Consider the following 40,521-nt stretch of genomic DNA (forward strand, 5'->3'; position numbering starts at 1 on the left):
CGCTGCTGATCGCCGAGGTCGAGAAGACGGGTTACACCGCCGAGCTGCCCCCGTCGAAGGACACGGCTCCCGCCGAGGGCGTGGAAGGCGAATCGAGAGAGGATGCCGAGTTGCGCGTGCTGCGCCAGCGCCTCATCGGTTCCACAGCCCTTGCCGTCCCCGTCATCGCCATGGCGATGGTGCCGGCCTTCCAGTTCGACTACTGGGGCTTCGCATCGCTCGCGCTTGCCGCTCCCGTGGTCGTATGGGCCGGATGGCCCTTCCACAGGGCGGCCTGGATGAATCTGCGGCACGGTGCCGCGACAATGGACACCCTGATCTCGGTCGGCACGACCGCCGCGCTGCTCTGGTCGATCTTCGCGCTCTTCTTCGGCACCGCCGGGGACAGGGGCGTTGTCCACCCGTTCGAGTTCACGATCTCGCGGAGCGACGGCTTCGGCAACATCTACCTCGAGGTGGCCGCGGGAGTCATCACCTTCATTCTGCTGGGCCGCTACTTCGAGAAGCGATCGAAGCGCCGAGCCGGTGCCGCGTTGCGCGCGCTCCTCGAGCTGGGAGCCAAAGAGGTCTCGATCATTCGAGAGGGCAGGGAAGAGCGGATCTCGATCGACGACCTGCACGTCGGCGATGAGTTCGTGGTTCGACCGGGAGAGAAGATCGCAACCGACGGCGTCATCGTCACCGGCACGTCGGCGATCGATGCCTCCATGCTTACCGGCGAATCCGTACCTGTGGAGGTCGCCGAGGGGGACGCCGTCACGGGCGCAACCGTGAACGCCGGTGGACGCCTCGTCGTGCAGGCCAGCCGTGTCGGCTCCGACACTCAGCTCGCGCACATGGCGAAGCTCGTCGAGGATGCGCAGTCGGGGAAGGCCGAGGTTCAGCGCCTCGCTGACCGCGTGTCGGGAGTCTTCGTGCCCATCGCGATCGCGGTGGCCGTCGGAGCGCTGGGCGCTTGGATCGGAGCGGGCTTTCCCCTCGCCGCCGGATTCACGGCCGCGGTCGCAGTGCTCATCATCGCCTGCCCCTGCGCCCTCGGTCTCGCAACCCCGACCGCGCTGCTGGTCGGAACCGGCCGCGGCGCACAGATGGGTGTGCTGATCAAGGGGCCGGAGGTACTGGAATCGACCAAGAAGGTCGACACGATCGTGCTCGACAAGACCGGGACCGTCACGACCGGCAAGATGACCCTCACCGACGTCATTGCAGCCGATGGCGTGGATCGCGCCGAGCTGCTCCGAATCGCGGGCGGGCTCGAGGACTTTTCCGAGCATCCCATCGCGCGGGCCATCGCCGCCGGCGCTACTGCCGAGGTCGGCGACCTGCCGACACCGGAGTCTTTCGAGAACATCGAGGGCAAGGGCGTGCAGGGCGTCGTCGAGGGTCGCGCGGTGCTCGCGGGCCGCGGCTCGCTGCTCGCGGACTGGTCGATTCATCTCGACGGGCGTCTGAAGAGCGCCAAACGGGATGCGGAGCGGCAGGGCAAGACCGCGATCGTCGTCGGCTGGGACGGTAGCGCCAGAGGCGTGCTCGTGGTCTCCGACCAGATCAAGCCGACGAGCGCTCAGGCGATCGCGCAGTTCCGCCAGCTCGGCCTGACCCCGGTGCTACTGACCGGCGACAACCGCACGGTCGCCGAGCAGGTCGCAGCCGAGGTCGGCATCGAGCAGGTCTTCGCAGAGGTGCTGCCGAAGGACAAGGTCGACGTCATCACCAAGCTGCAGAGCGACGGTAGGACCGTTGCCATGGTCGGCGACGGCGTCAACGATGCCCCGGCGCTCGCGCAGGCGGATCTCGGGCTCGCGATGGGCACTGGAACGGATGTCGCGATCGAAGCCGCGGACATCACGCTCGTTCGCGGTGATCTGCGCGCGGCCGCGGATGCGATCCGGCTCGCGAGGAGGACGCTGAGCACCATCAAGACGAACCTCTTCTGGGCCTTCGCGTACAACACCGCAGCGATTCCGTTGGCTGCGCTGGGGCTGTTGAACCCCATGCTCGCCGGCGCGGCCATGGCGCTCTCGAGCGTCTTCGTCGTATCGAACAGCCTGCGCCTCCGCACGTTCAAAGCGAAGGCCGACGACCAGGCTTCGACCCAGGGCGCCGGTTCCGCTCCCCTGCGGGCTCCCGAGCGAGTTTAACCCGAATGCAGTTCAGCCAAGAGCAGTTCGAGACGGTTTTTACGGGTGCAGACGGCATCCAGACCGATAAAAACCGTCTGAACCTCCAGGGCCCCGCTGTTCGACGCGGAGCCGGAGCGCTACGTCAACGCTGCCTGATCCTCTAGGAACAGAAGTGCCCCCTTCCGTAGAAGGGGGCACTTCGTCGTCTGTCTACCGTTGAACCTTCTCGCGGCTCCAGGTCTCCCATTCGCCGTCGACTTCGATCTGGCTCGTCAACGGGATGTCTCGTCGCTCCCGCAATAGCAGCGAGCCGATGATGCCGATAACGACCATGAGCAGCAGGTAGGGAACGATCGCCCACGTGTTGCCGTCGAAAGTATCCATCAGCCACTGCGCGATGAGCGGTGAGAACGCGCCACCGATGACCGCGCCGATGGCGTACGAGATCGAAACGCCCGAGAATCGCACGGATGCCGGGAACACCTCTGCGTACCAGGCGGCCTGCGGCCCGTACGTGAGACCGAGGCCGACCGCCAGCAGACATCCCGCGACACCGATCATGACGGGCCCCTGCTTCACGAGCTCGAAGAGCGGGACGGCCGTGATCGCGAGGATCACATAACCGATCAGATAGGTGTTCCGCCGGCCGATGATGTCGGACAGCCAGCCGCCGAATGCGGTCGCGATGGCCCACATGGCGGCTGCCACCAGGACGGCCATCTGCACGGCGGGCCCGTCGAAACCGAGCCCTGGAACGTCCGCGTCGACCGGACGCGAAGCGTATCCCTGCACGAAACCGCCCGTGATCATGTAGCCCACAGCATTGTTGCCTGCGAACACGAACGCCGCGAATATGACGAAGGGAGCGAAGGCCTTGAAGAGCACTGCGATGGGGGCCGAGGACTTCGCTTTGATGTCCTGCATCTCCGAGAAGACGGGCGACTCTTCAACCGTCCTACGCACCCAGAATCCGACGAAGATGAGCACAATTGAAGAGATGAAGGGCACGCGCCAACCCCATGCGAGCCACTGCTCGTCCGTGGTGACGACCTGCATGAGCGCGAGCACTCCGGATGCCAGCAGCATGCCGAAGGGAACACCCAGCTGCGGGAACTGCCCGAACAACCCGCGACGCCCCTGTGGCGCGTGTTCTACGGCCATCAGAACCGCTCCGCCCCACTCGCCGCCGGCCGAGATGCCCTGCAGGATACGGCAGAGGAGCAACAGGATCGGTGCTGCGATACCGATGGTCTCGTACGTCGGCAGCAGACCGACCGCAACCGTCGCGACGCCCATCAGCAAGAGCGTGATGACGAGCATTGGTCGACGACCGAGTCGGTCACCGAAGTGGCCCGCGAGGAATGCGCCGAGCGGTCGGAAGAGGAACGAGAGCCCGATGGATGCCAGGGCTGCGAGCTGGCCGACCTGCGGGCCCGCCGGCCCGAAGAACAGCTGTTGGAACACCAGGTTGGCGGCGAACGCGTAGATGAAGAAGTCGTACCACTCGACGGTGGTGCCGACGACGGTCGCGGCTACGATCTTGCGCCGTTCTTTCGCCAAGTTCTTCTGCGGATTAGTCACAAGCGACTCCCTTGTCTTCGATTCCCACAGATCGTATACGAAACACCCCGGCTATTCGCAACCCCGAGTTTTCAACCGGCGAGCCGCGGTTGGAACCACCTATGGTGAATCCGAAAATCGCCCGTCATGCAGCGTCAGCGCATCCTCGTGCAGCAAAGAACGTCTTGCCCGATGAATCCAGATCATATACGATATGGCTATGGACAACGCGACGAAGCAGCCTCTCCAGAATCAGCCCGACGCCGGCTCGCCACGAGCAGCACAGCGCGCGTGGACGCTCCTCGGCGAGAAGCCGGGCAAAGTCTTCGCGATGCACATCGGCTACCGCGCCCGTGCAGAACAGAAGGGCCGTACACCGGAGGCTCCCGGCTACTTCCTCAAGCCCAGCACCTCCCTCGCACTCTCCGGCGAGGTCGAGCTGCCCGCCGGTGCCGAAATCCTGGGGTTCGAGGGAGAAATCGCCCTCGTCATCGGCGAGACCTGCCACCGTGTGTCCGAAGCGGAAGCCTGGTCGAAGGTCGGCACCGTCACGGCATCGAACGATCTCGGTGTCTTCGACTTCCGCTGGGCAGACAAAGGAGCCAACGTCCGATCGAAAGGCGGCGACGGCTTCACACCGATCGGCCCCGAGCTGATTCCCGCTGCCGAAATCGATCCGGCCGACATCGAAGTGCGTGCCTGGCACGGCGACGAACTCGTGCAGGCCGATAACTCCGCCACGCTGCTGTTCTCGCTTCCGCAGATCGTCTCCGATCTCTCGCAGTTGATCACGCTGGAACGCGGAGACGTCATCCTGACCGGCACCCCGGCCGGCGCATCCACCTTCTCCCCCGGCGAAACCGTCACCGTCGAGGTGACGGCGAACGGCTTCACAAGCGGCAAGCTCATCACCACTGCCGTGCAGGGAATCGAGCCCGTCGCGGCCTACAGCGCACAGCCCAAAGCGACCCCCGAGCAGTGGGCCGACGCATCCGGCCGGCCCCTCACCGACTTCACCGATTCACGCGCAGCGCTGACACCGGAGCTCAGGCAGCGCCTCGAGAACGTCGCACAGGCGACGCTCTCGAGCCTTCTCCGCAAACGCGGCCTCAACAACGTCACGATCGAGGGCCTGCAGCCGACACAACCTGGGAAGAAAGTCATCGGCACCGCCCGCACGCTGCGGTACATCGCGAATCGCGAAGACCTCTTCAAGAGTCACGGAGGCGGCTACAACGCGCAGAAGCGCCTCTTCGATTCGCTCGAATCCGGCGACGTTCTCGTGATGGAGGCCAGGGGCGAGACGCGCTCCGGCACACTCGGCGATATCCTCGCACTCCGAGCACGCAACCTCGGCGCGGCGGGCATCGTCACCGATGGCGGCGTCCGCGACCTCGAGGAAGTCACCGAGATCGGGGTGCCCACCTTCCACTCCGGCGGGCATCCGGCAGTGCTCGGCAGAGTGCACGTGCCCTGGGACGTAGACCAGACCATCACCTGCGGCGGATGCGCTGTCCAGCCAGGCGACATCATCTACGGCGGGCCAGACGGCGTCATGGTCATCCCTCCCGCGTTGGCTGCCGAACTCGTAGAGGAGGCCGAGCAGCAGGAGGCCGAGGAGACCTTTATCGCGCGCATGGTCGACGAGGGCAACCCCGTCGACGGACTGTTCCCCATGAATGCAGAGTGGCGAGCTCGCTTCGATGCGGAGCGGCAGTGACCGTCGTTGCCGAGTCGAAGTCGCAGCGGGCATACACGCTACTGCACGAGCGCATCCTCTCCGGTGACTACGAACCGGGGCAGCGACTCGTGCTCGAGCGGATCGGCAATGAGCTCGATGTCTCGGTCGTGCCAGTACGCGAGGCGATCCGGCGGCTCGAAGCCGAGGGACTCGTCTCCTTCGAACGCAACGTGGGTGCTCGCGTCGCGGAGATCGACCAGCACGAGTACTTCGAGACCGTGCAGACGCTCTCCGTTGTCGAAGGGGCCGCCATCTCGATCGCAGCACCCACGATCACCGCGGACGACCTCGTAAGAGCTCGCGGATTGAACGCCAAGCTCGAGGATCTGCTGCATGCCGACGGATTCGATCCACGAGCGTTCTCCGACCTCAACGAGCGCTTCCACCGCGTGCTCTCCGATCGCTGCCCCAACAGCCACCTTTCCGACCTCGTGGATCGCGGCTGGAATCGACTCGCGCGGCTCCGCCGCTCGACGTTCGCGTTCGTACCGGAACGAGCCCACGCTTCCATCGCCGAGCACGAGAACATCATCAATCTCATCGCCACGGGCGCAGACGAACGCGAGATCGAACTCGCGGTTCGGGAGCACCGACTGGCGACCCCGTACGCATTTCTTCACAAGAACCAACCAGAAGCAGGACGTTAAGGAGCGCACCATGACCCGTAGACCTCAGGGCATCCCCGAGCTCATTCCCCACTACATCGGCGGCGAACGTGTCGAGTCGATCGACGGTGACACGTTCGACGTTCTCGACCCGGTCAGCAACGAGGCGTACACGAAAGCCGCGAGCGGCAAGAAGGCCGACATCGACGCAGCGGTCGCCGCGGCCAAGCACGCGTTCGAAGAGGGTCCGTGGCCCAAGATGCTCCCGCGTGAGCGTTCGCGCGTGCTGCACCGCATAGCCGACATCGTCGAGGACCGCGGTCAGGCCCTCGCGGAGCTCGAGTGCTTCGACACGGGGCTGCCCATCAAGCAGGCACTCGGACAGGCACGACGTGCTGCCGAGAACTTCCGGTTCTTCGCAGATCTCATCGTCGCGCAGCACGATGACGCCTTCAAGGTGCCGGGGCGTCAGGCGAACTACGTCAACCGCAAGCCGATCGGCGTCGCGGGCCTCATCACTCCGTGGAACACTCCCTTCATGCTCGAGTCATGGAAGCTCGGCCCCGCCATCGCAACCGGCAACACCGTCGTGCTGAAGCCCGCGGAATTCACCCCGCTCTCGGCATCCCTGTGGCCCGGCATCTTCGAAGAAGCGGGCCTGCCGGCCGGTGTCTTCAACATGGTGCACGGCTACGGGGAAGAGGGGTTCGCGGGCGACTCGCTCGTCAAGCACCCGGATGTTCCCCTGATCTCCTTCACGGGAGAATCCGCGACGGGGCAGATCATCTTCGCCAACGCTGCCCCCCACCTCAAGGGCCTCTCGATGGAGCTCGGCGGCAAGAGCCCGGCCATCGTGTTCGAAGACGCCGACCTCGACGCGGCAATCGACGCGACCATCTTCGGCGTGTTCTCCCTGAATGGCGAGCGGTGCACAGCAGGCTCGCGCATCCTCGTCCAGAGGAGCGTCTACGACGAGTTCGTCGAGCGCTACTCGGCGCAAGCGTCCCGCGTGAAGGTCGGGTTGCCGGAGGACGAGTCGACCGAAGTCGGCGCACTCGTGCACCCCGAGCACTTCGAAAAGGTCATGAGCTACGTCGAAATCGGCAAGCGGGAGGCCCGCCTCACCGCCGGTGGCGGCCGCCCCGAGGCGTTCCCGGAGGGCAACTTCGTGCAGCCGACCGTCTTCGCCGACGTCTCTCCCGACGCCAGGATCTTCCAGGAGGAGATTTTCGGCCCCGTCGTCGCCATCACCCCCTTCGACACCGACGAAGAGGCCCTCGAGCTCGCGAACAACACGAAGTACGGTCTTGCCGCATACATCTGGACGAACGATCTCAAGCGATCGCACAACTTCGCCCAGAACGTCGAAGCCGGCATGGTGTGGCTGAACTCGAACAACGTGCGTGACCTCCGCACGCCGTTCGGCGGTGTCAAGGCCTCCGGTCTCGGCCACGAGGGCGGTTACCGCTCGATCGACTTCTACACCGATCAGCAGGCCGTGCACATCAACCTCGGTGAAGTGCACAACCCCGTCTTCGGAAAGAACTAACGACGAAGGTCGCAAGAAAGCAAGGATGCTGCAATGAGCAAGAACGATCGAATCAAGACGTCCTCGGGCTTCTATGTGAGCCAGGAGGCGCCCATCCACAGTGACAATCCGGTGCCGACGCCGTCGGCGCCCGCACCCGACATTCTGCGATGCGCGTACATGGAGCTCGTCGTCGCCGATCTGCAACGCTCACGCGCTTTCTACGTTGACGTTCTCGGCCTCACCGTCACCGCTGAAGACGAGGAAGCGATCTACCTGCGCTCGATCGAGGAGTTCATTCACCACAACCTCGTGCTGCGCAAGGGGCCAGTTGCCGCTGTCGCTGCATTCTCCTACCGCGTGCGTAGCCCCGAGGAACTCGATAAGGCGGTCGCCTTCTACGAGGAACTCGGCTGCGATGTCCGCAGGAACCCCGACGGATTCGTGCAGGGCATCGGCGACTCGGTTCGTGTCGTCGATCCGCTCGGATTCCCCTACGAGTTCTTCTACGACGTCGAACACGTCGAGCGTCTCGCTTGGCGCTACGACCTGTATACCCCCGGCGCACTCGTGCGCCTGGATCACTTCAACCAGGTCACCCCCGATGTTCCTCGCGCCGTCAAGCACTACCAGGACCTCGGATTCCGAGTGACGGAGGACATCCAGGACGACGCCGGCACCGTATACGCAGCGTGGATGCGCCGCAAGCCGACCGTGCACGACACGGCCGCGACGGGAGGCGATGGCCCACGAATGCACCACGTGGCGTTCTCGACGCACGAGAAGCACAACATCCTCGCGATCTGCGACAAGCTCGGTGCTCTGCGCATGTCTGACCACATCGAGCGCGGGCCGGGTCGTCACGGCGTCTCGAACGCGTTCTATCTCTACATCACCGACCCCGACGGTCACCGCGTCGAGATCTACACGCAGGACTACTACACGGGCGACCCCGACAATCCCGTTATCACCTGGGATGTGCACGACAACCAGCGTCGCGACTGGTGGGGCAACCCCGTCGTACCCTCCTGGTATACGGACGCATCGCTCGTGCTCGACCTCGACGGCAATCCTCAGCCCGTTGTAGCCCGCACCGACGACTCGGAGATGGCCGTGACGATCGGCGCCGACGGCTTCTCGTACACCCGCGAGGGTGACGAGGACGGCTCGTACAGAGGTGAAGCCGCGAAGGGCTTCAAACTCGGGAATCAGCTCTGATGGCCGATTTCAAGTCAAGCGTTCCGAAGACAGGTCGAGTGCTGACCGACGAGCAGACGGTGCAGATCGCCGACGAACTCTCGGAGGCAACGGCCTCCCGTTCCACGATTCCGCTCGTGAGCCCGCGATTTCCCGGCATGACGGTCGAGGACTCCTACGCGATCCAGGGGCTCTGGCGTCAGCGCCGTGAGGATGCCGGGGGCCGGGTCGTCGGCTTCAAGATCGGCTTGACGAGTCACGCGATGCAGGAGGCGACGGGCATCGATGAGCCCGACTACGGCGTCATCTTCGCCGACCAGCTCGTTCGTTCGGGCGAGAGCGTCGAGCACGCGCGCTGGTCGAACGTCCGGGTCGAGGTGGAACTCGCGTTCATCCTGAAGGACCGCCTCGAGGGCACGAACGTGACAGCAGAGGACGTTCTCGCAGCGACCGAAGTCGTCGTGCCGGCGCTCGAGATCCTCGACTCGCACATCGAACTGAGCGGCAGGACGATCGTCGACACCATCGCCGACAACGCGGCACTCGGCGCCGTCGTCATCGGCGACCGAGAGGCGGCTCCCCGTGAGCACGACCTCGCCTGGATCGGCGCGACCTGCGCCGTGAACGGTGAGATCATCGAGACCGGAGTATCCGCCGGCGTCCTCGGGCATCCCGCAGAGAGTGCAGCCTGGCTCGCGAATCGATTCGGGCAGCACGGTCAGGCGATAGAGGCCGGTTCGCTCCTGCTGGCGGGGTCGTTCACCAGGCCCGTCTGGGTCAGCCCCGGTGACACGGTCCACGCCGAATATCAGCACTTCGGCGCAGTCGAGGTGACGTTCGAATGAAGCTCTCACCGGTCTTCCGCGACGTTCTTACCGAGACGGATGGCCCGCTCGTCGGCCTCTGGACCGCCTCGGGATCTCCATGCGCAGCGGAGATCGTCGCCGGCTCCGGCGCCGACCTGCTGCTCGTCGACGGCGAACACGGCCCGATCGGCATCGATAGCGTCGTACCGATTCTGCAGGCGGTCGCACCGTATGCGGTGACGCCGATCGTGCGGCTGCCGTGGAACGACCACGTGTTGATCAAGCAGTTCCTCGACGCGGGCGCGCAGAACGTGCTCGTACCTATGGTCTCCAATGCTGAGGAAGCGGAGTCCGCGGTGCGCGCTGTGCGATACCCGGGTGCCGCAGGCGAACGCGAAGGGACCCGCGGCATCGGTTCCGCGCTCGCTCGCTCTGCGCGGTGGGGCCGGGTTCCCGGCTACGTCAACAGTGCGGACCGCTTCGTTTCGCTCACGGTCCAGATCGAGACGGTCGAAGGGGCGCGCAATGCGGCCGAGATCGCTGCTGTCGACGGGGTCGACGCACTCTTCGTAGGGCCGGCCGACCTCGCGGGCTCGATGGGGCATCCCGGTAACCCTGCGCACCCTGACGTCGTCGCTGCCGTCGACGGGGTGATCGATGCTGTCAACGCTGCTGGAAAGCCCGTCGGCGTGAACGCGTTCAACCCGGCTGACGCCGATCGTGTGATCGCGCGCGGGGCGAAGTTCGCGTTCGTTTCAGCCGATGTCACGCTCATGGTGCAGGGGTCGGATGCCGCAGTTGCGTCCTTCCGCGAGCGCCACGGCGCTGAGGTGCTCGGCGATACCCGTGGCCCATCCGACACCTACTGATTCCCATTTCAGCCCGCCAACTTCTCGGTCGCCTGACGATGGCGATGCGCATTTGCGGCGTGTCGTCGCCCAGCGACCGAGAAGTTGACGTGTGATGAGGCCTAGCGGCTGAGCACGGTGTCGACATCGGCACCGCGAACCGAGACGGTCACCTGGGTGTTCCACGGGTCACGGAGACGCACGAATGACGTTTCATCCGCGAACTGGAAGCCGCCGTCCCGCAGCCGCGTGGTCAGCGCATCGAGGTCCTCCCGGCCGGGTACCGTGATCGCTACGTCGCCGAGACCCAGCGTCGCCGCGCGCGGCCCCACTCCCCCGCTGTTCCACGTGTTCATCGCGACGTGATGGTGGTAGCCGCCTGCGGACGCGAACAGCGCCCCCGGATAAGCCGAGACGGTAGTTTCGAAACCGAGCGTATCGACGTAGAAACTCCGTGCCGTTTCGACGTCGCCGACCTGCAGGTGCACGTGGCCGATTGTCCCATCGCCCTGCGCAACGCTTGCGACGGCGTCCTCCGTCAGATGCTTGCGCAGATACTCGTTCGGGTCGAGGTAGATGGTGTCCATTGCGACTCGGTTGCCCGTCCAGTCCCACTGTTCGCGCGGCCGATCCCAGTACAGTTCTATGCCGTTGCCCTCGGGGTCGGTGAAGTAGAAGGCCTCCGACACGAGGTGGTCGCTCGAGCCCGTGAATCGGCTGCGCGGCTCCTGTGCCGCTTGGTACACGGTCGCCGCCAGTTCCTCCTGCGTCTCGAAGAGGAACGCGGTGTGGAACAGCCCGGCCTGACGAGGGTCGACGGCGGGAACACCCGGTGTGTGCACGAGTTTCAGCAGCGGCGTGGTGCCGCGCCCGAGAACGCGGTGCAAGGAGCGGTCGCGCGTCCGCTCCTCGAGCGGTTGCAGCGCAAGGGCTTTCGCGTAGTAGTCGGACATGGTTTCCAGGTCGCCGACATGAAGCGTCACGGCATCCATTGCGGTCGCAGCGTGTAGCAGGCGCTCGCTCGTCATCTCAATCTCCTCGTGATCAATGTCTTTCAAATTTAAACAACAAGGAGTTCGCGGGAGGTATTCCCGCTGACGATTACGCAGTGAATACCGAGTGCACGGGTACTTCGTTCGGCAATCGCGCTCGCCCGCCCAACTCCGGCAGCTCCAACAGCACTGCGATGCCGACGGGCTCGAGCCCTACGCGGCGCACGAGCGCCGTGGCAGCATCCAGCGTTCCGCCCGTAGCAAGTACGTCATCAAGCAGCAGCACGCTCGAGCCCTCTTCCACGTCGGCCTGCACTTCTATCGTCGCGGTGTCGTACTCGAGCGCGTAGTCCTCGCTCGCGGCCGGTCTCGGCAGCTTCCCCGATTTGCGTACCGGCAGAATGCCAACGCCACTGATGGCAGCGGCGACGCCGGCAAGCAGAAAACCGCGAGCCTCCACGCCCGCGACAACATCGAATTCGCCGGCGAATGGCTCCAGCATGGCCGAAACGCTCGCCCGCAGGCTCGCGCCGTCCGCGATGAGCGGCGCGACGTCGCGGAACACGACGCCGGGCTGCGGGTAGTCCGGGATCGCTCGGATGCGCGATTCCGCGGCTGCGAGTGCGTCGCTGTTGCTCATGACACCAGCGTACGCTCGCGGTCCTCGAGCACTGCCAACCGTTCTGCCGAGAGTTGCTGCGCGGCGCTCCGCAGCGTGGTGCTCTGCTGATCGGCGAGCGTGAATATCTCGCGTGTGAGTTCGCCGAGTCGCTGCTCTACGAGCGCTCTGGACTCCCGCCAGCTGCCGTCGACATCGCCGAACAGCAGCCACCACCACCAGGCGTTCGTTCCGGAGTTCGCTACGAAGTCGGGCACGACGCGGATGCCGCGTTCGGCAAGGCTCGCCTCCGCGGAAGCCGTCACGGGCAAGTTCGCGGCCTCAACGACGAAGTCGGCCAACACCGCGCCCTGGTTCTCATCTGTGATCGTGCCCGAGATCGCGGCGGGAACGAGCACGTCGCACTCGGTTGCCAACCAGGCATCACCCGGTAACTGCTCGACGCGATCGGCGAGCTGCGTCCTGTCGATCGAGCCGAAACGATCGCGAGCGCCGAGCATCGCGTCGACGTCAAGTCCCTCTGCGTCGAAGACCATGCCGTCGGCATCGACGATGCCGACAACGCGTACACCGGCTTCTGCGAGAAAGCGCGCTGTCGCACCTCCCATCGAACCGAACCCCTGCACGATCGCCGTCGTCTCGGCAGCCCGTCGACCACTGCATTCCAGTGCGGTGAGTGCGGAGACGGCGACACCGAGCCCGCCGACCAGTTCGTCCTGCGCGACACCGTCGACGACGACCTCGAACGCCTCTGCGATGCGTCGGTCGGCTTCTTCCGGGTCGGGAAGCAACGCCCTCACCGGCGTGATCATGCTGCCCCAGCCGCGCCGTTCGAAGATCTCGTCGAGCACGTCCTGCTGCACACCGAGATCTTCGCCGGCTGCCCAATACGTGCGGAGGATCGGCCCGAGGCTGTCGAGGAAGCGCTCGAGTACGCCGGGGGCATCCGGTGAACGCGAATCGAAGTCGATGCCGCCCTTTGCGCCGCCGACAGGAACATAGCGCAGCTCGTTACTGAGATGGATGGCTTCCTTCTTCGTCATGGCGTCAGCCAACCCGCGCACTTCCTCGAGCGTGCATCCCTTGCGCATTCGCAGTCCGCCGCTCGCGACGCCGCGCAGCAATCGATCGATGACGACGTAGCCGACAGCGTCGGTGTGATCGTCATGCCACGTAACCTCGAGAAAGGCCGGTCGGTCTGCGACTGCTGTTGGCATCGTCTCTCCATCTAGTTCTGTACGAAGTTCGAGATCGTTTGGGTCGGCTCAGCACGGGGTTACCGCGGGCGCGCAGCAGCGAGCATCCTACGGGGAGACAGGGGCCTCCCGAAGCGGGGATATCGGCTCGATGATCAGCGGGAAGCTTCTGCGAACTCGTCGAGATCGACCGTCGTGTCGACCTGATTCGTCTTTCGCCAACGGCGTATGTACTCGATGTTGCGCTCCCGCTGCTCGCTCTTGAGGCCGAACGAGAACCAGGCGATCATCCCGATGGGCCCGGTCGCCAGCAACACGAGGAGCCACGTGAGCTTCGCGTACATGCCGTACAGCGAGCTGACCGCCTGCACGAGCGCCGTGACCAGCAGCACTGCGAAGACGGTCGCAGCGATAACGAGCATGATGATGACGAGCGTGTCGGCGTATGCACCCATGCTTCCATCCTATAGGTGCGGCAAGACCGCGAGTTCCTACGAGAACGCGGCGGCGCTCCGTGTGCTCGACAAGCCAGGACGTGCTGCAGCCGACTCCTGCAGGACCTTCGGGACTCGAGCCGAGACTCCCGGGCCGGGTCCGAGTTGCGCTGCTCCGGAAGCAGCACGGTGCGCTGAACCGCTCCCCGGGTGCTGGGAAGCGGCTCAGCCACCGAACCTGTGCCACGCGTGCCCCGCAGCCGGGCACCCGTGAAGAGCTCGCCTACTCCAGCAGCGTCTCCCCTACGTACCCTCCTTCCTGACAGCCGGGTGGAATCGCGAAGACCGACGAGCCGATGGGTGTCGTCCAGAGATTGAGGAGATCGAGTTCCTCGAGCCTGCGCTGCAGCGGCACGAACTGCGCGTCGACGTCGGCCTGGAACGACATGAACAGCTGACCGCTGTTCTCATCTCCACCGCCCTCAGGGGGATCGTCGTAGTTGTACCCGCGCCGGAAGATGCGCTCTCGCGGGTCGTCGCTGCGAGCCCTCCGAGCGTGCGCGTACGGCGGAATGACGGGCCGCCCTCCCGCGTCCGTCGCCGATAGATCCAAGGCGTCGTGCTCTTCTTCGCCCGTCAATGGTGCTCCGTTATCGAGCCGTCTGCCGACCGACAGCTCTCGGTCACTGCGACCGACGTGATCCCAGGTGTCGAGATCCATACGGATGCGCCGCAGCACGAGTGACGTTCCGCCGGCGAGCCAGCCGTCGTTCGACCACACGACGTAGTCGAAGTCATCCGTCCCCGGCACCGTATTCCCCGTGCCGTCGACCTGACCGAACAGATTTCTCATGGTCACGCCCGGTTTGAAGGTGCCGTGACTGTGACGGAATCCGCGCTGCTGCCAACGCGGAGCTGCAAACCCGCGGGTGTCCTTGACGATCATGCGCACGGCGTGCGCGGCGGTCGTCGGATCATCGCTCGCGACCTGCACGAAGAAGTCACCGTGCGAATACTCCTCTTGCAGCGCATCGATCCTGAAGCTCGGAAGCGGCGCGAGCCATGCCGGCGCGCTTCCTTCAGCCCGCGTGACGAATTCGGGCCCGAATCCGAACGTGATCGTGAGACGTGCGGGATGCAGAGCGAGTTCCGGCTCCGAGTCCGCGAGCGCCGGGATGCCCTGCGTCAGTCGCGCCGCATCGTCGGTGAGGATGCTCATCATGCGCCGCAGCGCCGCTTTGTCGGTCTCTTCGCGAAGGTCGAACGCGAGGAGCGTCGCGTATGCCTGCGCGTCGGTCGCGATACCGGCTTGGTGAGCGCCGAAGAACGGCTCCACCGTCTCTCCGTGCGGCGCTTCCGCCGCACTTTGCGCTGCGAGCACGGCGCGGTCCGCGCCGATCCCGATCGCCACTCCCGCCGTGGCGGCGGCAGCCCCTCCCAGGAGGAACTGCCGCCGACTCGGAGAACCCGACTCAGCCATTAATGGTCACCGCTGTCGTCGTGGTCATGATCGTCACCGTGCTCATCGCTGTCGTGATCGCCACCGTGCTCATCGTGTTCGTCCCCGTACGGCTCATTACCACCGGGGAAGTCCTTGACCGTCGCTTCGATCGTGAGCGGCTCACCTTCGTCGAAGTGCACGGTGACCGTGACCGTGTCTCCCGCGAGCAACTCGTCGTGCAACCCCATGAACATGAAGTGGTCGCCTCCTGGCTCGAGTACGAGGGTCTCGCCGGCCGGGATCGTGAAGCCTCCCTCGATCTCCTGCATGATCATGTTGCCGCTGTCGTCCTCGACCATCTCGTGCATTTCGACGGTGTCCGCGACTTCGGTTTCGATGCTGTCGATGAGCAGATCCGAGCCCGTCGTGTTCTCGATTTCGCCGAACATGGCGGTCATGTCGCCCGCTTCGGATCTCACCCACGGGTCTGTGACCGTCAGTTCCTCTTCGGCGGTTGCCGAGCATCCGGCCAGCGCGAATCCGCCGAGCGCGAGCCCTGTGACGCTGATCGCCATCAACTTGTTGATGCGTGTGTTCTTGATGTTCTTCTGCATGTTTTCGCTTTCGTTCGTCGCCTACGCGACCGTTTCGGATGCGGTGCATCCGTGATTCCATACCCGTACGATGCGCTGCTGACAGCACGATCGCAGCGGAATGACCTACTCGCCCTAGCGAGCGGCCCTGAACGGCGTCGGCTAGCGCACCCGCGTGCGAGGCATGCCGACGAATGAAGATGAGACCGCGCTGCCGGCAGCGTCGCATTGAACGGCTGAACTACCGACGGGGGCCCTTACGCGATCGAGCGAGGCGGACCTCGGTAGGCGTGCACGGGCAGGAGTTCCTTCGCAGCAGGCTCGCGAGGCTGCTCCGTGACGATCGGGATGCTCAGAGCATCCGGTTTCTCCGGCACGGGAACGAGTACGAGAGCGGCGCGCGCGAAACCCATGACCCTTCTGCCGATGCGGAGTATCGCCCTGAGCGCGACTTCACCGTAGAAGAGCCCCGCCACCGTGACGGCGGCGGCAAGGGCGTGAGCCAGCATCATCGCCGGGCTGTCTGCGAACAGGAAGTGCGAGTGATCGTGCACCGCACCACTTCCCTGCGCAACGGTCTCGGCCGCGATGGGTGCCCCGTGATGCGCGTGCCCACTCTGGATTGTCAACGTAGCCGTTCCGAACATGAAGAGCGCGTGAAAGAGCAGCTGGCTGACGACGACGGATGCGCTGAGGCCCAGCAGCGAAAGCTTGCGTCCGGCGAGGAGCGTACACACGGGCAGCGCTATCGCGAGCGGAACGATGATGCCGAGCGCGCCCGGCACATCCGCTCCGGCGGCGATGTGCGACATGAGAGCGACGAACGTCGCGAACGAGGCAGTTATCGCCCCTCGCAGTGCTCTCAGGTGTCGGTGCTCCATCATCACCTTCATTATCCATCGAAAACCGCCCTGCCGCGAGGAGAAGAGGCGGTTCCACGGAGGCCGAAAGAGTGCGCTTCCCGGAGACCCGCAGAGTATAACGCAGTCACGGTCAATTGGTAACCACCCGGCAACACGATGATTCCCTTGCTACGTTCGGGGGCATCAGGGCGGCTGGACCACTTCAGCGGCCCCGTGATGAACACGCAAACCGATCGGAGGCAAGGAGCGCCGGAGGCGAATTTCGCGCAACAACGGCACCGGGGCCCGGTCGATTTCGGATGTGAAGGACAAGGAGCAGGGAAATGAGTGCAGAGGACAAGGCTTCCGCAAACATGGACAAATTGAAGGGCAAGGCGAAGGAAGCGACCGGGAAGGTAACCGGCGACGACCAAAAAACTGCAGAGGGCAAGGTCGACCAAGCGAAGGGCGACGCTAAGCAGGCGTTCGAGAAAACGAAGGACGCCGCGAAGAACGTCTTCGATAACGACCGCTGAATTACGGAACCCTGCGTGAGCTCGCACGAAAGGAACGACGAGCCGACGCAGGGAGGAGAGGGAGTGCGACCATGGGATTTCTAGGTTTTCTACTGCTCGGGTTGATCGCGGGTGCGATCGCCAAGCTGATTCTGCCCGGCAGACAGGGAGGAGGCTGGATCGCCACACTGATCCTGGGCGTTGTCGGTGCCATCGTTGGTGGATGGCTCGGGAGTCTCCTGTTCGACGCCCCCTTGGAGGAGTTCTTCTCCGTGCAAACGTGGCTCGTCGCGATCGGCGGCTCGCTGATTGTGCTGATCGTGTACGGCCTCATCGTCGGGCGCAAACCCAAGGACGCATAGACGCCCGAAGAGCGTCGTATCCGTGAACGCTGTTCGCGCAGCCGGTACAGGATGCGCGAACAGCGTTTCGGTTCCTTCGGGTTTGCATCCCGGTGCCGTGACCTGCCCTCATCGGTGATCCTCGCTCGCTTCGCTCTCACCTCGACGGTTACGGAGGTCACGCATGGACGAACACACCAGAGACTCGGAGAACTCGGGGGCGCGGGCCCCGGATGACCGTGCACACGGCCTGGACGTGCTGCTTGTCGCCGAGCCCGGGCTCCCCTCGCGCCGGTCTGCCCAAGTACGAGAAACGCTGAAACACGAACTGCAGGAGCTTCTCGATACTCCCGTGCGGATACACGCTCGTACCGAGCCGATTCGGATCGACCCCGATGACACGCCTGACTTCAATGCGGCGGAGCAGGTTTCCCAAGAGTACGAACGCGTCGACTCGACCATCCTGATCACCGAGATCCCGAGGTACGCGGGCAGCAGCCCGCTGGTCGCGCAAGTGTTCCCCTCCCGGCGTACCGGTGTGGTTTCCAACCCGACGTTGGGAGCGCTTGCGCCGAAGAGGCGCTTGGTGAAGGTCGTCGTCGACTGCGTACTGCGAATCCGCTCTGTCTCCGAAGAATCGAAAACGAAGAGCAGAGTGCGGTGGGCCAAGTGGGCAGGAGCGGAGGATGCCGGAAACAGCCGCCTCCTGGCTCACCGGATCGGAGGCGGCGTGCGCACTGTCTTCGGCATGATCGCCTCGAACGAGCCGTTGCGCATTGCACCAAAACTCTCGACAGCGCTCGCCGTCGCCGCCGCGACCGGAGCCTTCGGCATCTTCTACCATTCGATCTGGCAGATGTCGGCTGCCCTGAGCACGTTTCGGATGGCCGTTATCGGCGTGCTCGCGATCACCGCCATGGTGACCTGGCTGATGGTCGGGAATCGCCTCTGGGACCGACCGCGACGTAAGCGCTACGCATCGATCATCATGCTCTACAACATGTCCACCGTGCTGACACTGGTGTTGTGCATGATCGCGCTGTACTTCTCACTCGCCGTCATCATCCTCGTGACGTCGCTCATCGTCATCGACCCCGGCTTCATGAGCGAGATTCTCGGCAGCGAAGCGACGTTCGCCAACTATCTCGATGTTGCGTGGCTGAGCGCCGCACTCGGCTCGGTAGCGGGTGCTCTGGGATCGAGCTTCGACGCCGATACGAACGTGAAGGAGCTGACCCACGGCCAACGCGAACGGCAGCGGATGTACTCTGCCGACCGCACCGAGGACGGTGACTCGTAGGCGTTTGCGCGGCACGTCGCGCAATTCACGGCGCGGATGTGCACCCCTCCCGAAAGAAGCAGCGCCCTTCCCCCGAACACCCTCCGTGTCACGCACTGGACCCCGAAGAACAGCGGCGGCTCCGACCTGGTGCCGGAAGCCGACTTCCAGGGCCGGCGCGAACCCCGCATGCTCACAACCGACATCTCGCTGCGCGAGGGCCCGATCTACCGCGAGATCTCCCTCCGCTTCTTCGTCAATCTGCTCGATCTGGACACCACATGGGCACCGCTCGATGAGCGCTCCACCCTGTTCCAGGCAACGAGCGACAAGACCGGTGAAGACACGTGGACGGGCACGCGTGCCGACCTCGTCTTCGGGTCAAACTCAGAGTTGCGCGTACTCGCGAAGGTTTACGCGAGCGACGACGCCGCCGCCGCCGAGAAGTTCGTGCACGATTTCGTCCGCGCTTGGACAAAGGTGACGAACCTCGATCGGTTCGACGCGAGCTGATTCACGCCCTCACGCAGGTGCCCCGGTTTTTCGACCAGGGGCACCTGCGTGTTACCAAATCGTTATCTCCGCCGCTGCACCGCGTTGGGCGATACCGGAGGGTTCGCTTGCCCGGGATATCAACGGTCCCTCAAGGCCTTGCGCAAAGCTCCAAGTTGAACCTTCAACGAGAGCTTGAATCAAGTAACCGTTCTTTCATTCCGAACTCATAGTTTCGACCATAGGCTTGCAAAGTCATCGCCAACGTCGGCGAACAGATCCCTGAACGGAGTATTTGTGAGATCACAACGGAGCAAGCCTGCTGGCTTCCGGAGAGTGGTCGCCACTTGCGCATCCATCGCGCTCGCGGCGTCATTGCCACTACTCGGAAGTGCTGGAGCGCACGCGAACGACGACACAGAGAACCTGCGAGAGTCGCTGCTCAGCTCATTCGACCCTGGCCTCTACATCGTCGAACTGACCGATGCGCCAATCGCAACCTATGAGGGCGGCGTCGATAACTTCAACGGCACCGCGAACCAAAGCGGACTCGTCGATTTCGAATCGCCAGCGGCACTCGCCTACGGCGGTCACCTGGAGGAAGTCCAGGAGGAAGTCGCCGACGATGCCGGTGTGCAGATGGACACGCAGCTGACCGGGACGCTGAACGGCTTCATTGCGGATCTGTCCTCCGAGCAGGCTGTCGAGCTGACCCTGAACCCGCGTGTCGCTCGCATTACTCCGAACGAGATCGTGCAGCCGCAGGCCGTGCCCGCGACCGAGTATCTCGAACTTGAAGAGGCCTTTGCGAACGAGCAGGTCGGCGGATGGGACAACGCCGGTGAAGGCGTTGTCGTCGGTGTCCTCGACACCGGTATCGCTCCTGAGAACCCCTTCTTCGATGGCGAGGAGCTGAGCACGACGCCCGGCGATGGCGCGTATCTTGACGGAGACACGATCGTGTTCCCCAAGGGCAACGGCGACACGTTCACCGGTATCTGCGAAACAGGCGAGGAGTTCAACGCCGACGACTGCAATGACAAGGTCATCGGTGCTCGCTACTACATCGACGGTTTCGGTGAAGATCGACTCTCCGACGAAGCCGGCAACAAGGTCGATGTCGTCTCCCCGCGAGACATCAACGGTCACGGTTCGCACACCGCTTCGACCTCTGCCGGTAACACGGACGTGGAGATCACGACGGCTGGCGGCGCTGAGCTCGGCACGATGAGCGGTGTTGCTCCCGATGCACGCATCGCAGCGTACAAAGTCTGCTGGGACGGCCCAGACCCCACAACGATAGAGGATGACGGCTGCGCGACATCCGACCTCGTGCAGGCCATCGAGCAGGCAACGCTCGACGGTGTCGACGTGATGAACTTCTCGATCGGCGGCGGCGCTGCCACGACCGTGTGGGCACCTGTCGACCAGGCATTCTTCGGTGCTTCCGCGGCGGGTATCTTCGTTTCGGCCTCGGCCGGTAACGCCGGCCCGGGCTCCACCACCGCTGACCACGCTTCGCCCTGGTACGCGACGGTTGCTGCAGCGACCGTGCCGAACTTCGAAGGTCGCGTGACCCTCGAAAACGACGATGCGTTCAACGGCGCATCCGCGACGCTGATCGGGGTAGAGCCGGTGGCCGCCGAGATTGTCTATGGCGGTGACATCGCCGCAGACGGAGCGAGCCAGGAGGAAGCAGCGCTCTGCTTCCTGGGAACACTCGACCCGGAACTCGCAGAAGGCAAGATCGTGCTCTGTGACCGCGGAGAGAATGACCGTGTGGAGAAGTCGGCAGCTGCGTACGAAGCCGGCGCCGTGGGCATGATCCTGGTCAACGTGCAGTCCGACTCGCTCGACCTCGACGACCACTCGATCCCGTCGGTGCACGTCCAGGACACCTACCGCGACGCGCTGCTGGCCGCCGCGGACAACGGCGAGGAAGTCACGCTCTCGGAAGTCGCTATCGCTGACAGCGAAGCGGTCGCTCCGCAGGTCGCCGGTTTCTCCTCGCGCGGCCCGATGGAGGCATCGGGAGCAGACGTACTGAAGCCCGACTTCGCGGCTCCCGGTGTTGGAATCATCGCCGCGGGCGGTAACTACGACAGCGAAGACCCGAAGTTCGTGTTCATGAGCGGTACCTCGATGGCCGCACCGCACGCCGCCGGTCTCGGTGCCGCCTACGTGGGCGCGTACCCGGACGCATCGCCTGCAGAAACGCAGTCGGTGCTGACCACGACGGCAACGGACACGTACAACGATGACGCCTCGGTGAACGCCGACGTGTTCGCGCAGGGCGCCGGCATGGTGCAGCCGACCGACATGTTCAGCCCCGGCTTCTTCTTCGACGCCACGAGCGACGACTACATCGACTACCTCATCGGTACCGGTGAGGTGACGGTGGAGGGCCGCGAGGGCATCGACCCCAGCGACCTCAACCTCGCCACCATCGGCATCGGCTCGCTGGTACAGGAGCAGACGATCACGCGTACCGCGACGGCCGTCAACCCCGGCACCTACTCGGTCGACGTCACCGCTCCCGCCGGCATCGACGTTGTCGTCGAGCCTTCGACGCTGAGCTTCGGCGCAGCAGGTGAAGAGCAGACCTTCACGGTGAGTTTCACGGTGCAGGATGGTGCGGAGATCGACGCCTGGCTGCAGGGTCGCCTCGTGTGGAGCGACGGCGAGCACGACGTTCGCCAGCCCATCGCGGTTCGTGCATTGACGGTCGAATCGGCTGAGCGCATCGAAAGCGACCGCACCTGGGACGTCCAGCCGCTCGATGTGCAAGCGGGCGCTTCCGGCGAGCTCTCGCTCACCGAGTACGGCCTGCACGAAACTCGTGTCGGCTGGGACGGTGTTCCCGACGAGCCCGGCACCTCGGGTGAGACCGCGGATGGCGACTACTGGGAGTGGTTGACGGAGGATGACGTCAACGGCCCCGGACTCTGGTACGAGGCGTTGATGCTCGAAGATGACCCGCAGGCGTTCATCGCCCAGACGACCTCGTCTGACGCGAACTCGGACTACGACCTGCTGGTCGCGCAGTTCGACGTTCTCGGACAGCTCGCGGGCGTTTGGGAGAGCGGCAACGAGGGCAGCGACGAGTACATCGAGATCCTCGACCCCGAGCCCGGCTTCTACGTCATGCTGGTCACGGATTACCTCGGCGAGTACGAGGCTGATCTGACGGCAGAGATGGTCATGGTCGGCGCGGGTGGCGAAGGCGACCTGGACGTCACGGTCACCGGCAACGGTGGTAATGCCGGGAACGCCGGCACCGATGACTGGACCGGCCCGGTCGAGCCCGGTGACCTCGCGGCGGAGGTCACGTGGCAGGGCCTCGAGCCCGACACGCGCTACTACGGCGCGGTCGTGGCCGACCTGGGTGGCGGCGCTGCTACCACCATCGTCTACGTCGACACGGCCGGGCAGACGCCGGAAGCGGTGCTCAACCCGATCTCCGATCAGACGATCGAAACGGGCGACAGCATCGGGGACGTCACCCCGTCCATGACCGACGAAACCGGTTCCGCCGAGATCACGGTCGAGGATCTGCCGGACGGCGTGGTCTTCGAGGACGGCGTCATCTCCGGCACCCCGGCGGAGGCCGGCACCTTCACGGTGACGGTATCGGCGGTCCACCAACTCGGATTCGAATCGACGGAGACGTTCACCATCACGGTGTCCGACGACCCGATCGACACCGAGGACCCGACCGAGGACCCGGACCCGACCGCTCCTGAGCCCACTGATCCGGGCGACGGCGGCGGCGACGGCGACCTGCCCCAGACGGGTGTTGACGTAGCCCTGTGGCTGCTGCTGCTCGCGGCTGGTCTGGCTCTCGTCGGATCCGGAGCACTGGTTGCGCGTAAGCGTCGCAGCTAGTCCGTAACGAAGTGAGGGGAGGTTCCGTGAGGAACCTCCCCTTCTCGTATGCTGGAAGGCAGTGTGTCCCGGCAAAGTCGCACCACGACGGCCGGGAGGGTGCTCATCAGGCACGTGCTCCCCGATGCGACGACGTGATCGAAGAATGTGAGACCGCGCAATGCCCGATGCCCCCAGCACACCATCCCTCGAAGAGTACGCCCTCGAACGCTCGACGCACGGGCCGGTGCCGAGCGCGCCGACGGCCGACGAGCGTCGCGAATCCCCCGCTCTCGAGCGTGCAACGGGTATGGCCTCCAGCACGTGGCGCATTCGCAGCGATGTGTGGGAGTATCTGCGCTACTCGGTGAAGCAGCTGGCGCTCGGCCGCGAAATGCACGAGGTCGCGCCCGATAGCGAAGTGTTCCGATCGCTGCGCGCCCTCGAGACCATCGAGCTGTACTGGGCGGGGTTCGGGCAGCGCTACGTTGCCGCGATTCGCAAACAGATCGAGCAGCGGCAGTTCTCCGCGGCACTCGAGGCGATCGGTCGCGTTGTGCACCGTCTGCGCGGCGAACAGCCGAACGAAGCAGCCCAGGAGCCGATGGAGGATGCTCGCGAGGCTGCCGAGGAACAGAACGACAGGGATACTCGCCCCCGGTTCGAGGTGCTCGTCGTCGACGAGACCACGGCGAACGACCGCGACGAGATGATGGACCGCGGGCTGCGGCTCCGGAACACGGCCGACACCTTCATTTACGACTACGTCATCGTGCCGTCCATGGAAGACGCGATCGCCGCCGTGCTGACGAACCCGAACATCCTCGCCTGCGTCATCCGGCCGGGCTTCAGCGATCACACGAAGCAGCGACTCAGCCGAGACCTCATGAGCACGATCGAGCTGGCCAAGAACGACCGCGATCCGGTAGATGCACCGAAAACGCTGCTGTCGTCAGTGCGCAGGGTGCTGACCCTCGCGGATGCGCTGCACGAGTTGCGCCCCGAGCTCGATCTGTATCTCGTCAGCGGTGCACACGTTGAAGACCTCGCGGGAGTCCTCACGCACCGATTCCGGCGCGTGTTCCGGCGAGAGGACCATCTCGAGCTCCATCTGTCGCTGCTTCGCAGAATCTCGCACCTCTTCGACACACCCTTCTTCGACGCCATCCGAGAGCACGCCCGTCGCCCCGTCGGTGTCTTCCATGCACTGCCGATCGCTCGCGGCGGCTCGGTCATCTCTTCCCAGTGGGTCAGCGATCTCGCGGAATTCTACGGGCTCAATCTCCTGCTCGCGGAGACGAGTGCGACCTCCGGCGGCCTCGACTCGCTGCTGGCACCGCAGGGCACGATCAAAAAGGCCCAGGATCTCGCGGCACGCGCCTTCGGTGCTCAGAGGACGTTCTTCGTGACGAATGGCACATCCACGGCGAACAAGATCGTGCACCAGGCTGTCGCAGCGCAGGGGGACGTCGTTCTCGTCGATCGGAACTGCCACAAGTCGCACCACCACGCCCTCATGCTGACGGGCGCTCGCCCCGCCTACCTGGAGGCGTATCCCCTCAACGAGTTCGCGTTCTACGGCGCGGTGCCCATCAGCCGCGTCAAGCAACTGCTGCTCGACTATCGCGCTGCCGGGCGTCTCGACGAAGTGCGCATGATCACGCTGACGAATTGCACATTCGACGGCATCGTCTACGACCCGGAACGCGTGATGTCCGAGTGCCTGGCGATCAAGCCCGACCTCATCTTCCTGTGGGACGAAGCGTGGTTCGCGTTCGGTGCCTTCCATCCCGTGACGCGACGCAGAACCGCCATGGCTGCTGCGAAACGCCTCGAAGAGCGGCTCCGGACCGATGGTCATGCGCGCGAGTACAGGCAGCAGCGCGAACGCCTCGTCGATAGCGATGGCAACCCCGCGGCCGACAGCGTGTGGCTGGAGGAGCGGCTCCTGCCGCCGCCCGATGCCCGCATCCGCGTATACGCGACGCAGTCGACGCACAAAACGCTCACGGCCCTGCGGCAGGGGTCGATGATCCATGTCTGGGATCACGATTGGAAGCGCGGCGCGGAGGAGGCCTTCCACGAGGCCTTCATGACCCACACGTCGACATCGCCGAACTACCAGATCCTCGCCTCGCTCGACCTCGGCCGCCGCCAGGTGGAGATGGAGGGCTTCAAACTCGTGCAGGCGCAGCTGGACCTCGGAACAGCGCTGGCATCCGCGATCGCCCGGCATCCCGTGCTGCGTCGCACCTTCAGGGTGCTCACGACCCACGAGCTCGTGCCCGAGCGCTTCCGGGAGAGCCAGCGGCCGATGCCGCTGCGCGTAGGACTCGCGGAGATGTGGCGTGCGTGGTGCTACGACGAGTTCGTCGTGGACCCCAGCCGCGTCACCGTCGAAATCACGAAGACCGGCGTCGACGGCGACACGTTCAAGCACGACCTGCTCATGGACCGCTACGGCATCCAGGTCAATAAGACCAGCCGCAATACCGTGCTCTTCATGACGAATATCGGCACGAGTCGCAGCTCGATCGCCTACCTGATCGAGGTACTCGTGAAGCTCGCGCAACGGCTCGAGCGCGACCGCTTGGACATCGACGCCACCGACATCCTGCCGCCCGAAGTGCAGCTGCCTCCCCTGCCCGACTTCAGCTGCTTCGCCGATCAGTTCGCGGCGCCCGCGGGCCTGCCGGACGGTGACATGAGGAGCGCGTTCTTCGAGGGCCAGCGCTGGGATGCCGTCGAGTACGTGCTGCCGCCACAGTTGCGCGAGCGTGTGGCCGCGGGGGAACGCGTGGTCTCGGCAGGCTTCATAACGCCGTATCCGCCCGGATTCCCCGTGCTGGTGCCGGGGCAGGTCATCACGAGTGATCTCCTCGCGTTCATGCGGGAGCTGGATACCCGTGAGATTCACGGCTACGACACCAGACGCGGGTATCGAGTACTGAAGTCGGAGGCCCCACCGAGCGTCTGACCTCCTGGCCTCCGAGGCACCGCCTCCGTTCGTGCTCGGGCACGCTTCGTGACGCTCCGCGTGGCACCCATGCCAATTGTCAACAATTGACAATCTTGCTACCCTGTACATCAGGAGGTGCTTCGTGAGTTCATGTGACAACTCGTCCCCCGACGGGCACGACTTCAGCCCCGGACACCCGCATCGACCCTCCGTGCAAGGGCAGAGCGAGGGCGGGCACAGCCACGGCCTCGAGGGCCACGCGACCGCGACGGGCAAGCACCGCAAGCGTCTCCTCTGGGTGCTGGTGATCACGCTCAGCATCTTCTTGGTGCAGGTGATCGGAGCGTTCATCTCGAACTCCCTCGCGCTCATGGCCGACGCAATGCACATGCTGACGGACGCAACCGGCGTCTTCATCGCACTCATCGCCAGCATCCTGGCAACGCTCCCCGCAACTTCGAAGCGCACGTTCGGCCTCATGCGCGTTGAAGTGCTGGCGGCCCTCGCGAACGGCATCATCCTCGGTGTGATCTCGGTGCTGATCTTCGTCGAGGCCATTCGACGTTTCGGCGCCGAGGCAGAAGTCCATTCGGGCCCGATGCTCATCGCGGCGGTCATCGGAGCGGTCGCGAACCTGGTTTCCCTGCTGATCCTGCAGTCGGGTCAGAAGGAGAGCCTGAACGTGCGCGGCGCCTATCTCGAAGTGCTGGGCGATCTCCTCGGTTCGGTCGCCGTCATCATCGCCGGTGTCATCATCCTGTTCACGGACTGGTACATCGTCGACCAGCTCGCATCGATCGCAATAGCCCTCATGATCGCGCCGCGCGCGTACAGTCTGCTGCGCGACGTCATCCGCGTGCTGCTGGAGGCATCCCCGAAGGGGTTCGATGTCGACACCGCTCGAGGGCACATCCTGGCGATCCCCAGCGTCGTGGATGCGCACGACATTCACGCCTGGACCATCACCTCCGGCGTCGACGCGTTCTCGGCGCACGTCATCGTCGATGAGGACACGTGGGAGGGCCGCGACTTCCACGACATCCTCGATGAGGTCCACGCCTGCCTCAGCGAGCACTTCAACATCGAGCACACTACGATTCAACTGGAACCCCAACGCCACGCGGACCACGAAAAGAACACGCACAGCTAGCGGTACGCGCTAGCTCATCTCACTCGAAGGAAGCCCGGAACCATGAGTGGAATCCAGTCGCTGTCGGCAATAGCCAGTCGTCCCACCGCCGTGATCATCGCCGATCAGATTCGTGAGCGCATCATCGACGGATCGTTTCGATCGGGTGAGCAGATCAACGAGGTTCACGTCGCCGCGCAACTGAACGTGTCTCGCGGTCCCGTGCGTGAAGCGCTGGGCCGGCTGGTGCAGGAAGGGCTGCTCGTCTCGCACCGGAATCGCGGCAATTTCGTTCGGGAGACGACGGAGCACGACGTTGCAGAGGTCTTCGAAGCACGCGAAGTGATCGAGTGCGCAGCGGCCGAGTCGATTACAAAGCAGCGGCCCGAAGCGATTGCGCGCACAGGGGAAGAACTGCGCGAGTACCTGCCGCTCATGCAGGAGGCCGTCGACGATCGAGATTGGACGCGCATGAGCAGGATCAATATCGAGTTCCACACGCATCTCGTCCGCGCCGGTGGCAACGCGCGACTCGATAGGGCCTACGCCACGCTCGCAACGGAGGCGCTGATCTGCATGACGCACCTGCGTCGGTCGTTCACAGCGGTCGAGGACATTGTGCCGAGTCACCTTCGCGTCATCGAGCTGCTAGAAGCGGGCGACATGGCTGCCGTGCATCTCGAGCTGCACGAACATCTTGCCGTCGACGGGCACGAGCTGCACACGCATTCGCACGAGGAAACGCTCCGTCACGGCCGTGACGATTAGCTGCTACCGCGCTGCCGCCTCGACCGCGAACGCGACCTCGGCGGCGCGCAGCGCCGCCCGTCCATCCACGAACGGCTCGCCTTCGCCGCCGACCGCACCGACGAACGCCAGCACCGTCGCCTCGTACACGTCCCTGCGCTCCCACTCGACCTCCTCGGTTCCGCTGTCGGTCACGAGCTGCACCGATGCGATGGGGTCCGGGTCGAGAAGATTCTCCGCCCGGATCGCGCCCTGAGAGCCCAGCACTTCAACTCCGGATGTCGCGTGCGGCGTCGTGAACCCGTCGTGGAGCGTGACGAGCACATCGCCCTCCAGCCGCAGCACTGCCGCGGAAGCATCCAGTGCCGGCCCGTCCCACTCTCCCTGGCGAACCGCGAGCGCCTTGACATCCAGCACCTCTCGCGCACCGAGCAGCGCGAACAGCACGGATGCGTCGTGCGGTGTCAGGTCGGGAACAACTCCCGCTCCCTCGCTCGCGCCGAGCCGCCAGGTGCGCAGAAAGTCAGGCAACAGCTTCGCATGTTCGATGCGCACAGCACGCACCAGCCCAACCGCACCCGCTTCGAACAGTTCGCGAACCGCCTGCACCGCTCCGGATGCCGCGAGGTGATGATTGACCGCCAGCACGACTCCGGCCCGCTCGCAGGCCTCGACGATCGCTCGGGCATCCTCGACCGTTGTCGCCATCGGTTTCTCGAGCAGCACGTGCCATCCGCGTGCCGCCGCTGCTTCCGCCGCTTGTCGGTGCCGCTCGTTGAGGTTTCCGATGTAGACGGCGTCGATGTCGCCTGCTGCAATGTCTTCGAGCGTTGCAGCCACCGCGGGGATGCCGTGCTCGGCCGCGAAATCCGCCCCGTACCCGCCGCTCGAGGTCACGAGGTGCGTGATCTTCTGTTCTGCGGCCCGCAGCGCCGGGATGACGCGATCACCCGCGATCCAGCTTGCGCCGACAACAGCCCAACGAAGTGTGCTCTCCATTGCGATTAACCGTCCTTCGCCGATCCATGCCGGGCGGTCGAGTACCGGCCCCGTGCTCCATTTCAGCGTAGTGGGCGTTGCGTGCGGAACCCGAAGCGGCCGCTCTCGCATCTCCGTTTAGAACCGGCGCAATCTTCGGTGGGATACTGGCATTGAGTTCACATCTGCCCCGAGCGTGGAGGAACACGAGATGACAAGCACGAACCCGGCCGAGCCGCAGCGACAACTGGTCGTTGTTTCCAACCGACTCCCCGTCGACCGGGTGACCGACCCGGACGGCACGGTGCGGTGGCAGACATCTCCCGGAGGGCTCGTCACCGCGATGGAACCGGTCGTGCGCGATCTCGGCTGCCTCTGGGTCGGCTGGCCGGGCAACGTGGATGAGCAGATCGAGCCGTTCGAGCACGAGACGCTGCGGCTCCACCCGATCACGCTCAGCACCGAGGAGCACGAGGGCTACTACGAGGGGCTGTCCAATAGCACGTTCTGGCCGCTCTACCACGACCTCATCGCAACCCCCGACTACCATCGCCCGTGGTGGGATCACTATCTGACCGTCAATCAACGATTCGCCGATGTCGTTGCCGAGCAAGCGCCCGAGGGCGCGATCGTCTGGGTGCACGATTATCAGCTGCAGTTGGTGCCGGGGATGCTGCGCGAAGTGCGCCCGGATCTCACGATCGCGTTCTTCCTGCACATCCCGTTTCCCGCTCGACGCCTGTTCGGTCAGCTGCCGTGGCGCCGCCAGATCATCGAGGGGCTGCTGGGAGCGGACGTCATCGGATTCCAGCGCGTCCAGGATGCCCTGAGCTTCCGCTGGGCCGCTGAACACTACGCCGACGCGCACGCGAACGGCAACCTCATCGTGGTGCCGGAGACGGCCGATGAGCCTGCGAGAGCCGTGCTCGCGCAGGAGTTTCCGATCTCCATCGACACGGAGTCGCTCGAGTCGCTCGCGGCAGACCCGGCCGTTCGAGCGCGTGCGAAGGAGATCCGCGAAGAGCTCGGCAACCCGCGAAAGCTCCTGCTGGGCGTCGATCGCCTCGACTATACGAAGGGCATCCGTCACCGGCTCAAAGCCTTCGCCGAGCTGCTGGGAGAGGGGGATGTCAAGGCAGGCGAAGCCGTCATGGTGCAGGTCGCCAGCCCGAGCCGCGAACGCGTCGAAGCCTATAAGCGGCTGAAGTCCGAGGTCGAAGGCACGGTCGGTCAGATCAACGGTCAGCACGGCACGATCGGCTGGTCTCCCGTCGTCTATCTCCACAGAGGGTTCCCGCGCAGCGAAATGGTGGCGCTGTATCTTGCGGCCGATGTCGTCGTCGTGACGGCACTGCGTGACGGCATGAACCTCGTCGCGAAGGAGTACGTCGCCTGCCGCGACGACGAGCACGGAGTGCTCGTACTGAGTGAATTCGCGGGCGCCGCTGACGAAATGACGGATGCACTGCTCGTGAATCCGCACGACATCGATGGGCTCAAATCGTCGTTCCTGCGTGCGATGCACATGCCCGCGGCCGAGCAGCAACGACGGATGAGCGCACTGCGCCACCAGGTCAAGGAGTACGACGTCGCGCACTGGGCGAACTCCTTCCTGCGCGCCGTGAATCACGCGGCCGACGAGCGTGAGCGACTCGGACGGGGCTCCGACGAGGACGGCGGCTCGCGCATCCCCGCTCCCGTATTCATCCCGACCAGTCTCGACAGTGCCCTGCGTCGCTTCGCGTCGGAGCCGAACATCATCGTCGCCTGCGACTTCGACGGAACGCTCGCGCCGATAGCCCGACGCCCGAAGGATGCCCGCATTCTGCCCCGGGCCGAGGAAGCGCTCAGCGCGCTCCAGGGGGCCGACGGAGTGCACATTGCGTTGATAAGCGGCAGGTCGCTCGACAGCCTGCGCGCAACCGGTGTTCGCACCGACGGACGCGTGCTGTCGGGCTCGCACGGCGTGGAACTCACGGGCGTACCGGCATCGTCGAACCCTGGGAACGATCCACTCTCCGATGAGGAGTCCTCGATGCTGCGCCGCCTGCTGCGCCGCCTCCGCAGAGTGTTCGGCGATGAGCCGGGCGTCAGAATCGAGGAGAAAGCCTTCGGCGTTGCGGTGCACACGCGCGAGGTGCGCAATGACCAACGCTCCGATGAGCTGCTGGCGGCGGCGGTCGAACTCGGCTCCGACGAAGGCTTCGATGCCAGGAACGGCAAGCGCGTTCGCGAATTCACGGTGCGGCACAGTGACAAGGGCCGAGCACTGCAGGCTATTCGCGAACAGCTCGCCGCACCCATCCTCTTCTTCGGCGATGACGTCACGGATGAGGACGCCTTCGAGGCGCTCGGGCCCGACGACATCGGCGTACGCGTTGGCGACGGCGAAACTGCCGCCGCCGAACGCGTGCCGTCGCCGGAGGCCGTTGCCGCAGCGCTTGCCCGCCTTGCGGAACTGCGCACCGGCGTCGTGATCGGCGCCTCCTAGCCCGGGCACAGGCCTCCGCGCATCATGTCTGTCGAGGGCCAAAACCTCGGCTAATGCACACAGCCGACCCCCTATACGGCAATGGCTCCCCGTATCGACCGATTTTCGGCCCCTCCCTCAGATTATGGCGGGGCCGGGCAGTGCTCAGTTCCAGAGCCGGTGGTAGGCGTTCACGGCCTGCTGCCCGCCGAGGTGGGCGTACAACACGTTGGATGACGACGGAATGTCGCCGCCCTGCACGAGGTCGATGAGCCCCGCGAGCGACTTGCCCTCGTAGACGGGATCGGTGATCATCGCCTCGAGCTCGGCACCGAGCGCCATCGCCTCCATCGTCGATTCGACGGGGATGCCGTAGAGCTCGCCCGCCCAGCCTTCCAGCACCGTGATCTCATCGTCGCGCAGCTCGCGCCCGAGCTCTATGAGTTCTGCGGTATTGCGCGCAATACGCCAGACCTGGTCACGGGTCTTCTCGATCGTCGCCGAGGCATCGATGCCGATCACTCGCCGTCGCACGCCCGTCAGTTCTTCGAGCGCCGCGAATCCGGCGATCATGCCCGCGTGCGTCGATCCCGTGACGGTGCACACGACGACGGTGTCGAAGAACACGCCGAGCTCCTCTTCCTGCTGCGCGACTTCGAACGCCCAGTTGGCGAAACCGAGACCGCCGAGGGGATGCTCGCTCGCCCCGGCAGGGATCGCGTACGGCTTGCCGCCGGCATCTTCGACCTCCTGCAGCGCTCGTTTCCAGGAGTCGCGGATGCCGATGTCGAACCCGGAGTCGTCGAGTTGCACGTCCGCGCCCATCATCCGCGAGAGCAGAATGTTGCCGACCTTGTCGTTCATCGGGTCGTCCCACGGCACCCACGTCTCCTGCACGAGCTTCGCCTGCAACCCCAGGTGAGCAGCGACAGCGGCGACCTGCCGCGTGTGATTGGACTGGAAGCCGCCGATCGACACGATCGTGTCGGCGCCGGATTCGAGGATGTCCGGCACGATGTACTCCATCTTGCGCACCTTGTTGCCGCCGTAGGCCAGACCGCTCGAGACGTCCTCGCGCTTCGCCCAGACCTGAGCACCACCGAGATGCTGGCTCAGTCGGCGCAGGTGGTGGACGGGGCTCGGTCCGAACGTGAGCTGGTGGCGTGGGAACTCGTGAAGCTTCATGGCTTTACCGTACCCCGGTGCGGCTTGCGTGATTACCTTCGGAGCGCGAACCGGTTCGGGCAGCCGAGCGCCTGCGCGGAAGCAAGCGTGCGCAGTGCGCACTCGCAAGGCGGCTCGCTCACCGACACAATGGAAGAAATCACGAGGAGCGAGGAAGCAATGGAGCAGAAGCAGGTCGCAGTCATAGGAGCCGGGGTCATAGGGCTCAGCATCGCTCACGAACTCGCGCACGCAGGCCATGCCGTCACGGTCATCGCCGATGACCACGACCCGCGCGACTGCTCACCGTTGGCCGGTGCCGTCTGGTTCCCGTACGGTGTCAGCCTCGATGCCGACGTGATCGAACTCTCCGAACGCACCCGCCTCCGCTTCGAGGAGCTCGCCGACGCCTCGAGGGGCATTGCGCGGCGCAGCGGACGGTTCATCGTTCGCCTGCCCGAAACCGATATGGCCTGGACGGATGCGCTCCCCGGCAAACGCGAACTCACGCAGGAGGAGGTTCCAGACGGAGCCCTTGGCGGCTTCCGGGTCACGGTGCCCGTTATCGATATGAGCAAGTACCTCGTGTGGCTTCGCGCGATCGTGGAGCAGCTAGGCGTACGCTTCGAGCGCCGTCTCATCAACGATCTCGCTAGCGTCGAAGCCGACGTCAAGATCGTCGCCGCCGGCCTGCGCTCTCCCGAGCTCGTGCCGGATGCCGAGCCGATCATCCCGCGCAGGGGCCAGATCGTACGCCTCGAGAACCCGGGCTTGACCGACTGGTACGTCGACGATGATGCACCGGGAGGGCTCACCTACGTGATCCCGCGATTCGACGACATCGTCTGCGGCGGCACCGACGACGCCGGCAACGCCGACGCGGAGCACGACCCGGACATCGAAACTGGCATTCTCGAGCGAGTGACCGCGGCCATGCCGGAGCTGCAGGGGCTTCCCATTGTCTCGCGCGGTGTCGGGCTCCGGCCGGGCAGGTCGGAGCCCCGCATCGAGTGGATCACGGATGCCGCGTCACCCACAATCGCCTGCTACGGACACGGAGGCGCGGGGGTCTCGATGTCCTGGGGATGCGCGGAGCGCGTCGCCGACATGGTGCGCGAACGTTAAGTCGGCGCCCGCGCTCGCTGTCGTTCTGACAACCGATTCCGCCCGTCGCCCCACTGGCCGAGTCGAGGCACAAGTCCTATCGGAGTGGCGTTCCGGGCCGACCGAACCGCCCTGTGGGGCGACGCGAGACAACCACTCGGTGCCGCTTACCCGTCAGATGAAGTCACGAGGAATCGTGGTGCTCCAGTTCATCGAGGCCACACGCTCCTCCCCCTCGAAGGCATCCAGCTCTGCGTAGAGGTGGAAGTCGGAGGGCGTCGAGGTGAGCACCGTCTTCGTGGCCGTTCGCACATCCCAATCTCCGCGCGAGAACCCCATCGTCCAATCGGTCTCACCGCGCACCGAGTTGCAATCGTCTGCCGTATAGCTGTAGTTCTCGTAGGTGCGGCGCACGACCGACAGGTCGATATCCGGGAAGTAGATCTCGCCGAGATCTTTGACAACGCGTAGCGAGCCCGAGAGATCCACCATGTTCCTGTGAACGCTCCAGTCCTGCTCTCCCGATTGCACCTGCACGGTTTCGACGGGCGGCGCGCCCTCCGGCTCGCCGAAGCTCGGCACCCGGTCGCCCCGATCACGGATGTCAGTGGGGCGAACGGGCAGTACGAGGGTGGAATGCTCCGGATACACCGTAAGCTGCACCGGTTGCGGGGATGGCCACACGACAGGCCAATACGATGTGGAGATGGACAGTCGAAGCCGATGACCGGCCGGCACCGACTGCGCCATGCCGTTCAGCTGCACAGTGGCGGTCACGGACTCCCCCGGCTCCAGCGGCTGCGGGTCATGCGAACCGCTGTGATGGTTCAGGTTGTGCACGCCATAGCTGATACGGGTCGCCTCGCCATCCGGTGAGATCTCCGAAAGCCGCACCGCGATCATGGCCACCGGCTGATCGACCGAAAGACTGAGTTCCACGGCCGGGCCACCGAGGAGTTCGAGCGGCTGCTCGAGGACGTCGCTGTCGAAGACCAACGAGCCACCGTCCTCCTCGCGCTGATCGTACGGCATGTCGGGAGGCGCGTTGTACGAACACCACTTCCCGGCGAACTGGCCGACGGACAGCGGCGACTGCACGGTGAGCGCGGGGCTGGAAGGCCTCGCATCCTCGGGAGCTGCGATGCGGTGCCGCCCCAGCGGATACCTCGCACGGATGATGCGCGGGCTCGGCCAGCTGGGCTCACCGACCCAGCGCCCCGGCCGGTCCTCGTACGTGGTCGAGGGGCGAACCGGGTCCTGCATCCAGATGCTGAGCGCAGGTCCGTCCATCGCCCCGTTGTCCTTCTCGTCCTTCAACCAGTGATCCCACCAGGCGATCACTTCCTGCAGGAAGCCGATGGCCGGGCCGGGCTCGCCGAGATGCGGGTACTTGTGACTCCACGGTCCGATAAGCCCTCGTGTCGGCACATCCAGCCCCTCGAGCAGACGGAACACCGCGTTGGAGTACCCGTCCGCCCAGCCGCTCACCGCGAACACGGGAACCTCGATCGACGAGTAGTCTTCGTTGATGGAGCCGTGCCGCCAGTAGTCGTCCTTGCGCTGGTGGGTCAGCCATTCCTCGAGCCACAGTCCGCTGTTCGTTAGTCGGTCGAACCACATTTCGCGCCAGCGTTCGCCGACGATAGCGGGGTCCGGTGGGCAGGAGTTGTAGGCGAACATCGTCGAGGCCCAAGACAGATTGTCGCTGAGCAGGCACCCGCCCATGTAGTGCACATCGTCGGTATAGCGATCATCGGTAGAACTCAGTGTGATGATCGCGCCCAGGCTCGGCGGTCGTCGGGCGGCGACCTGGAGTGCATTGAATCCTCCCCAGGAGATGCCCATCATCGAGGTTCGGCCGTTGCACCAGGGCTGTTTCGACATCCATGCGAGGACCTCTTCGGCATCGACGAGCTCCTGCTCGAGATACTCATCGGTCAGTACGCCGTCGGAATCGCCGCTGCCCCGCAGGTCGACCCGCAAACAGGCGTACCCGTAACCGGCCATGTACGGGTGATGAATGGAATCCCGCTGCGCGGTCAGGTCGCGTTTGCGGTACGGGATCATCTCCACGACACCGGGGACCGGGTCATCGTCGGCCGACGTCGGTCGCCAGAGGCGCGCGGCGAGTCGGGTGCCATCCGACATCGGAATCCACAGGTGCTCGTCCTCTCGTACTTCGTTGGGCAGTGCTGTGACGATGCGCATTAGTCTCCTTCCTCAACGTTCTCGATCGTGAACCGCAGTGCCTGCAAACAGCGTTCGTACTCGTTCGTCAATTCGACTTCGTTGCGAGCCCCCAGAAAGATTTCGGCGAGCACGTAGCTGAAGCTGTCCTCGCCCATCGCATCCGACAACCGGTCCCCCTCTGCGACCGTGAGGCTGACGACGGTGCCGGGGATGTCGGCTTCGAGGTTCGCGATTTCCTCACGGGTCGGCACGCGCGTCACGATGCCGTCGGAGAAGCGGCGCAGAAACCACTTCCCCGCGGTCTTGAACGTCCCCTGCCTGCGCGGCAGGTCACGCGGAGGGCGTCCGAGCGCCAGATCCACCATGAACGCATGGTTCGGGATACCGTCGACGAGGGTGAACAGTTGAGCGTGCGCCTGAGAATGGCGTGCGTTCACTTCCAGCAGACTCAGTTTCTCGTTCTCCCGATCCCAGAAGTACTCGATGTTGAAAGTGCTGTTCGTCAAGCCCATCGCGCCGATAACCCTGCGCGAGACATCCACCATGTAGTTCTGGATGTGCTGAGGCACTTGTACCGACGGGTACTGGTAGCGGAGAAAGCTCGGTGAATCCGGGTAGGTCACGGAGTCGATGACACCGTAGACTTCGACGTCATCGTCGCGGCTGACACCCTCCACCGTGACCTGCATGCCGGTGGCCGCCTCTTCCACCAGGCATGCACTGCCGCCGATGCTCGCGATTCGAGGGGGCAACTCGAGCATGCTGAGGATGTCATTGAACGCTCCTCCCATGCGTCCGACCTCTTCGCGCTCCAGCGCTACGGCAGAGGCGAGTTGCTCCTCGTCCTCGATGTAGTGCGCGCCTTCTGAAGAAGCGGATTTGATCGGCTTTATCCACACCGGATAGGAGAGCCCTTCCGGGAGAGACGGACGATCATCATCAAGATCCAGAAGCGCGAACGCAGGATACTCGTCGATCACTTCCTGCTGCACGAGTCGGCTCCAGTACTTGTGCTCGCACTTCACAACCGATTCGAGGCTGGCGCCGGTCAAGCCCCGTTCGTGACACAGGATGGCCACCATCATGGTGACCGGGAAGTCCCAATACCCCACGATCGCATCGATCGAACCGTCGAACGCATCCAGATCACGACGTGCCCGTTCGAGGAGTTCTGAAACCGATGATGTTCCCTCCTGCAGCTCTTCTCGTGTGAGGAGTTGATGGAAGCGGAAGTGGTCGGCGTCGGGCATCGCGACCAGCGCATCGCGGTTCAGATCGTCTAACCCGAGGACAAAGATGTTCGTGAGCATCCGGGGAGTCTAGGTCAGTTGAGCAACCGAAACACGAGGGTTGACGCTACGCGGAAGTATCGATATATGCGCCGCTCGTTTGGGCCGAATCACTGTCACCACCGTCGCTCATCGGCGCGGCGCGTTCACTTTCCTCCCGGTGAGGGGTTAAACCTGGCAGTATGTCCAGCATGGGATACATCACCTACGCGGGGTCGCAGGAGTATGAGTTCGAAGATCGTACGCTCTCGCACCTCAAGATGGCCATCGCCATGAAACTACGGAGACAGGAGAGCTTCCTGCTCAACTGGTCCAACTCCCCCCAGACCGGCAGCGGTAGGATGTCGATCTGGCTTGCTCCGAGCATCCCGCTCTCCTTCCGCTTCTCGGGGAGCCGCACACCGGAACTCAACGAATCCTGGGTGTCGGTGCTGCACGAGCTCTCGAACACCCCGCGCGGCATGGTCGTCATCACCGAGGAGGAAGCCGAACGATACCTCGCGAACAAGTAGTTCGATCAGAGGTGCTTGCCACCCGTAACGGGAACGACGGCACCGGAGACGTACGAGGCATCCTCCGAGGCGAGATAGACGTAGGCGCCGGCGAGTTCTGCCGGCTGCCCGGGGCGACCCAGCGGGGTGTCGCCGCCGAAGTGCTCGAGCTTCTCGTCCCAGCCCGTCGCCGGAATCAGCGGCGTCCAGATCGGCCCGGGCGCTACTGCGTTGACGCGCACACCGCGTTCTCCCTGCTGCTCCGCCAGCGCCTTGGTGAAGGCGACGAGCGCCGCTTTCGTCATCGCGTAGTCGAGCAGATCGGGCGAGGGGTTGTACGACTGGATGGATGCGCTCACAATCACACTCGCGCCGGGCCTCAGCTGCGGAGCGGCTTCGCGCATCAGCAGTAGAGGCGCAACGAGATTCGTCTCGAACACGCGCATGATCGCCTCGCGCTCGATGGCCGCATCCTCTTCGCGTTCGCGCTGATGACCCGCGTTCAGCACCAGGACATCCAGCCCGCCGAGTTCGTTGGCAGCGCGGCTGACGGTCTCGGCGCAGGTTCGCTCGTCCGTCAAATCACCGGGTAGCATGGCGCACCATCGCCCCGCTTCCTCCACTCGTGCTCTGGTCTCGTCAGCGTCCCGCTGTTCCTCCGGCAGATAGGCAATCGCGACGTCCGCGCCCTCGCGAGCGTATGCGATGGCGACGGCCCTGCCGATGCCCGAGTCGCCTCCGGTAATCAGCGCTCGTTGCCCGGCTAACCGTCCACTACCTTGATAGCTGGTCTCACCGTGATCGGGTTGCAAACGCATGTCTTCCGTATGCCCCGGCTGTGCGGCCTGCTTCGGTTCGGAGAAGGGCGGCCGTGGGTGCTTCGTTCTCGGGTCCCGGTTCGGGGCCATGACAACTCCTTTCCATCGCATGCCGCGATGATCTGGTCCGCCGATGATCGTGATCAGTGTCTGCGCAGTTCTTCTACGAGTTCGTCCTTGCGGAGATTCGAATAGCCGTTGATGTCGAGTTCGCGAGCTTGCTCTCGCAGTTCCTCGACGGTTCGATCCTCGTAGTTTTCGGCCTCGCCTCCCCGCTTTCCGACCTTCGAACGACCTTCTGCGGCCGCCGCGTTGGCGATGCGGGCGGCTTTCTCTTTGGAGGCGCCTTCATCCCGGAGGCGTTCGTAGAGTTCCTCGTCTTTGATTTGCGGTTGATCGGTCATGATCTCCTCCTTTTCGTAGCGTCTGCTTCGAAACTACGAATCCCGACCGGTAGGAGCCACCCCCTCGACATCGGCAATGCGGCACGCTATTCTGCGATTTCACTTCGCTTGCAGGTTATCGACGGCCGGGCCCTCGATTCGAGCACCGTCAGACTGGAATCGTGAGCCGTGTAGTGGACAATCCCAACTGCGCTCCAGATCGTTCCATTGCAGGATGCCGCCCATGTGCGGACACACTGCCGAAACGCACGTGAGCGTGCCACCTGCCGAGGCATTGGCACCTACCGAATCATTGGCACGCAGTGTTTCACCGGCGACAGCCGCACTCGCCCCGCGATCACTATCCGCGCGAGCACACAGAGGATAAGCGAGAGAGCCAGGAGAATCAAGGGTGTGGTGCGAAGCAGCATGCTTCATCACGGTGGGCCGTGTACGAGCAAATTCGTTACGGAAAGGAAGCATCATGACAGACCTCGATCGAAGCGGAGATCAAACGATGAAGGACGAGAACTACGACCTCATCACGGTGATTCAGGCATCACTGGAGAACGTGTGGCAGATGTCCACGTACATCTCCGACGCTGACGCAGCGGGCGACACCGAACTCGCTGAGTGGTTCCGGAAGATCCAAAACAACAACATCAAGGCCGGTGAACAGGGCAAGAGGATGTTGGCCGCGCGGCTGCAGGTGGCATAACGACCTGCATTACCGATCGCGGGCCTCGGCGAGGCGAGCGATCTCTGATGGATCGGTGAATCTCAATGATCGTGCAGCACGTCGAGCGCAAGCTGTTCGTCGACGCTTCGGAACCGGCGGGGGCGCATGCCGCTTCGGCGTTGCTGTAAGCGCTTCAGCCGTTCCGGGTGCTCGGCGACCGCGAGTGCACGCGGGTCGATGTAACTCTCCCTCGCAACGTCGGGGGTGTTACCGAGCCGCTCGGCTACTTTTCCGATGATGTCTCGAACCGCCGTTGCGCGGGAGCGCTCGTCTCGCAACTCTGCGGCATCGACCTCGAGCAGCAGTTCAACGGCTGCACGCGTGGCACTCCACGTCCGCAAGTCCTTCGCACTGCAATCGACACCGGTGTATCGCCGTATGTACTCGTTAGCGTGCAGTGCTCGCACTCCGTGCACCTCGCCGTCGGCATCCAGGCTCTCGAACATGGCGGTGCCGGGCAGCTCTTCCAGACGTGCCAGAAGGCGCGCTATACGGGCGTCACGAACGAGCCTCCTGTGGCGTCGTCCAAGCTTGCCCTTGAAATCGAACTCGACGGAGGAGGATCGTACGCGCACGTGTCGTCTCCGAAGCGTCGTCACCCCGAACGATCCGTGAACGCCGACGTACTCGCTGCTGCCCGTGCGAAAGCCCTCGCGGTCGATGAGCCACACCACGCCGGCCACGACCCGGTCCCGGCGCAGCGAGGTCCTCCGTAGATCGCGATCGACGCGTCGCCGCAGATTCGGCAGGGCTTCAGCGAGCAGCAGAACGCGGTCGTGCTTTGCTCGTTCCTGCCGTCTCCGATGTGCTGCGCTGTAGATCCGCTGCCGCCTGCCGGCCCCGTCCGTCCCGATCGCTTGGGTCTTCGCACCGGCGCTGGCCGCAATGCTCACGTCGCGCCAACCCGGGGGAACGGCAATCGCCTCGATCCGCTCGATTTCCGTGACAGCCGTGATGAGGCGTCCTCCCCTCCGGTAGACGAATCCGTCACCGTGCGGTTCTCGTCGGATCGATAGCTTCCTGCTCATCAGAACGCCTCTAGAT

34 protein-coding genes and 1 pseudogene are annotated in these 40,521 nt (G+C 64.5%); 19 read left to right on the forward strand and 16 right to left on the reverse strand.

Translation table 11 applies throughout. The features are described from left to right. Positions 1 to 2,141 (forward strand): cation-translocating P-type ATPase (locus Q0O95_RS04510; RefSeq protein ID WP_293695781.1); only part of this gene is annotated, 2,141 nt, incomplete at its 5' end. Positions 2,142 to 2,333: 192 nt separating this feature from the next. Here Q0O95_RS04510 and Q0O95_RS04515 read toward each other — a convergent pair. Then, positions 2,334 to 3,704: an MFS transporter gene (locus Q0O95_RS04515; protein WP_293695783.1), complete on the reverse strand. Its 1,371-nt coding sequence runs from the start codon at positions 3,702 to 3,704 to the stop codon at positions 2,334 to 2,336. Between the two features lie 310 nt (positions 3,705 to 4,014). On the opposite strand from Q0O95_RS04515, the gene Q0O95_RS04520 reads away from it, so the two are divergent. From Q0O95_RS04520 to Q0O95_RS04545, 6 genes are read left to right on the forward strand one after another with little or no spacing between them, the layout of a single operon-like run. Beyond that, on the forward strand, positions 4,015 to 5,403 hold the full coding sequence (locus tag Q0O95_RS04520; RefSeq protein WP_293695847.1) for a fumarylacetoacetate hydrolase family protein: 1,389 nt from the start codon (positions 4,015 to 4,017) through the stop codon (positions 5,401 to 5,403). Continuing rightward, the gene (locus Q0O95_RS04525; protein ID WP_293695785.1) at positions 5,400 to 6,071 is read left to right on the forward strand and encodes a GntR family transcriptional regulator; all 672 of its coding nucleotides are present in this window, start codon (positions 5,400 to 5,402) and stop codon (positions 6,069 to 6,071) included. Before Q0O95_RS04520 ends, Q0O95_RS04525 begins: the two co-directional genes overlap by 4 nt. A 10-nt stretch (positions 6,072 to 6,081) precedes the next feature. Beyond that, a complete protein-coding gene (hpaE, locus tag Q0O95_RS04530; RefSeq protein ID WP_293695788.1) occupies positions 6,082 to 7,578 on the forward strand; it encodes a 5-carboxymethyl-2-hydroxymuconate semialdehyde dehydrogenase in 1,497 nt (498 codons plus the stop codon). A 33-nt stretch (positions 7,579 to 7,611) separates the two neighbouring features. Next, a complete protein-coding gene (hpaD, locus tag Q0O95_RS04535; RefSeq protein WP_293695790.1) occupies positions 7,612 to 8,775 on the forward strand; it encodes a 3,4-dihydroxyphenylacetate 2,3-dioxygenase in 1,164 nt (387 codons plus the stop codon). After that, positions 8,775 to 9,599, forward strand: coding sequence for a fumarylacetoacetate hydrolase family protein (locus Q0O95_RS04540; RefSeq protein ID WP_293695792.1), 825 nt, complete (start codon positions 8,775 to 8,777; stop codon positions 9,597 to 9,599). Before hpaD ends, Q0O95_RS04540 begins: the two co-directional genes overlap by 1 nt. Beyond that, positions 9,596 to 10,429, forward strand: a complete 834-nt coding sequence (locus Q0O95_RS04545; RefSeq protein WP_293695794.1) for an aldolase/citrate lyase family protein — start codon at positions 9,596 to 9,598, stop codon at positions 10,427 to 10,429. The genes Q0O95_RS04540 and Q0O95_RS04545 overlap by 4 nt, the downstream gene beginning before the upstream one ends. 101 nt (positions 10,430 to 10,530) lie before the next feature. On the opposite strand, the gene Q0O95_RS04550 is transcribed toward Q0O95_RS04545, so the two are convergent. From Q0O95_RS04550 to Q0O95_RS04580, 7 genes are all read right to left on the reverse strand, one after another. Further along, positions 10,531 to 11,436 carry a VOC family protein gene (locus Q0O95_RS04550; RefSeq protein WP_293695796.1) on the reverse strand — a complete coding sequence of 302 codons (906 nt, stop codon included), beginning with the start codon at positions 11,434 to 11,436 and terminating at the stop codon, positions 10,531 to 10,533. A 73-nt stretch (positions 11,437 to 11,509) separates the two neighbouring features. After that, positions 11,510 to 12,040: an adenine phosphoribosyltransferase gene (locus Q0O95_RS04555; RefSeq protein ID WP_293695799.1), complete on the reverse strand. Its 531-nt coding sequence runs from the start codon at positions 12,038 to 12,040 to the stop codon at positions 11,510 to 11,512. Then, a complete protein-coding gene (locus Q0O95_RS04560; RefSeq protein ID WP_293695801.1) occupies positions 12,037 to 13,236 on the reverse strand; it encodes a Glu/Leu/Phe/Val dehydrogenase dimerization domain-containing protein in 1,200 nt (399 codons plus the stop codon). The genes Q0O95_RS04555 and Q0O95_RS04560 overlap by 4 nt, the downstream gene beginning before the upstream one ends. A 134-nt stretch (positions 13,237 to 13,370) precedes the next feature. Further along, entirely contained in the window at positions 13,371 to 13,670 is a 300-nt protein-coding gene (locus Q0O95_RS04565) for a hypothetical protein (protein WP_293695803.1), read from the reverse strand. A 262-nt stretch (positions 13,671 to 13,932) separates the two neighbouring features. After that, entirely contained in the window at positions 13,933 to 15,129 is a 1,197-nt protein-coding gene (locus Q0O95_RS04570) for a Dyp-type peroxidase (protein ID WP_293695806.1), read from the reverse strand. Beyond that, positions 15,129 to 15,704 (reverse strand): copper chaperone PCu(A)C, encoded by a 576-nt coding sequence (locus Q0O95_RS04575; protein WP_293695809.1) that lies wholly within the window; start codon positions 15,702 to 15,704, stop codon positions 15,129 to 15,131. Before Q0O95_RS04575 ends, Q0O95_RS04570 begins: the two co-directional genes overlap by 1 nt. A gap of 236 nt (positions 15,705 to 15,940) precedes the next feature. Further along, positions 15,941 to 16,567 (reverse strand): hypothetical protein, encoded by a 627-nt coding sequence (locus Q0O95_RS04580; protein WP_293695811.1) that lies wholly within the window; start codon positions 16,565 to 16,567, stop codon positions 15,941 to 15,943. 302 nt (positions 16,568 to 16,869) lie between these two features. Here Q0O95_RS04580 and Q0O95_RS04585 point away from each other — a divergent pair, with 302 nt between their 5' ends. The 8 genes and pseudogenes from Q0O95_RS04585 to Q0O95_RS04620 all read left to right on the forward strand — a co-directional run bounded on the left by Q0O95_RS04585 (position 16,870) and on the right by Q0O95_RS04620 (position 27,872). Continuing rightward, positions 16,870 to 17,061 (forward strand): CsbD family protein, encoded by a 192-nt coding sequence (locus tag Q0O95_RS04585; RefSeq protein ID WP_293695814.1) that lies wholly within the window; start codon positions 16,870 to 16,872, stop codon positions 17,059 to 17,061. Positions 17,062 to 17,132: 71 nt separating this feature from the next. Then, complete coding sequence (locus Q0O95_RS04590) at positions 17,133 to 17,402, forward strand: GlsB/YeaQ/YmgE family stress response membrane protein (protein ID WP_293695817.1); 270 nt, start codon at positions 17,133 to 17,135, stop codon at positions 17,400 to 17,402. Positions 17,403 to 17,565: 163 nt separating this feature from the next. Continuing rightward, positions 17,566 to 18,681, forward strand: a complete 1,116-nt coding sequence (locus tag Q0O95_RS04595) for a hypothetical protein (protein ID WP_293695820.1) — start codon at positions 17,566 to 17,568, stop codon at positions 18,679 to 18,681. Between the two features lie 228 nt (positions 18,682 to 18,909). Next, a pseudogene (locus Q0O95_RS04600) lies at positions 18,910 to 19,173 on the forward strand (catalase-peroxidase); the annotation flags it as partial. Positions 19,174 to 19,449: 276 nt separating this feature from the next. Next, positions 19,450 to 23,037: a S8 family serine peptidase gene (locus tag Q0O95_RS04605; protein WP_293695823.1), complete on the forward strand. Its 3,588-nt coding sequence runs from the start codon at positions 19,450 to 19,452 to the stop codon at positions 23,035 to 23,037. A 289-nt stretch (positions 23,038 to 23,326) separates the two neighbouring features. Then, the gene (locus Q0O95_RS04610; protein ID WP_293695849.1) at positions 23,327 to 25,993 is read left to right on the forward strand and encodes a beta-eliminating lyase-related protein; all 2,667 of its coding nucleotides are present in this window, start codon (positions 23,327 to 23,329) and stop codon (positions 25,991 to 25,993) included. A gap of 193 nt (positions 25,994 to 26,186) precedes the next feature. Then, complete coding sequence (locus Q0O95_RS04615) at positions 26,187 to 27,125, forward strand: cation diffusion facilitator family transporter (RefSeq protein ID WP_293695852.1); 939 nt, start codon at positions 26,187 to 26,189, stop codon at positions 27,123 to 27,125. 42 nt (positions 27,126 to 27,167) lie between these two features. Then, positions 27,168 to 27,872, forward strand: coding sequence for a GntR family transcriptional regulator (locus tag Q0O95_RS04620; RefSeq protein ID WP_293695826.1), 705 nt, complete (start codon positions 27,168 to 27,170; stop codon positions 27,870 to 27,872). A 3-nt stretch (positions 27,873 to 27,875) separates the two neighbouring features. On the opposite strand, the gene Q0O95_RS04625 is transcribed toward Q0O95_RS04620, so the two are convergent. Next, complete coding sequence (locus tag Q0O95_RS04625) at positions 27,876 to 28,850, reverse strand: Gfo/Idh/MocA family oxidoreductase (protein WP_293695828.1); 975 nt, start codon at positions 28,848 to 28,850, stop codon at positions 27,876 to 27,878. Positions 28,851 to 29,040: 190 nt separating this feature from the next. Here Q0O95_RS04625 and Q0O95_RS04630 point away from each other — a divergent pair, with 190 nt between their 5' ends. Beyond that, entirely contained in the window at positions 29,041 to 31,320 is a 2,280-nt protein-coding gene (locus Q0O95_RS04630) for a bifunctional alpha,alpha-trehalose-phosphate synthase (UDP-forming)/trehalose-phosphatase (RefSeq protein WP_293695830.1), read from the forward strand. A 144-nt stretch (positions 31,321 to 31,464) separates the two neighbouring features. On the opposite strand, the gene Q0O95_RS04635 is transcribed toward Q0O95_RS04630, so the two are convergent. Then, the gene (locus Q0O95_RS04635) at positions 31,465 to 32,484 is read right to left on the reverse strand and encodes a 1-aminocyclopropane-1-carboxylate deaminase (protein WP_293695831.1); all 1,020 of its coding nucleotides are present in this window, start codon (positions 32,482 to 32,484) and stop codon (positions 31,465 to 31,467) included. Positions 32,485 to 32,643: 159 nt separating this feature from the next. Between Q0O95_RS04635 and Q0O95_RS04640 the strand changes: the two genes are divergently transcribed. Continuing rightward, entirely contained in the window at positions 32,644 to 33,588 is a 945-nt protein-coding gene (locus Q0O95_RS04640) for an FAD-dependent oxidoreductase (RefSeq protein ID WP_293695833.1), read from the forward strand. 153 nt (positions 33,589 to 33,741) lie between these two features. On the opposite strand, the gene Q0O95_RS04645 is transcribed toward Q0O95_RS04640, so the two are convergent. Further along, the gene (locus Q0O95_RS04645) at positions 33,742 to 35,775 is read right to left on the reverse strand and encodes a CocE/NonD family hydrolase (protein ID WP_293695836.1); all 2,034 of its coding nucleotides are present in this window, start codon (positions 35,773 to 35,775) and stop codon (positions 33,742 to 33,744) included. Continuing rightward, positions 35,775 to 37,067 carry an ATP-grasp domain-containing protein gene (locus Q0O95_RS04650; protein WP_293695838.1) on the reverse strand — a complete coding sequence of 431 codons (1,293 nt, stop codon included), beginning with the start codon at positions 37,065 to 37,067 and terminating at the stop codon, positions 35,775 to 35,777. Before Q0O95_RS04650 ends, Q0O95_RS04645 begins: the two co-directional genes overlap by 1 nt. 170 nt (positions 37,068 to 37,237) lie before the next feature. On the opposite strand from Q0O95_RS04650, the gene Q0O95_RS04655 reads away from it, so the two are divergent. Continuing rightward, positions 37,238 to 37,558 (forward strand): hypothetical protein, encoded by a 321-nt coding sequence (locus Q0O95_RS04655; protein WP_293695840.1) that lies wholly within the window; start codon positions 37,238 to 37,240, stop codon positions 37,556 to 37,558. A gap of 5 nt (positions 37,559 to 37,563) precedes the next feature. Here the strand turns inward: Q0O95_RS04655 and Q0O95_RS04660 are convergent, their stop codons facing one another. From Q0O95_RS04660 to Q0O95_RS04670, 3 genes are all read right to left on the reverse strand, one after another. Then, positions 37,564 to 38,445: an SDR family oxidoreductase gene (locus Q0O95_RS04660; protein ID WP_293695842.1), complete on the reverse strand. Its 882-nt coding sequence runs from the start codon at positions 38,443 to 38,445 to the stop codon at positions 37,564 to 37,566. Positions 38,446 to 38,498: 53 nt separating this feature from the next. After that, a complete protein-coding gene (locus Q0O95_RS04665; protein ID WP_293695843.1) occupies positions 38,499 to 38,759 on the reverse strand; it encodes a Rho termination factor N-terminal domain-containing protein in 261 nt (86 codons plus the stop codon). Between the two features lie 99 nt (positions 38,760 to 38,858). Beyond that, on the reverse strand, positions 38,859 to 39,224 hold the full coding sequence (locus Q0O95_RS04670) for a Rieske 2Fe-2S domain-containing protein (RefSeq protein WP_366516440.1): 366 nt from the start codon (positions 39,222 to 39,224) through the stop codon (positions 38,859 to 38,861). Here Q0O95_RS04670 and Q0O95_RS04675 point away from each other — a divergent pair. Next, positions 39,223 to 39,456, forward strand: coding sequence for a hypothetical protein (locus Q0O95_RS04675; protein ID WP_293695845.1), 234 nt, complete (start codon positions 39,223 to 39,225; stop codon positions 39,454 to 39,456). The genes Q0O95_RS04670 and Q0O95_RS04675 overlap by 2 nt on opposite strands. A 62-nt stretch (positions 39,457 to 39,518) precedes the next feature. Here the strand turns inward: Q0O95_RS04675 and Q0O95_RS04680 are convergent. Continuing rightward, positions 39,519 to 40,521, reverse strand: a 1,003-nt coding sequence (locus Q0O95_RS04680) for a DNA topoisomerase IB (protein ID WP_366516441.1), incomplete at its 5' end; no start/stop codon positions are given.

It is taken from the genome of uncultured Agrococcus sp., assembly GCF_945915485.1.
Lineage (GTDB): Bacteria > Actinomycetota > Actinomycetes > Actinomycetales > Microbacteriaceae > Agrococcus.

Bases quoted from the DNA above. Each gene is read 5' to 3' on its own strand.
- Q0O95_RS04520 (WP_293695847.1), top strand. From the start codon at position 4,015: ATGCACATCGGCTACCGCGCCCGTGCAGAACAGAAGGGCCGTACACCG.
- hpaE (WP_293695788.1), top strand. From the start codon at position 6,082: ATGACCCGTAGACCTCAGGGCATCCCCGAGCTCATTCCCCACTACATC.
- hpaD (WP_293695790.1), top strand. From the start codon at position 7,612: ATGAGCAAGAACGATCGAATCAAGACGTCCTCGGGCTTCTATGTGAGC.
- Q0O95_RS04540 (WP_293695792.1), top strand. From the start codon at position 8,775: ATGGCCGATTTCAAGTCAAGCGTTCCGAAGACAGGTCGAGTGCTGACC.
- Q0O95_RS04545 (WP_293695794.1), top strand. From the start codon at position 9,596: ATGAAGCTCTCACCGGTCTTCCGCGACGTTCTTACCGAGACGGATGGC.
- Q0O95_RS04550 (WP_293695796.1), bottom strand. From the start codon at position 11,436: ATGACGAGCGAGCGCCTGCTACACGCTGCGACCGCAATGGATGCCGTG.
- Q0O95_RS04555 (WP_293695799.1), bottom strand. From the start codon at position 12,040: ATGAGCAACAGCGACGCACTCGCAGCCGCGGAATCGCGCATCCGAGCG.
- Q0O95_RS04560 (WP_293695801.1), bottom strand. From the start codon at position 13,236: ATGCCAACAGCAGTCGCAGACCGACCGGCCTTTCTCGAGGTTACGTGG.
- Q0O95_RS04565 (WP_293695803.1), bottom strand. From the start codon at position 13,670: ATGGGTGCATACGCCGACACGCTCGTCATCATCATGCTCGTTATCGCT.
- Q0O95_RS04570 (WP_293695806.1), bottom strand. From the start codon at position 15,129: ATGGCTGAGTCGGGTTCTCCGAGTCGGCGGCAGTTCCTCCTGGGAGGG.
- Q0O95_RS04575 (WP_293695809.1), bottom strand. From the start codon at position 15,704: ATGCAGAAGAACATCAAGAACACACGCATCAACAAGTTGATGGCGATC.
- Q0O95_RS04580 (WP_293695811.1), bottom strand. From the start codon at position 16,567: ATGATGGAGCACCGACACCTGAGAGCACTGCGAGGGGCGATAACTGCC.
- Q0O95_RS04585 (WP_293695814.1), top strand. From the start codon at position 16,870: ATGAGTGCAGAGGACAAGGCTTCCGCAAACATGGACAAATTGAAGGGC.
- Q0O95_RS04590 (WP_293695817.1), top strand. From the start codon at position 17,133: ATGGGATTTCTAGGTTTTCTACTGCTCGGGTTGATCGCGGGTGCGATC.
- Q0O95_RS04595 (WP_293695820.1), top strand. From the start codon at position 17,566: ATGGACGAACACACCAGAGACTCGGAGAACTCGGGGGCGCGGGCCCCG.
- Q0O95_RS04610 (WP_293695849.1), top strand. From the start codon at position 23,327: ATGGCCTCCAGCACGTGGCGCATTCGCAGCGATGTGTGGGAGTATCTG.
- Q0O95_RS04620 (WP_293695826.1), top strand. From the start codon at position 27,168: ATGAGTGGAATCCAGTCGCTGTCGGCAATAGCCAGTCGTCCCACCGCC.
- Q0O95_RS04625 (WP_293695828.1), bottom strand. From the start codon at position 28,850: ATGGAGAGCACACTTCGTTGGGCTGTTGTCGGCGCAAGCTGGATCGCG.
- Q0O95_RS04630 (WP_293695830.1), top strand. From the start codon at position 29,041: ATGACAAGCACGAACCCGGCCGAGCCGCAGCGACAACTGGTCGTTGTT.
- Q0O95_RS04635 (WP_293695831.1), bottom strand. From the start codon at position 32,484: ATGAAGCTTCACGAGTTCCCACGCCACCAGCTCACGTTCGGACCGAGC.
- Q0O95_RS04640 (WP_293695833.1), top strand. From the start codon at position 32,644: ATGGAGCAGAAGCAGGTCGCAGTCATAGGAGCCGGGGTCATAGGGCTC.
- Q0O95_RS04645 (WP_293695836.1), bottom strand. From the start codon at position 35,775: ATGCGCATCGTCACAGCACTGCCCAACGAAGTACGAGAGGACGAGCAC.
- Q0O95_RS04650 (WP_293695838.1), bottom strand. From the start codon at position 37,067: ATGCTCACGAACATCTTTGTCCTCGGGTTAGACGATCTGAACCGCGAT.
- Q0O95_RS04655 (WP_293695840.1), top strand. From the start codon at position 37,238: ATGGGATACATCACCTACGCGGGGTCGCAGGAGTATGAGTTCGAAGAT.
- Q0O95_RS04660 (WP_293695842.1), bottom strand. From the start codon at position 38,445: ATGGCCCCGAACCGGGACCCGAGAACGAAGCACCCACGGCCGCCCTTC.
- Q0O95_RS04665 (WP_293695843.1), bottom strand. From the start codon at position 38,759: ATGACCGATCAACCGCAAATCAAAGACGAGGAACTCTACGAACGCCTC.
- Q0O95_RS04675 (WP_293695845.1), top strand. From the start codon at position 39,223: ATGACAGACCTCGATCGAAGCGGAGATCAAACGATGAAGGACGAGAAC.
- Q0O95_RS04670 (WP_366516440.1), bottom strand. From the start codon at position 39,224: ATGATGCTTCCTTTCCGTAACGAATTTGCTCGTACACGGCCCACCGTG.